Source organism: Pseudoclavibacter sp. CFCC 11306 (assembly GCF_008831235.1).
Lineage (GTDB): Bacteria > Actinomycetota > Actinomycetes > Actinomycetales > Microbacteriaceae > Pseudoclavibacter_A.
In genome coordinates this window covers 690,973-748,643 of sequence record NZ_WBKF01000001.1, presented here as the reverse complement: position 1 = coordinate 748,643, position 57,671 = coordinate 690,973, and the positions used below count along the sequence as shown (strand labels likewise).

Genomic DNA, 57,671 nt, shown 5'->3' with positions numbered 1-57,671 from the left:
ACGTCTTCGAAGAAGGGCTCGGCCGTGTGTGCTCGCTTCTGTCTTCATAGAGCGATTCAAACGCTGCTGGCTCAGGCGAAGAAGTACTCCAGCCACCGCTGTGCAGAACGGGAGAGCGCGGCGACAGATGTGCGTACTCGCAAGGGCAGGTCGCGTCACGAGGACGCGCTCGCCGGGCAGGCGCGGAAAGGCACGGTCGTGGGCTATGATTGTCGACAGCAGTAGAGCAATCTGCTGACTTCGCGTGCTCGCACAGATGACACAGCCTCAACGGTCCACTTCGGTGGTGAGGTGAGTCATGAGCACCAGGGGCCACCAACCCGGTGACCGCTCAACCGCAAGAGGCGTGTGAACACACGCAGAACAGGAGACACGGCAATGGCCGTCGTTACCATCCGCCAGCTGCTCGACAGCGGCGTGCACTTCGGGCACCAGACCCGCCGCTGGAACCCGAAAGTCAAGCGCTTCATCTTCACCGAGCGCTCGGGCATCTACATCATCGACCTGCAGAAGTCGCTCGGCTACATCGACAAGGCCTACGACTTCGTGAAGCAGACGGTCGCTCACGGCGGCACGATCCTCTTCGTCGGCACCAAGAAGCAGGCCCAGGAGGCCATCGCCGAGCAGGCGACGCGCGTCGGCCAGCCGTACATCAACCACCGCTGGCTCGGTGGTCTGCTGACCAACTTCTCGACCGTGCACAAGCGCCTGCAGCGTCTGAAAGAGCTCGAAGAGATCGACTTCGACGACGTGGCCGGTTCGGGTCGCACCAAGAAAGAGCTGCTCATTCTCAAGCGTGAGAAAGACAAGCTCGAGAAGACCCTGGGCGGCATCCGCAACCTGGACAAGACGCCTTCGGCCCTCTGGATCGTCGACGCCAACAAAGAGCACCTCGCCGTGCAGGAGGCGAAGAAGCTGGGCATCCCGGTCGTCGCCATCCTCGACACCAACATCGACCCCGATGACATCGCCTACCCGATCCCGGGCAACGACGACGCAATCCGGTCGGTCTCACTGCTCACCAAGATCATCGCCGACGCTGCTGCTGCCGGTCTGGTCGCTCGTCACAGCAAAGACGAAGAGGCCGGCGAGGCCGAGCCTCTGGCCGAGTGGGAGCGCGAGCTGCTGAAGCAGGACGAGCAGAAGCCCGCCGAGGCAGCTGCTGAGAAGCCGGCCGAGGCCGCTGAGCAGCCTGCTGCTGAGACCCCTGCTGACAAGTAAGTCTTCGAGACAACCCAACGCGAGAGAGCGAGAGAAACAGGAACATGGCGAATTACACTGCCGCTGATGTGAAAGCCCTGCGCGAGCGCACCGGATCGGGCATGCTCGACTGCAAGAAGGCGCTCGACGAGGCCGAAGGCGACGTCGAGAAGGCTATCGAGCTGCTGCGCGTGAAGGGCCTGAAGGGCGTCGCGAAGCGCGAAGGTCGTACCACGACCAACGGGCTCATCGCCGCCAAGGTCGACGGGCGCCGCGCGTACCTGATCGAGCTGGCATGCGAGACCGACTTCGTGGCCAAGAACGAACGCTTCATCGAGCTTGCCGAGCAGGTGCTCGCCGCGATCGCCGAGGTCGGCGCCGCCGATCTCACCGCTGCGCTTGCCGCTCCGGTCGAGGGCAAGAACGTCGAAGAGCTCATCACCGACACCAGCGCCATCATCGGCGAGAAGGTGGAGCTGCGTCGTCTGACTCAGCTCGAGGGCGAGCACTTCGCGGTCTACCTGCACCGCACGAACCCCGATCTGCCTCCGCAGCTCGGCGTGATCGTCGCGTACGACGGTGACGACAGCGAGACCGCGCACTCGATTGCGCAGCACATCTCGTTCGCCGATCCGAAGTACATGACTCGCGAAGAGGTTCCGGCTGAAGACGTCGAGAACGAGCGTCGCATCGCCGAAGAGACCTCGCGCAACGAGGGCAAGCCCGAGAAGGCTCTGCCGCGCATCGTCGAGGGACGCCTCAACGGCTTCTTCAAGACGATCGTGCTGCCCGATCAGGATTACGCACGCGATCACAAGCTGAGCATTGCTCAGGTGCTGAAGGATGCCGGGCTGACGGTCAACTCGTTCGTCCGCTTCCGCGTCGGAGCCTGACGCTTCAAAGGTGGCCCGGCCGAGTGCCGGGCCACCTTCATGTATGCCCCCGCTGACTGGTCTCGGCGGCGTGGGCATCCGCTGCGAGACAGCATCGCCGCCCTTGACAGCGGCAAAACCGGGACCGCCCCCTAGACTTACAGAGCACAGTGACGCGGCCGCCATGACCGGCGTCTCAGTATGAAGGAGCGCATGTGGTGATGGAACGACGTCGACGAGTTCTGCTGAAACTCTCTGGAGAGGCGTTCGGAGCGGGCGCTCTGGGCGTGAACCCCGACGTGGTCGGCTCCATCGCCCACCAGGTCGCCATTGCGTCGCGCACCGTCGAGGTCGCGATCGTCGTCGGCGGCGGCAACTTCTTCCGTGGCGCAGAGCTGTCGCTCAGCGGCATGGAGCGTGCCCGCGCCGACTACATGGGCATGCTCGGCACCGTGATGAACGCCTTGGCCCTGCAGGACTTCTTGCAGCAGGCAGGCGTCGACACCCGAGTGCAGTCTGCGATCCAGATGACACAGGTTGCTGAGTCGTACATCCCTCTTCGTGCCATCCGTCACCTTGAGAAAGGCCGTGTCGTCGTCTTCGGCGCCGGTGCCGGTCTGCCGTATTTCTCGACCGACACCGTCTCTGCGCAGCGTGCGCTCGAGATTAAGTGCGACGAGGTGCTCTTCGCCAAGAACGGCGTTGACGGTGTCTACACCGCTGACCCCAAGACTCATCCCGAAGCCGAGAAGATCGAGGCGATCACCTACACTGACGCGCTGGTGCGGGGTCTGAAGGTCGTAGACTCGACCGCGTTCAGCCTGTGCATGGACAACGCCATGCCGATGCGCATCTTCGGCATGGACGACCATGAAAACATCGCACGGGCCATTCAGGGCGTCGAAATCGGCACTCTGGTCAGCGCTGACGCCTGAGCGACTGCACACCCACGAGCATCGGCACAGAGGAGACATCATGATCAAAGACATCATTGACGAGACCAAGCAGCGCATGGCCAAAGCGGTCGAGGTCGCACGAGACGAGTTCGCACAGGTGCGCACGGGGCGCGCGAACCCCGCCCTCTTCGCCAGCATCCCGGTCGACTACTACGGCACGCCCACGCCACTGCAGCAGCTCGCCTCGCTGCAGAACCCCGAGGCGCGCACTCTGATCATCACGCCGTATGACAAGTCTGCTCTGCACGAGATCGAGAAGGCGATTCGCAACGAGCCCAACCTCGGCGTGAACCCCACCAACGACGGCGATCTCATTCGCGTCGTGCTGCCCGAGCTCACCGAAGAGCGACGCAAAGAGTACGTCAAGCTGGTTCGGCAGAAGGCAGAAGAGGCGCGCGTGGTCGTGCGCAACCTGCGCCGCAAGGCGAAAGACGACTTCGACGCGCTGAAAGGCGAAGTCGGCGATGACGAGATCGCTCGCGGTGAGAAAGACCTCGAAACTGTGACGAAGCAGCATGTCGAGCAGATCGATCAGTCACTCGAGCGCAAAGAGAACGAGCTGCTCGAGGTCTGACCTCGGAGCACAACTGGCAGACACCACAGTGAGCACCAACAGAGACCGTCATCAGGCCCAGGCGAGGGCCTTGGTCGAACAGCTCGAGCAGGCGAACCAGCGCCTCGAGCAGAAGGCAGGACGCAACCTGCCGTTGGCGATCGGCGTTGCTCTGCTCATCGGCGCAGTAGTGCTGGGCAGTCTGCTGCTCAGTCAGCATGCGTTCGTCGTGGTGCTGATGGCCGCGACCGGTCTCGCCGTCGCAGAGACCGCCCAAGCACTGCTGTTTCGCTCAATCTTGGTCTCGCCATGGATGCTGGGGATCGTCGCCGGTCTGCTGCCGGGTATCGCGTTCCTCCGTGGGGGATGGGCTCTGCTGTGGGCCGGGCTCGCAGCACTGGTGCTGGCCGCCCTCTGGCAGATCGTCTCCCACAGCATCCGCGGTCAGTCGCCTTGGGTGGCTGTCGGATGGTCGACTGCGCTGATCGTCTATATCGCGATGAGTCTTTCGACCGTCGCACTCCTGATCACTCACGAAGGCGGCGTGGAGTGGCTGATCTGCGCCCTCATCGTGGTCGTATGCAATGACACCGGCGCCTATGCGAGCGGCGTGCTTTTCGGACGTCACCCCATGGCACCGCGGATCAGTCCCAAGAAGACTTGGGAGGGGCAGGCCGGTGCGTTGGTGAGTTCAACCGTGGCCGGCATACTCTCAGTCTGGGCGATTGCGGGTATGCCGTGGTGGGGGGGACTGATCGTCGGACCGCTGCTGATGGTCACCGCGACGGTCGGCGACCTCCTCGAATCGTCGCTGAAACGCTGGCTGGGCATCAAAGACATGAGTCGGTGGATCCCCGGTCACGGCGGGTTCATGGACCGCCTGGACGCCATCATTCCGTCTATGCCGATGGCCTTTCTGCTCTTTCTGCTCTTCGCCACGCTTGCCGCCTGAACGCACTTTTGTGTGGTCTTTGGCAGAATGGGGCTGTGACGACTGTTTTCGAGCGAGTACCCAAAGGCAAGCGCGGCTATGACATCGACCAGGTTGACGATCTGCTCGAACGGGCCCGAGCGGCATACGATTCAGGCACCGCAGATGTGACTTCTGACACGGTTCGAGCCACCGCCTTCGACGTGGTCAAAGACGGCTATGAGCCGGCTCAGGTCGATGCGGCTCTCGACAGACTCGAAGACGCGTTCGCTCAGCGAGAGCGCGACGAGGCACACGCTGCGATGGGCGACGAGGCATGGCAGGAGCAGGCGAGGGAGCAGGCGCGGGTTGTCGTCGACAGAATGCTGCGGCCCGAAGGCCATCGGTTCCGTCGCGTCGGTGTTTTCGGCGTCGGATACTCGCGCAAGCAGGTTGATCAGCTCGCCGACCGCATCGTGGCCTATTTTCGGCTGGGCACACCTCTCGAAGTCTCGGAGGTGAGGGATGCGGTCTTCGCGCGACAGGGCAATGGGTATGACGAACGCCAGGTCGATGCCGTGCTCGATCGCACGGTCGAGATCATGCTGGCCATTCTCTGAGCTGCCGCTGAGACAGAGCTGTGGGCAGAACGCTGACGTTGGACGGCACGGAACAGACACGCTAGGGTGGAAATGTATGGTTTCTTTGAAGACTTCCTCAACGCTCATCGCCGGTGCCGTGGCTTTCGCCTTAGTGAGCTCCGGCGCACACAGCGCAGTCACCGATTCCGCGTATGCCTCGACCGCTAACGTCGAGGCGCACAGCGTGGCAGGTCAGCAGAGTGTCGTCCAGGCGAATCTGCCGCAGATCGCCGGTAACCTGCAGCGCCAGGCGTTCGCCGATTCCGTTCCTGCAGCGCAGGTGACAACGGTGAGCATCGATACGCCCCAGCAGGTCGTTACGGCCGAGACCCGTGTGGTCACACCGCCCCCTGCCGCGCAGCCTGAGGGTGACACCGCTGATAACAGCTCGGACGCAAACACTGCGAAGAAGCAGCGTGACGCGCAGCCGAAGAGCGCACCCGCAGCGGCGACACCGAGCGACGGCAGCGTCTGGGATCGCATGGCACAGTGCGAGTCAGGCGGTCGCTGGAACATCAACACCGGCAACGGCTACTACGGCGGTTTGCAGTTCTCCAAGCAGACGTGGCAGGCCTCGGGAGGCACAAAGTACGCACCGACGGCAGATGGCGCCACTCGAGAGCAGCAGATCGAGATCGCTTCCGGCCTGCAGGCGCGCGCTGGTTGGGGCCAGTGGGGCTGCAGCTCGAAGATTGGGGCACGCTGATGGCGGCCGTGAGCGCATTCATCCGCACCGCATCCGTCGGGGCAGCGGGAGCACTGATGTTCGTCGCAGCGGGTGGAGTCAACACCGCATATGCCGATGAGGTGTCCTCGATCACTGAGACCGCATCGCAGGAGTCCAACACTGCCATCGACACCCAGAGCGTCCAGGCTGCGGTTGCGGTCATCTCGATGCAGTCTGACTTGGTGAAGGCCGAGACACCAGCACCGCCGCCGGCACCAGTAGCAGAACCAGCTGACGACGCTGCTGCCGCGGCAGGCAGTGCTCCGGCAGCTGCAGCAGTCCCGAATCCCACTGGCGCCCAGGCTGAGGCTTGGGCTCAGGTTCAGGCGCGTGGCTGGGGAGCCGACCAGTTCGTCTGCCTCGTGAGCCTCTGGCAGAAAGAGTCGGGATGGCGTGTCAACGCCACGAACAGCAGTTCGGGAGCCTACGGCATCCCCCAGTCGCTGCCTGGCAGTAAAATGGCGTCCGCCGGGGCCGACTGGCAGACCAACCCTGCCACACAGATCAAGTGGGGCCTGGGATACATCGCTGGTCGCTACAGCACGCCGTGCGGTGCTTGGGGTCATTCGCAGTCGGTCGGCTGGTACTGATACCCGATTCGCCGTTTGTCGGTCGGCTGGCTGATCAGAACGAGGTGCGCCCATGAGCGACATGCAGAAGATCCGTGCCAATACCGAGCTGCCGCGACGCGCCGAAGAGATCACGCTGCAGACAGACGACGGTCTCACCCTGGTCGGTGAACTCTCGCTCCCGGCCCATCGGGAGCCAGCCGCGACGCTGGTGACATTTCACCCTCTGCCCACCCAGGGTGGGTTCATGGACTCGCACATCCTGCGCAAGGCCGCTTGGCGACTGCCTGCAATGGCTGACATCGCCGTGCTGCGATTCAACACCCGCGGAACTTCGAGCCCTCGTGGAACCAGCGAGGGCACGTTCGGCGATGGAATCACCGAGCGGTTCGACGTCGAAGCCGCCATGCGATTCGCCGAGCAGCGAGGGCTCCCGCACATCTGGCAGCTGGGGTGGTCGTTCGGCACCGAGCTGCTGCTCAAGTACGGTTTGGACTATCCCGCAGACGGCACCATCCTGCTCTCGCCGCCGCTGCACCGCACGACTGCACCCGAACTCGCTCGCTGGCACGGCGCCGGCCGACGGCTCATCGCGGTCATCCCAGAGAACGACGACTTTCTGCGCCCGCCCGAGGCGCGAGAGCGGTTCAGCGTCGTGCCCGAGACCGAACTCATCGTGATCCCCGACGGCCGTCATCTCTGGATCGGTGAGAAACAGACCCGTGAGGTGCTGACCGTGATCGTGCGTGCGATGCGCCCGAGCGCGCTCCCGCTGCCGACCGAATGGCCGACGCCCAGCGAGTGAGTGACGCGGTCAGCGTTTGTTCTGCCGCGGCACCCAGAGCTCCTGCACCAGCAGGATGACCGATGCAGCCACCGGAATCGACAGTAGCGCTCCGAACACGCCGAGCAGCGTGCCGCCGAGCAGCGCGGCGATCACCACGATCACCCCCGGAATCGGTACGGCTCGATTCACGATGTGCGGTGTGAGCACATATGCCTCGAACTGCATGTAGATCAGGTAGTAGATCATGATGAAGAGCGCCGGCCAGAGGTTCACGTTCTCCGGATTCGCCAATACCTGAGTCACGACCGTCATCAGCGTGGTCAGCGTCGCCGCAGTCAGCGAGCCCACCAGCGGCAGCAGTGCGAACAGGAAGATCACGACGGCGAGCACCTCGCGGAAACGCACCTGCAGTATCGACATCGCGATGTACGCGCAGACCGCGTTGATCAGCGCGATGATCGTCTGCGACATCACATACTTACCGACGTTGTCGAAGATGCGGTCGCTGAGACGAGTGAAGCGGCTGCGACGAGAAGCCGGCAGCAGTGAGATGAGCCCCCGTTTGAGACCCTGCAGAGACACCATGAAATAGAGCGTGAGCACGACGATGATGACCGTCGCCGCGATGAAGTTGGCCAAGCCGGTTCCCACCGTCACGAGACCACCGGCCACCTGCAGCATGTTCTGCGGGTCAGAGGCGAAGCGCTGCGCGGCGTCGAGCCATCCCGCGGCAGCACCGTCGACCTGTTGGTTGATGCTCTGAAACCACTCCTGCTGAGTGAGCACGTGCACGAGCACCGGCGTATTCTGGATCGCCTCGTCGACCTGCGTGTTGATCGCAGGGATCAGCAGCAGCACGACACCGACCACGGCCAGCACGAAGAACAGAAAGACCACCAATACTGCGACGCCTCGTGGCATCCCGGTGCGACACAGCAGCCGAACGACAGGGTCGAGCCCGAGCGCGAGAAACAGTGCGGCGCCGATGTAGGTGATGACCATGCCGCTGGTCGCGACCATGCCCCCCAGCACCAGGGCGACGAGCACGCCGAGGGTGCCGAGAAAGGCGATGCCGAACACGTTGTCGGTGCTGAGACGCATGGTGCGGATGCGATGGTGGCTCGAGCCGATGACGTCTGTCTCGTGCGTGGTCGGCGGAGTCGTCGGCTCCGGCTTCGGCGCCTCAGTGGTCTGCGCGGCGTCCTCTGGTGTCGAAGCGCTCATCAGCCGTTCCTCTGTTCCTCGTGTTCGTGTGCCGACGCACGTCTGTGCTGAAGGTCGCACAGCTCTCTGCCAAGGGTACCCGCGGTTCTCGACCGTGCGTGATCGCTGGCGAAACCCGACCTGCGACGAGGGAACTTCGCTCTCAGCGCAGGCATAGATGATTTTCAAAGAGGAACGCTATGATCTAGGGTCTTATGGGAAGAACTGGAAGGGTCTGAACTTTGCGCTTTTATACCGCCGTCGTGCTTTTCGCCATCGCGGCCCTGGCACTGATCGTCGGCTTCGGCCAGCAGACCATCTGGCGCCCGCCGGCTGAGATCGTCGAATCAGTGGACACCGCCACACAAGGCACCGCGTCTGCACCGGTCGCCGTCATCGACGGCTCCGCCCTCGCACAGCACGACGGCAAGGCCACTGTGGTCGTCACCGGCCCGCAGCGAGTCTTCGCAGCAGCCGGGCCCTCCTCCGACGTGGATGCGTGGGTCGCCGACGCATCGGTCAACCGCATCACCGCAGCGGATCGCGACCTCGGCGTGACCACTGGGGGAACAGAGCAGACTGTGCCGAACCCGGCAGGCTCCGATCTCTGGACGACCGAGCAGAGTGCAGACGGCCAGCTTCGCCTCGAGGTCGACTCGGTGCAGACGTCCTCACTGCTGATCGCCTCAGACGGCGAGCATCCGGCACCGACCGAGATCAGCATCAGCTGGCCGAACGTGAACCCGACGCCATGGGTGCGGCCACTGCAGATCATCGGCTATGTGCTGCTGCTCGGCGGGTTCGTGCTGCTGCTAATCGATCGCATCGCGAACCGCCGGGGCCCACGTCGCCGTACGCACCGCGGCAAACGTCTCGCCTCGGAAGACACGAAGTCATTGAAGAGCGGCGTCGTGCCGGGCGACGACTATGAGACCGAAGCGGGCAAGGCGCCCGTGGCGCCGAACAAGCCGTCGAGCGACGAGCCTTCCGCCACGAAACCCGCAGACGGGAGCCGACCTGACGCTGAGGCGTCCAAACCGGGAGCCGCCTCCGGAGCTGCGAAAGACGCCACGTCGAAAGAGACCGCCACGGCAGAGAAAGGCGCCAACAGCCGATCCAGTTTGGGGCGTTCCAGCCTGGGCAAGAGGCCGCTGCGTGGGCTCTTCGTCTTCGGCGTCGCAGGGGTGCTGGCGCTGACCGGCTGCACCCAGCCGGATCAGGCATCGCCGAGCTCCGCGAGCTCCGAAGCACCAGCAGACAGCGACCAGTCCGCGACTCCCGTGCTCAAGGCGCACTTCCAGACCATCCTCGACCAGGTTGCGACGACCGCCAGCCAGGCCGATGCCGCCCTCGACCCGAACATGCTGAACGGCAGGTTCACGGGTGAGGCTCTCGCCGCACGACAGGGCTATTACGCGATCAAGTCGAAGTTCGCCGACGAACCGGCGATCGACCCGATCGTCTCGTCTCCCATGAACGTGTTCCTGCCGCAGTCTGGCAAAGACTTCCCTCGCACGGTGCTGGTCGGTGTTCAGGACGATCAGGCAGAGGGGCAGCCCAAGCGGCTGCTGTTGCTGCAGCAGGAGACGGCCCGCGACAACTACAAGCTGAAGACGGTGATCAACAATCCGATCCCGCCGATTCCTGACCTGCCGAGCGAGTTGGTCGGTTCGCAGGTGATTCCGAACGACAGCAGCGACCTCGCGATCGCCCCCGGAGTCGTCGGCGAGCACTATGCAGATCTGCTGGCCAATGGCGACTCCAGCCAGTTCGCAGCACAGTTCGACATCGCCAACGATCAGTATCTGCAGCGTCGTCGTGAGAAAGTCACGCAGCAGCGCGAGAACCTCGGCCAGGACGGTCAGCTGAACGTGACCTACCCGCCGGGTGCTTCAGCCCCCGTGGCGCTGACCACCGCCGACGGCGACGGTCTCGTGTTCGTCAGCGTCAATGAGACGTGGGAGGTCAAGCCCGCCAAAGAGAACGGCGTGATCAAAGACCTCACGGCAGCAGACAGCGCCGTGATCGGCTCGAACGAGACGAGCAAAGGCCTCCAGCGCGTGTACAGCACGATGCTGGTCTTCAGAGTGCCGAAAGACGCCACGCAGAAGGCGACACTGGTCGGCTACACGTGGCAGCAGGAATCAATCAAGGAGCTGTGACATGAGCGCACATGATGTGCCGAACGCTTCAACGGGTGTGACGGGAGTTCCCGACGCACACGGAGCCATCGATCTGGGGGCGGCATCGGCCCCGAACGCGACGAATGGTGCCGCTTCGAGCAGCACAGCCGGATCGGCACGTGCTGTGCTGGTGACCAGGCTCGACGAGCAGACCTTCGGCGAGAGCGTTCAGCGTTCGACGCGCACACCGCTGCTGCTCGCACTTGTCTCCGGAACACCGCAGGACCATCCGCTGGTCGATACGCTCACCGAGCTGGTCGTCGCCCAGAAGGGGCGGCTGCTGCTCGGCATCGTCGACGCACAGCAGCATCCGCAGATCGCTCAGGCTCTGCGCGTACGCACTCTGCCGACCACGCTCGCTCTGATCGCCGGCCAGCCGGTGCCGCTCTTCGAAGGTCTTGCCGATCGCGCCCAGATCGAGCCCGTCATCTCGCAGGTGCTGCAGGTCGCCGAGCAGCAGGGTGTGACCGAGGTCGTCGAAGTTCCGAGCGACGACGACGCAGAGCCTGAGGAGCCGAAGCTGACCCCGCAGCAGGTCGCCGCCCAGCAGGCACTCGACGAGGGCCGCCTTGCCGATGCCTCGCATGCGTTCCAGCGCATTCTCGACGAGTCGCCGAAAGACGAGTTCGCTCGCCATGGCCTGCTGCTGTCTCACCTTCGCACACGTCTCGAACAGGTCGATCAGGGCACCCCTGAAGCGCAGAGCGTCGACGATGCCGAGCTCAGCAGCGCACTTGAGCAGGCAGACCGAGCCTGGCTGGCCGGAGATCCCGAGAAGGCCTTCGACGTGCTGCTGCAGCCAGCCCTCTGGGCGAACCCCGACGATCGCACGCCGCTGCAGCAGCGGCTGATCGGGCTGTTCGAGCTGACCGGCAACACCGATCCTCGGGTCAACGCCGCACGCACCAGGCTCGCCAGCCTGCTGTTCTGAACGTGACCGACTCGCACGCCTCGTACCTCGACAACGCAGCCACCGCCCCGATGCTGCCCGCGGCACTCGACGCCTACGTGCATGCGGCGCAGGTGGTGGGCAACGCCTCTGCTGTGCACACCGCCGGCCAGCATTCGCGCGCTCTCGTCGAACAGGGGCGTGCTCGGGTCGCGGCGTCGCTCGGCGCCGACCCTGCCGAGATCGTCTTCACAGCCGGCGGCACCGAGTCGATCAACCAGGCGGTGAAAGGCATCTACTGGTGGCGTGAGGCAGACGGGCGCCGTCCGCTCGTGGTCATCGCCGAGGCCGAACACCATGCGACTGAGGCCTCTGCACGCTGGCTTGAGCAGACGCAGGGCGCGCAGGTCAGACGCATCCCGGTCGACCGAGAGGCACGTATCGACCTGACCGTTCTGCGAGAGCTGGTCGATGCTGAGGGTGCACGCGTCGCCCTGATCAGCGTCATCGCCGCGAACAACGAGGTCGGCACGCTGCAGCCGCTGGGTGAGATCGCTGAGATCGCCCGTGCACACGACATTTCGGTGCACGTCGATGCGGTGGCCGCCTACGGGCAGGTGCCTCTCGACTTCCACGAACTCGGCATCGCGGCCATGAGCGTCTCGGCGCACAAGATCGGCGGGCCCCTGGGCACTGGAGCGCTCGTACTGCGCCGCGATGTGACGCCGGTGCCGCTGCTGCACGGGGGCGGTCAGGAACGCCGTCTGCGCAGCGGAACACTGGACACCCCGTCGATCGCCGCCTTCGGAGTCGCCGCCGAGCACGTCGTCGGCAGGCTCTCCGCCCACGCCAGCCGGCTCGCCGAGCTGCGCGACCGACTGATCCTCGGCATCCGACGTGCAGTGCCCGAGGCGATCGTGACCGGCGCCCGTGGCGATCAGCGGCTGCCCGGCAACGTGCATGCGGTGTTTCCCGGCTGCGAAGGAGACTCGCTGCTGTTTCTGCTCGATGCGGCCGGAGTGCGCGCGTCGACGGGATCGGCGTGCACCGCGGGCATTCCGCAGCCGAGCCACGTGCTCGAGGCTATGGGGTTCGACGAGCAGGACTCCCGCTCGGCCCTGCGGTTCACCTTGGGCGAAGACACCGGCGAAGGTGATGTGGACGCCGTGCTCGAGGTGCTGCCCGAGGTCTATCGACGAGCGCGTCAGGCCGGCATGAGTGCGAACGCGCCCACAATCTACTGATCTCGCGAAGGCCGAGAGTGCGCGTCTCCAGGCGGATGCGATGTCGGCGCTCGCGGCTACACTGGAACGACGTCAGAGGCCTGCTGACGACACGGAACGATGTCGATCGCACGAGACCCGTGCCGGCAGGCGAATCCCAGACAACGAAGGAGCGAACATGCGGGTACTAGCGGCGATGAGCGGTGGGGTAGATTCCTCGGTCGCGGCCGCGCGCATGGTCGAAGCCGGCCACGACGTGGTCGGCGTGCATCTGGCTCTCTCACGCATGCCGGGCACGCTGCGCACCGGCTCTCGGGGGTGCTGCACCGTCGAAGACGCCACCGATGCGCAGCGGGTGTGCGCACGGCTGGGCATCCCGTTCTACGTGTGGGATTTCTCCGAGAGGTTCAAAGAAGACGTCGTCGACGACTTCATCAGCGAGTACTCGGCAGGGCGCACCCCCAACCCCTGCCTGCGCTGCAACGAGCGCATCAAGTTCGCGGCGCTGCTCGAGAAGGCGCTCGCCCTCGGCTTCGATGCGGTGTGCACGGGGCACTATGCCAAGATCGTGACAGCGGCCGACGGCCGTCGAGAGCTGCACCGTGCGGCTGCCTGGGCCAAAGACCAGTCGTATGTGCTCGGCGTGCTGACCGGCGCTCAGCTCGAGCACGCGCTGTTCCCACTCGGCGACACCCCGTCCAAAGACCTGGTGCGTGCCGAGGCGACCCGTCGCGGGCTCGAGACGGCGAGCAAACCCGACAGCTATGACATCTGCTTCATCTCAGACGGTGACACCGCCGGCTGGCTCGAAGACAAGGTCGGAACCGCCCCCGGCGACATCGTCGACCGCTCTGGTGAGGTGCTGGGACATCACGAAGGTGCGCACACCTTCACGGTGGGGCAGCGTCGCGGTCTGCACATCGGCCGTCCGGCTCCCGACGGTCGCCCACGGTATGTGCTCGAGGTGCGCCCCGTCACACATGAGGTCGTCGTGGGGCCGCATGAGGCGCTCGCCGTCTGCGAGATCGCCGGACGCCGTCAGTCGTGGGCCGGAGAGCCTCCGGCCGAGGTGCACTCTGGTCTCGACATCATGGTGCAGGTTCGTGCGCACGGCGACCCAGTTCCGGCGCGAGTGCGCATCGTCGATGGTGAGACCGTCGTCACCCTGCGCGACCCGCTGATGGGTGTCGCCCCCGGACAGTCGGCGGTGCTGTATCTGGGCGAGCGCGTGCTGGGCCAGTTCACCATTGACCGCTCCGTCGCGGCCGACACCGTCTCGTCTGACGGCGCTCAGCTCTCCGACCAGGCGCTGGCGTCATGAGCGCCCCGCTCGACGACGCGCAGATCGCCCGGCTGACTCACGAAGACGCAGCACAGCTGGTGCGCGAGCTCACTGATCGCATCCTCGAACTGCGCGACGCCTACTACGAACGCAACACATCGCTGGTCAGCGACGAAGAGTACGACCAGCTGCAGATCGAGCTGGCCGCTGTCGAACAGCAGTTTCCCGATCTGCAGAGTCAGGATTCCCCGACGCTGACTGTGGGCGGGCGCCCCGACGGGTCGAGCTTCGCACCGGTCACGCACGCCGAACGCATGCTGAGTCTCGACGACGTGTTCAGCATCGGCGAGCTCGACGAATGGATCATGCGCACCGAGAGGCGTCTGGCCGGGCGCGCCTTTCACTACCTGACCGAGCTGAAGATCGACGGTCTCGCCATCAATCTGCGTTACGAGCACGGTCGACTGGTCAGCGCTGCCACGCGCGGCGACGGTGTCGTCGGCGAAGACGTCACCGAGAACGTACGCACGATTGATGCGGTGCCGTTCCAGCTCGCCGGCACGGGGCATCCGCCGCTGGTCGAAGTGCGCGGCGAGGTGTTCTTCCGCGTCGCCGACTTCCATGCGCTCAACGCCAGCCTGGCCGATGCCGGTAAGAAGACTTTCGCGAACCCGCGCAATGCGGCGAGCGGCTCGCTGCGGCAGAAAGACCCACGAGTCACGGCGGCACGCCCGCTGACCGTGCTCGTGCACGGCCTCGGCGCCTGGCCCGACCCGCCTGTGGCCAGCCAGTCCGAGATCTACGACCTGTTTCGCTCGTGGGGTCTGCCGGTCTCGACGCACAACCGACTGCTCACCTCGATCGACCAGGTGCACGAGTTCATCGCGTTCAACGGGCAGCACCGTGCCGAGATCGAGCACGAGATCGACGGCGTCGTGGTCAAGGTCGACGAGCTCGCGCTGCACGACGAACTCGGAGCGACCAGTCGGGCGCCGCGCTGGGCGATCGCCTACAAATACCCGCCCGAGCAGGTGAACACGAAGCTTGTCGACATTCGTGTGGGCGTCGGACGCACCGGCCGGGTGACGCCCTATGCGGTGGTCGAAGCCGTCCACGTCGCGGGTTCGACGGTGCGTCAGGCGACGCTGCATAACCAAGAGATCGTCAAGGCCAAGGGTGTGCTGATCGGTGACACCGTGGTGCTGCGCAAGGCCGGCGATGTGATTCCCGAGATTCTCGGGCCGGTGGTGGAGCTGCGCACCGGAGACGAACGGGCCTTCGTGATGCCTGAGCACTGTCCGGAGTGCGGTGCGGTGCTGGCCCCGTCGAAGCCCGGCGAGATCGACGTACGCTGCCCGAACACGCAGTCGTGCCCGGCGCAGGTGGCGGGTCGCCTCGAGTATCTCGCATCGCGAGCCGCACTCGACATCGAAGGCCTCGGCGAGGTCGCCTCGATCGCTCTGACGCATCCGCTGGCGCCCACCGCGCCGCCGCTGACGACCGAAGCGAGACTGTTCGATCTGACGCTGGCCGATATCTTTCCGGTGCGTGTCGAGGTGACCGACCCTGAGACGGGACTGCCGAAGCAGACCGACGAAGGCGAGCCCGACATCCGAGCGCCGTTCAGACGTCAGCGTCGCAGGAGCGACGGCGAATGGGCGGGGCCCGACGAGGCGGCGTTCAGCGGCGACGAGCATTCGGTGCCCAGCGAACTCGCGCACAAGATGCTCGCGAACATCGACGAGGCCAAGACCCGGCCACTGTGGAGACTTCTCGTGGCCCTGAACATTCGCCACGTCGGGCCCGTCGCTGCCCGTGCGGTCGCGGGGCACTTCGGGTCGCTTGACGCGATCTGCGCCGCCGAGACCGACGAGCTGGCCGCAGTCGACGGCGTGGGTCCGATCATCGCCGAGGCGATTCGCGACTGGTTCACGATCGACTGGCACATCGACATCGTCGAGCGGTGGCGGGCGGCTGGCGTGCAGTGGGCGACCCCCGGGCACCCTGGGCCGCATGGGGATGCCGACGTCGACTCCGAGGCGCCGCTGGCCGGTCGCAGCGTGGTCGTCACCGGAACCGTCCCGGGATACACCCGCGAGGAGGCCGAAGAGGCCGTGATCGCGCTCGGCGCCCGTGCGGCATCCAGCGTGTCGAAGAAGACCTATGCAGTCGTGTTCGGCAGCGGCGCGGGCAGCAAGCTCGCCAAGGCCGAGAAGCTGGGCATCCCGATGATTCCGGCCGAGCGGTTCGGTGACTTTCTGCATGATCCTGCGACGGTGGTCGGCGAGATCGAGTCGGGTGGCGACACTCTGGCCACTGACACCAGTGCGCCGCAGGGGGCTGATGGGCAGGGAGCCCATCGATCCAGTGAACGCGAGCTGACGATCCCCGCTGACAATGAGAAGAGCTGACAATGAGCGATCAAGACTCCGCACGAACCGCGTTCGCTGACGGGTTTCGCACCTTTCTGGCGCACAGCCCGACCTCGTATCATGCGGCTGAGACCGTCGCCGCACGGCTGACGGCTGCAGGATTCATCCGACTCGACGAGCGCGACCAGTGGCCGAGCGAAGCCGGACGCTACGTGGTGGTGCGCGATGGTGCGGTGATCGCGTGGGTCGTGCCCGAAGGAGCTACCGCGACGACGCCGCTGCGTGTGATCGGCGCGCATACCGACTCGCCGGGGTTCCGGCTGAAGCCGACGCCAGACTTCGTGACGCAGGGGTGGCAGCAGGCCGGCGTCGAGATCTACGGTGGGCCGCTGCTCAGCACCTGGTTCGACCGTGATCTGGCGGTCGCAGGCAGGGTCTTCGATCGATCGGGGAGGGCCCATCTGGTGCGCACCGGGGCCATTGCGCGCATCCCGAATCTGGCGATTCACCTCGACCGAGGCGCGAACAGCGATCATACGATCGGGCGACAGCGAGAGACCGCGCCGGTGATCGGGGCCGTTGATGCCGTCGACGGCAGCGATGGCAGCGACACTAATCTGATCGGGTACGTCGCGGCTCGTGCGGGCTTGGAACCAGCCGACGTCACGGGCGCCGATCTGTTCCTCACCGACACGCAGCCTGCAGCGCTGCTCGGCACGCATGAAGAGTTCCTCGCCGCCGGTCGGCTCGACAACCTGACGTCGGTCTACGCGGCTCTGGCGGCGCTTGCCGCTGTGGCCGGAGGCAGCAGGGGCGAGCGTCTGGTTGCGACCAGTGAGCACATCAGCGTCTTCGCCGCGTTCGATCATGAAGAGATCGGATCGGCCACGCGCTCTGGCGCCGCGGGGCCGTTTCTCGAAGAAGTGCTGCTGCGCATCGCCGAAGGCCGCGGAGCCACCACTGGCCAGCGGTTGCAGGCCTGGGCTGACTCCTGGGTGCTGTCGAGCGATGCCGGGCACCTCGTGCACCCGAACCACGTGGGCAAGCACGATCCAGAGCACCTGCCGAGGCCCAGCCAGGGGCCGCTGCTCAAAGTCAACGCTCAGCAGCGGTATGCCACTGACGGCGCCGGCGAGGCGCTGTGGCACGGCCTGGCCGAGGCCGCCGGAGTCGCGGTGCAGACCTTCGTCTCGAACAACGACGTGCCATGCGGCAGCACGATCGGGCCTATCACGGCGACACGTCTGGGCCTGCGCACGGTCGACGTCGGTGTAGGGCTGCTCTCGATGCACTCTGTACGCGAGCAGGTGCATCTCGGCGACCTCCGGGCGCTGTCGCAGCTGATCGCGACCTTCATGCTGGCGGCTGAGGAGCGAAACGCATGAGCGACAAGACCATTCCCGCCACCGACCCTGCGCGCGCTCTGACCAGACCGCGTCTCTGGACGGCCGTCGACACCGCCGTGACCTATCGCTGGCCGCATGCGAACGATCACAAGTACTCTCGTGGCGTGCTCGGGCTGATGACCGGTTCGCCGCAGTTTCCGGGCGCGGCCGTGCTGAGCACCGCCGGCGCGCTGCACACCGGTTTGGGGATGCTCCGCTGGCTGGGCGATGACAGCGTGCGCGACCGAGTGCTCGACTTCGCGCCTGAGGCGGTGACGACGGAGGGGCGTACCGATGCCTTCGCCGTCGGCAGTGGTCTGCCCGAGGTGAGCGCCGAGGCTGGCGACCCGGAGCTCTTTCGTCGTGTGCACGATCTGCTGATCAGTGGTGTGCCGACCGTGGTTGATGCGGGTGCGCTCGCAGCCATCGACGAGGCGGCCCTCGACCATGAGCACCGGTGGATTCTGACGCCGCATCTGGGGGAGTTCCGGCGTCTGGCGAAGCGCCTCGGTGTCGACGTCGCGCTCGACGAGCTTGCTGATGCGGAGCAGTCTGGCAGCGATGTGAGCTGGCGCCGTGCCTCTTTGGATCCTTCCGGCTCTGCCATGGACCATTCTCAGGATGCCGCCTCGGGTCGCTCGGCGGATGCAGTGGAGCGTCACGTCGAAGCGGCTGCCGCGCTGGCCGAGCGGACGGGTTCAGTCGTCCTGCTCAAAGGCGCGCACACTGTGGTCTCCGACGGCACTCAGACTGCGCTGGTGACGACCGGCACGCCGTGGCACGCGACCGCAGGCACCGGCGACGTTCTGACCGGTGTCGTGGGAGCGCTGCTGGCTGCCCGCGCCGAGGCTCCGACATCGGACGCTCTCGTCAGCGTTGCAGCCTCCGGTGCGTGGCTGCACGGCCGTGCGGGTCAGCTGGCGCAGGGGCCGTTCACAGCTCTGCAGCTTGCGGCAGCACTGCCCGATGCCGTGCGGTCGATCACACCGAATCCCGTTGTGTCGCACTGACCTGTCTGGCCAGGGTCTGTCAGACCACGGCCTTGTCTGACCCATAGGTCATCGCGACATGGCCTGCTTGGCCAAGCCCTGTCTCAGTGCAGCCTGCCTGAGCCTCTGCCTCGTGTGCCACACCCTTCCCAGGGGCAGCCTCCTCTTCTTTCTGATCGAGGCATCGCAAATGATGCTCTCGACCATCGAGACATGGAACTTGGCATGTCTCGATGAAGGAGAGGGACATTTCCCATGTCTCGATGGTGGAGTTCGATGGGGCTGTCAGATCTGCGCGAGTCTGTGGGGAAGGCCGTGTGGCTGTTGCGGGCTGCCGGATGGCGTGACGGTGGCGCGGTGCCGACGGTGCAGATGGAGATGTTCTGGCCAGACAGGACCAAGCAGGACCGGGCGGGCAAAGCAGGACCAACCCTGGCCAGACAAGGCGGTAGGTCCGGCGAGTGCTGCGCCCTTACACGGACGAGTCTGCAGTCGAGTTCTGCTCAACGAGCCAGGTCGGCGCGCCGAATCCGCAGCAGAGGTCGGCGAAGACACCGGCCAAGCCATGGTCAGGGTCATGATCGAGCACCTGCACGAGCAGCCGCTCGGCCACACTGCCGATGCCGATCGCCCACCAGAGCCATGCCATCATCGCAGCGAGATCTGCACGCACTTCGGGATCGGCCGCTGCGCAGCACCGCTGCAGCACATGCACAGCAGACCGCATTCGCTCGCGGTCGGGTGGGGCCGCAGGGACACCGCGCAGCACGAGTTCGGTCAGGGTGTTCTTCAGCCGATACGCGACGGAGGCCAGGTTCGTGTGACGAACACGCGTGTGCTGTGACTCCTGAGCGGCCAGCCCCAGCGCCTCGGGGCCGAACGCCAGACCCACCAAGAAGATCTCACGCACGATGTCGAGGCGGGCGACGGTGCAGAAATCGAGCAGCCGGTCGACCTGTTCGGTGCGATCAGAACCTGGTGGCGGGACGCCGAGCGAGGCGTGCCGAATGAGAGCTTCGAGATCGAGGTCGAGGGTCTGAATCGTCTCGTGCAGCCGGAGGCTCTCGGGCAGCCCGTCGAGGCGTTCCGCGAGTGCCTTCGACGTCTCTGCAGCGAGTGCTGCGTCACAGGGAGGCAGTTCGGACATCGCTTCGAGATCGACGATCTCGCGGTCGACAGCCATCATGGCGTCGAGGCGCATCGGGTTCTGCTCGATCTCAGCGAGGTCTCTGCCACCGACCGGCAGATCGGCATCGAGATAGCTGCCCCAACCGTCGCTAGCGACACAGCAGGCGTCAAGCACGTCGAGCTCGGAATCAGACAGACACTCTTCGAGCAGCGACCACAGCAGCGAATAGGGCAGCTTGGCGCTGTCGCCGACGGCGCGGTCGCAGTAGATCACGGGAACCGCCCCGGTGCAGCCGGGCACCCGGCACAGGGTGTCGACCACCAGATCGGCGAACTCCCGAGCTCTGACCAGATCGCCGTCGTCGGGCAGATCGAGGCGAAACGAGCCGATGCTGCGTTTGCCAGAGAAGAACACGGCGACGAGACTCTCATGGGCGATGAAGCCGGTGAGCGCCGGAAGCGTGGCGAGAAACTGTGCGGAACCCTGCGGTTTGAGTGTGACGTTCATGTCCTCAGCGTCGCCGCAGATGCACACACCGGCGACCCGATCCTGACAGATGTGGGCAGGCATCGAGGTGCCTGGCATCTGTGCAGAGAAGGCATCGGCGCGTCTGCGCCAGGCAGCCAGGCAGAGGGGTAGGGAGCAGCTCAGATCAGCGCGGGTTCAGCACACGCAGAGCCTCGTCATGCACACGACCGTTGGTGGCGAGCGCAGCTCCCTCCCAAATGCTAGGAACGCCTGCGGTCGAGCTGAACCGCCCCCCGGCCTCGGTGATGATCGGAACCAGCGCCGCCATGTCGTACGGCTTCAGATCGGGCTCGGCCACGACATCCACCGAACCGTCTGCGACCAGCATGTACGGCAGAAAGTCGCCGAACATCCGATGCCGGTGCGACGCGTCGAGCAGAGCGATCGCCTCGGCGCGCTGGTCGACCAGATCCCACTGATCGAGGCTGCCGATGCTCACGAAGCCGTCGCTCAGCCGATCGACCGCAGACACCTGCAGCCGCTCGGTCTCGCCGTCTGCGAAGACGCCGAACGCTCCAGAACCCTGCGCCGCCCACCAACGCCGCGCCAGCAGCGGAGCGCTCACCACGCCCACGACCGGCTCGCCGTCGACGACCAGGGCGATCAGCGTCGCCCACACCGGCACACCGCGAAAGTAGTTGCCAGTGCCGTCGATCGGGTCGATGATCCATTGCCGGCCGGGTTGGCGCTCGCCGCCGTACTCCTCGCCGTAGACGGTGTCATCGGGGCGTTTCTCGGCGACCAGCTCGCGCAGCCGGCGCTCGGTCGCCAGATCGGCATCGGTGACCTCTGAGTCGTCGGCCTTGGTCTGCACGTCGAGATCGGTGACGCGAAAACGGGAGGTGGTCACCTGATCGGCGGCATCAGCCAGAGTGAGAGCGAACGAGAGATCCTGCGCGAGCGTGAACGACATGCCTCAAGGGTACCTGCGCCCGTTCAGTCGCACCGCGGTCGGCACGCCGACAGCTCTCGACTGCCCGTCGAAAGGCTCGCGGTCAGTACTTCGGGCGGTCGTGCAGATTGCGCAGCACCCGCACCAGCGAATGCACGCGCTGATGCAGCTCTGAGGGCAGCTCTGCTGCGAGCTCGTCTGCGTCGAGCTGCTCGATGGGAGTCTGTGCGACGACCGGCACCAGCGACTCGAGATCTGGGAACGCCTGGAACACTCGATCGGCCTGCACATGGCCGAGCCCGAACGATCGCACTCCCGGTGTGTCGATGAGCCACCCGTGGCGCGCGTCGACCGCGACGTGATCGTCGTCGTGGGAGGCCATGGCGACCGCCGAGTCGCGCTCGCCAGCCGAGTCGCGCGAGCCGCGTCCGTGATTCGAGCGGCCTGGGGCAGCGGCTTCACCGGCTCCGGCATCCGCGGTATCCGGGGCATCCGCAGCATTCGCCGCGACCTCCTCGACCCGGCAGGCCAGCGCAGACGACGACGTGTGCCGGCCTCGACCGGTCACCGCGTTGACATGCCCGGTCGCGCGATCGGCCTCGGGCACCACCGCGTTCAGCAGCGTGGACTTGCCCACGCCCGAGTGCCCGATCAGCACCGCGATGTGCCCGAGGGCGACGTCGATCACAGCATCGCTCGCGAAGCGGTCGGCACGGCTCTCAAGCACTTCGATGTCGAGACCCGCGAGATGCTCGTGCACCGGTGCGGCGCTCGCCAGGTCGGTCTTCGTGACGGCCACGATGGGAACGATGCCGGCGTCGAGCGCGGCGACGATGCACCGATCGATGAATCCGAGGCTTGGATCCGGCTGCGCGGCGGCCACCACGATGATCAGCCGGTCTGCGTTGGCCACCACCACACGTTCGACTGAGTCGATGTCGTCGGCGCTGCGCCGCAGCACTGTCGTGCGCGGCTCGACACGCACGATGCGGGCGAGCGTGCCGTCGTCTCCGCTGAGGTCGCCGACCACGGCCACACGATCGCCGACCACGATCTGTTTGCGGCGCAGCTCGCGTGCCCGGGCGGCAGTGACCGGCTGGCCGGTGGATGCCACCTCGAGCTGGTAGCGACCGCGATCGACCGCGATGACGAAGGCCTGCTGTGCGTCGTCGTGCGCAGGCCGTCTCTTGCTGCGCGGCCGGTTGGCCTTGGGGTTCGGCCGCACCCGCACGTCCGACTCGTCATAGTCGTCCCAAAGCCCGCGCTCTTCTGCGCCGCCCTCTGTCCAGGTCATCTCAGATGCCCAGACTCAGCAGGTCGGTCTTCGGCGGTTCGACCAGTGCTGACCACATGCCTGCGAAGTCTGGCAGGGTCTTGCCGGTCGAGTTGATGTCGTCGACTTCGACGTCGGTCACCAGTAGCCCGATCACTGCGCCGGCCGTGGCCATGCGATGATCGGCATAGGCCTGCCACGACCCCCCGTGCAGCTCGGCAGGCTCGATGATCAGCCCGTCGTCGGTCTGTCTCGCCCGGCCGCCCAGTCCGTTGATGTCGTTCTCGAGCGCCGCGAGACGATCGGTCTCGTGCCCGCGCAGATGCGCGATGCCGCGCAGCCGACTCGGTGTGTCAGCCAGTGCCGCGACTGCCGCGATGGTCGGAGCCAGCTCGCCGGCTGCTGAGAGATCGAGATCGGCGCCATGCAGTTCGCCGCTGCCGCTGAGCGTCAGCACACCCTCTGCGAGTTCGGAACGACCGCCGAACGCAGCGAAGAGCTCGGGCAGCAGCGCCCCGACCTGTGTGGTGCGGGCGGGCCAGCCGTCGACCGAGACCTGACCGCCGGTCACCAGGGCCGCGGCCAGGAAAGGAGCCGCGTTCGAGAGATCTGGCTCGAGTCGCACATTGGCTCCGGCGATCGGCTGCTCGGCCACCCGCCAACAGGTGGGCCCCAGCCGCTCGACCGTGACCCCGTGCTCGGCGAGCGTCGCGATCGTCATCTCGATGTGCGGCAGGCTGGGCACCCGATCACCCACATGCTCGATCGTCGTGACACCCTGATACCGGGGCGCCGCAAGCAGCAGAGCCGAGACGAACTGACTCGAAGCAGAGGCGTCGATGCGAATGTGCGAACCGCTCACCGATCCGGTGCCGTGCACGGTGAACGGCATGCCGCCGCGACCGTCGTCGGCCACGTCGACGCCGAGCTGTCGCAGCGCCTCGATGATCGCACGCATGGGCCGCTGCCGGGCGTGCGGGTCACCGTCGAAGCCGACCGGCCCCATCGCCATCGCTGCGATCGGCGGCACGAAGCGCATGACCGTGCCCGCCAGGCCGCAGTCGATCGAGACGCTGCCGTGCACGTCGGCGATCGGGGTGACGCGCAGGTCGCCGCTGCGATCCGTCGAGGCGGCAGCGGATGCCGTGGTCGGCAGACCAGTGAGGAAGGCGGACGCAGCGGGGGAGGCGGGGTCGCGCGGGGCATCCGCCACCGGCTCGATGCGGGCGCCGAGCTGACGCAGCGCCTCGATCATCAGGGCGCTGTCGCGGGAGTGCAACGGCGCTCGCAGCACGGAGGGGGCGTCGGCCAGAGCGGCCAGCACCAGCTCGCGGTTCGTCAGCGACTTCGAACCGGGAATGCGCACCGTTCCGTTCACAGGGCCAGCCGGGGTGGGGGCCACCCACGGTCGTGTGGGAGGGACATCGGTCGCGGCGCGCTCGCCGTCTCTGGAATAGCCACGTATCTGCATCGTTGTTAAGTGTATCGGCAGCAGTGACTGCACAGGCGAGGCGAGAGGACGCATCCGTTGACAGCGACATGTCTCGCAGAGAGACCGGTAGACTTGGGCAGGATGACATCCCCGACCACCGATCACGAAAGTTCGCAGAGCTCAACGCCCGAGCCGCTGCCCGTGGAGTCGACGCAGGCTCCGCTCGACGTCACACGGCTGTCGGCCGACGAACGTCGCGAGCTGTTCCAGCAGCAGGCCATGCCGTTCATCGACCAGCTCTACGGTGTGGCGATGCGCATGACTCGAAACCCGTCTGACGCCCAAGACCTCGTGCAAGAGACATACGCCAAGGCGTTCCAGGCGTTCGGATCGTTTCGACAGGGCACCAATCTCAAAGCGTGGCTCTACCGCATTCTGACCAACACATACATCAACACGTATCGCAAGAAGCAGCGCACCAAAGGCACTGAGAGCATCGACGCTCTGGAAGAGTGGCAGATGGGCGGTGCCGAGTCGGCGACTGCGACGTCTTCGCGGTCGGCCGAGATCGAGGCCCTCGACCGTATGCCGGAGTCGCAGGTGAAAGAGGCGCTGCAGAACCTTCCCGAAGACTTTCGGCTGGCAGTGCTGCTGGCCGACGTCGAAGGCTTCTCATACCAAGAGATCGCAGACGTGATGAAGACGCCGATCGGCACCGTGATGTCGCGGCTGCATCGTGGTCGAAAGCTGCTGCGCACTGAGCTTGCCGACTATGCGAAGCAGCTCGGGCTCAGCGACAAGTCGGCGGCGAACAAACGGTCGACACGTGCGAAGAGCACGACGGCGAAGAAGAAGACGGTGAACGACAAATGATTCGCAAAAGCGAGAACGATGCGGCGATCACCGAATGCGAGCATGTGCGTGAACAGCTCGAAGAGTACGTGCATGCCGAACTCACGGCTGATGAGGCGAGGGTCTTCGACGAACACATGCGCACCTGCCCGGAGTGCACCAGCGAGCACCAGGTGAGCATGGTGCTCACCGAGGTGATCTTACGCGGGTGCCGTGAAGAGGCTCCCGAGGCGTTGAAGCGCCGGGTGGTCGCACGTCTGCGCACCCTGCACGCCGAACACTGATCCCGTACGCCGAAGAGTGACTCGCTGCGTCGCTCAGGTCATCGACTGCGTCGACTGCACTGACGGTCCGCCGCGACGATCGAACAACGTGAAGAGGCCCGGCCGGAGATTTTCTCCGGCCGGGCCTCTTCACGTCTGCGGCGACGATCAGCCGAAGGCGCGCGCGATCAGGTCTGCTTCCTGCTGCTTGTGCCTGAACTGCGAGCCGGTCGCAGGCGAAGCCGCAGCCTCACGCGAGACGACCTGAACCTTGCGGTCGCCCACGGCTTTCGGCATGTGCAGTGCGAGGAACGGCCAGGCGCCCTGGTTTTCGGGCTCGTCCTGTGCGAAGACGAGTTCGGCGTTCGGATACTGTGCGAGCACCCGCCGAAGCTCTGTCTCGGGCAGCGGGTAGTACTGCTCAAGACGAACCAGTGCGACCGTGGTGTCACCTGACTTCTGCAGCGCGGCCAGCATCTCCCAGTAGAGACGGCCGCTGACCACGACGACTCGACGAACCGCATTCTTGTCGATTGAACGGGTCTCGTCGAGCACCGGCTCGAACTGGCCGTGCGTGAAGTCTTCGACTGGGCTCACCGCCGTCTTCAGACGCAGCATCGACTTCGGGGTGATCACGATCAGCGGATGCTGTGGCCGGCTGAACGCCTGACGGCGCAGCAGATGGAAGTGCGAGGCCGGCGTCGAAGGCTGGGCCACGATCAAGTTCTCCTGCGCGGCAAGCGACAGGTACCGTTCGATACGTGCCGACGAATGGTCAGGGCCCTGACCCTCGTAACCGTGCGGCAGCAGCAGTACGAGCCCTGAACGCTGCCCCCACTTCTGCTCGGCCGAGCTGATGAACTCGTCGATGACGGTCTGAGCGCCGTTGGCGAAGTCGCCGAACTGGCCCTCCCACAGCGTCAGCGCCTTGGTGTTCTCGACCGAGTAGCCGTACTCGAACGCCATGACTGCGAACTCACTGAGCAGTGAGTCGTAGATCCAGAAGCCGGCCTGCTCGTTGGCGAGGTTCAGCAGCGGGAACCACTCCTGGCCGTTCTTCTGATCGTGCAGCACCGCGTGGCGCTGCACGAACGTGCCGCGACGGGAGTCCTGACCGGTGAAGCGCACCGGCACACCCTGCACGAGCAGCGAACCGAAGGCGAGCAGCTCGCCGAACGCCCAGTCGATATGGCCATTGCGCGACATCTCGAAGCGCTTCTCGAGCACTTTTTTGAGCTTGCGATGCACGGTGAAACCCTCAGGCACCGCCACGTGGGCGTCACCGATGCGCTCGACGAGGGCCTGCGGAATGCTGGTGGCCCGTTCGAAGGTGCCGCCTGCCGCTGCAGCCTCGTGCTGCTGTGCCTCGGGCAGCTGGATGTCGTTGATCGCCCGAGCAGTGTGGCCGCCGGCGCCGAGCGACTCCTCGTACGACTCCTTCTGGGCGGCGTGCGTCTCGTTGAACGCGCGCTCGAGCTCCGCGTGGAAGTCGGCGTCGGCCTTGTCGTACTCCTCTTGTGTGATGTCGCCACGACCGATCAGCGCCGAGGTGTAGAGCGCACGCACCGAGCGCTTCGACTCGATGATGCCGTACATCAGAGGCTGGGTCATCGACGGATCGTCGCCCTCGTTGTGGCCGCGACGACGGTAGCTGACCATGTCGATGAGCACGTCGCCGTGGAAGCGCTGTCGGTACTGGAAGGCCAGTTCGGCCACGCGCACGACGGACTCCGGGTCATCGCCGTTCACATGGAAGATCGGCGCCTGGATCGTACGGCCGACATCGGTCGGGTAGACCGACGAACGACCGTCGTACGGCTTGGTCGTGAAACCGATCTGGTTGTTGACGATCACGTGGATGGTGCCGCCGGTGCGGTATCCGCGCAGCTGCGACATCTGCAGCGCCTCGTAGACCGAGCCCTGGCCGGCGAAGGCCGCGTCGCCGTGCACCAGAATCGGCAGCACATTGAACGTCTTGTGCGGCTGTGCGTCCTGCTTGGCGCGCACTATGCCTTCGAGCACCGTGTTGACCACCTCGAGGTGCGAGGGGTTCGCGGCCAAGTACACCTTGACCTGACGCTCCTGCTCACTCGTGAACACGCCTTCGGTGCCGAGGTGGTACTTCACATCGCCCGAACCGGTCTGCTGCGGCTGGGTGCCTTCGAACTCGCGGAACACCTGCGCATAGGTCTTGCCGGCGATGTTCGTCAGCACGTTCAGACGGCCGCGGTGGGCCATGCCGATGCCGACCTCGTCGAGCTCTTCGTCGGCCGCGCGCTGCAGCACCTCGTCGAGCAGGGCGATGAGCGATTCGCTGCCTTCGAGCGAGAAGCGCTTCTGGCCGACGAACTTCGTCTGCAGGAAGGTCTCGAAAGCCTCGGCCTCGTTGAGCTTCTTCAGGATGTGCAGCTGTGTGTCGTGCCCGGGCTTGGAGTACGGGCGTTCGAGCTGATCCTGCAGCCACTCACGCTGCTCGGGGTCTTGAATATGCATGTACTCGACGCCCACATTGCGGCAGTAGCTGTCTCGCAGCTGACCCAAGATCTCGCGCAGCTTGGCCGTGGGAGCGCCGGTGATGCCTCCGGTCACGAACGACCGGTCGAGATCCCAGTGCGTCAGTCCGTGCGTCAGGATGTCCAGGTCGGGGTGGCGGCGCTGGTGGTACTCCAGCGGGTCGATGTTGGCGATCAGGTGACCTCGCACCCGGTACGCGTGGATCAGCTGCTGCACGCGGGCGGCACGGCCAACCTCGTCAGACGAGTTGATGGCCACATCGGGCACCCACCGCACCGGCTCGTAGGGCAGACGCAGCGACTCGAAGATGTCGTCATAGAAGCCGTGGTCGCCGAGCAGCAGCTCGTGCACGATCTTGAGGAACTGGCCGGAGCCGGCACCCTGGATGACACGGTGGTCGTAGGTCGAGGTCAGCGTGACGACCTTCGAGATGCCCAGCTTGGCGATCGTCTCGGCGCTCACGCCGGAGTACTCAGCGGGGTAGTTGAGCGCGCCGGCGCCGATGATCGTGCCCTGCCCCTTCATCAGGCGCGGCACGGAGTGCACCGTTCCGATGCCTCCGGGGTTGGTGAGCGAGATGGTGACGCCGCTGAAGTCGTCGGCGGTCAGCTTGTTGTGACGGGCTTTGTCGACCACTTGGTCGTAGGCGGTGATGAACTGCTCGAAGTCCATCTCTTCGGTCTGCTTGATGCCGGGCACCAGCAGCGCTCGAGTGCCGTCTTTCTTCGGCACATCGACGGCGATGCCGAGGTTGATGTGCGCGGGCTGCACGACCGACGGCTTGCCGTCGACCACGTCGTAGTAGACGTTCTGGCTGGGGAAGCTCTTCAGCGCCTGGACGAGCGCCCATCCGATGATCTGTGTGAACGACACCTTGCCGCCGAGCGAACGCTTGAGATGGTTGTTGATCACGATGCGGTTGTCGATGAGGATCTTCGCCGGGATCGTGCGCACGCTGGTCGCGGTGGGTACGGTCAGCGACTCGTCCATATTGCGGGCAAGCGCCTTGGGCATGCCTCTCAGCGGGGTGACCACGGGTTCGCGAGCGTCGGGCTCTGCGGGAGTCTCACCGACGGGCTTGGCCAGCTGCGTGTTGCGATCAGCGGGAATCGGCTTCGGCGCAGGGGCGAAGTTCGTGGTGCGAGCCACTGGCAGGTCGCCGACGATCGGAATCGAGGCGGTCGGGAAAGGAGACGCCGTCGGCAGCGTCGATCGCACCGGGGGCACAGGCCCGGGGTGCGGCGTGCTGTGCAGGTCTTCTTCGGCCTGCTGAGCCAGCTGCGCCTGCCGATCGAGGCGTGCGTCGGTCGTGCCGTCGGAGAGACGTGCACCGCCGGATGGCGCGTGCTCGACTCCGGTGCTGGCGGGCGCCGGCTGGTCTGCGGCGGGTTTCACCGCGCTGTCGGGGCGATAGTTCTGCAGAATGGGCAACCATTCCTTATCGACGCTAGCCGGGTCTTTCTGAAACTGCTCGTAGACCTGCTCGACGAGCCATTGGTTGGCCCCGAATTCCTGGGGGTCGAAGCTGCCTGATCCGCTGGTGGCCAAGACAATCGCCTCTCTTCATCGAAATGCTGACGAGACAACCCTACCGGCATTCCCCGAACGGCCGAATTCGACGTCGATGATTCTCCGACAGATGTTGGAACCGATCGACGGGGTCGTGGAACCAGCGCCCGCAGCTCACCAGCAACCGAAAGCGATGCACTAGCGTTGACTGCATGCGCTTCTATGATTCGCGGCCCCAATACGATCTGACCTATTCAGATGTCTTCCTGATTCCCTCGCGCAGTGAGGTCGGGTCACGTCTGCGCGTCGATCTGGCCAGCGACGACGTCACCGGAATGACCACGCCGATCGTCGCCGCGAACATGAACGCCGTCACCGGTCCGCGGCTTGCCGCCTCTCTGGCACGCCGCGGCGGTCTCGGCGTGCTGCCCCAAGACATGGACGAACAGTCTCTGCTCGATGCGGTCGCCTGGGTCAAAGAGCGCTCGTCTCGGTTCGCCTCGCCTTTCCTGGTCGACGCCGACCTGCAGGTCGCCCAGGCGAAGCGGATGCTCCCTCCGGCAGAGGGGCACGGCTTCGTCGTGCAGGATGCCCAAGGCGGGTTCGTCGGCGTTCTGTCTGCCACGGTGCTCTCTCGTGCACTCGACGACGCTCGGCTCGGCGACCTCGTCCATGGCGACCAGCCGGTGCTGCAGCAGAGCGAAGTACCCGACGCCGAAACGCTTTTCAACACCCTGCACGATCGTGGTCACCAGCTCGCAGCCGTCTTCGACGGTGACCGTCTGCTCGGCACGGTCAACCAGAAACAGGCGATGCGCTCGACCGTGTACCGCCCCAACGTCGATGCGCAGGGCCGCCTTCGGGTGGCCGCGGCGATCGGCATCAACGGCGACGTCGCGGGTCGCGCCGAGGCGTTCATCGCCGCCGGTGTCGACGTGCTCGTGGTCGACACCGCACACGGCCACCAGAAGCAGATGCTCAACGCGCTCGAAGCGGTGCGCAGCGTCTCGAAGACCCATGCTGTGGTCGCCGGCAACGTGGTCACCGCGCAGGGGGTCGAAGATCTCGTCGCCGCCGGTGCCGACATCGTCAAAGTCGGGGTCGGACCGGGGGCCATGTGCACCACCCGCATGATGACCTCGGTCGGTCGGCCACAGTTCTCAGCCGTGCTCGAGGCCGCCACGACCGCTCGCTCGATCGGCGCCGGAGTCTGGGCCGACGGGGGAGTGCGCTACCCGCGCGACGTCGCGCTGGCGCTCGCCGCCGGAGCCAACGCCGTGATGATCGGCTCCTGGCTGGCCGGCACCATCGAGTCTCCGGGCGTCGTCGAGCGTGACGAGGCCGGGCGTCTCTTCAAACGCAACTACGGCATGGCCTCTTCGAAGGCGGTCGCGGGCCGATTCGCGAAGCTCACCCCGCTGGAGCAGGCTCGCAAGTCGATCTTCTCTGAGGGCATCAGCGACTCGAAGCTCTACATCGATCCGCTCACTCCGTCGACCGAAGACATCCTCGACCAGATCACCGCAGGCGTTCGCTCTGCGGCGACGTATGCCGGTGCCGCCGATCTCGCCCAGTTCCGCGAGCGCGCGACCATCGGTATCCAGTCGGCTGCCGGATACGAAGAGGGCCGTGCCCTCCCCGAGAGCTGGTGAGCGATCCGTTGAACGACCTCATCCTGTTCCTGATCGGCATTCTGCTGACCTTGGGAACCGGCATGTTCGTGGCCGCCGAGTTCACCCTGGTGAACATCGACCGTGCTGACCTCGAGGCACGTCGCGATCGCGGTGAAAAGGGGCTCGAGCGCATCATCGGTGCGCTGCGCCAGACCGCCACGCATCTCTCCAGCGCGCAGCTGGGAATCACACTGACCACGCTGCTCGCCGGCTATACGCTCGAACCGGCGCTGTCATCCTTCATGGCGCCGCTGTTCGACCTGATGCGTCTGCCCGAGCCCTGGGCGGGCACGATCAGCTCGATTCTCGCGGTCATCGTGGCGACCGTGCTCTCCATGCTCTTCGGCGAGCTGGTGCCCAAGAACTTCGCACTGGCCCGACCGATGGTGGTGGCCAGGATCGTGGTGCCCTTTCAGCTGGTGTTCACCACCATCTTCAAACCGGCGGTCATCCTGCTCAACGACACCAGCAACCTGGTGCTGCACGGCTTCGGCATCGAGCCGCAGGAGGAGCTCTCGTCGGCACGCAGCGCTGAGGAGCTCTCGTCACTGGTCAAACGCGCCGCGCTGGCCGGCAGCCTCGACTCGCAGACGGCGACGCTGCTGACCAAGACGCTCGACTTCTCAGAGCTGACGGCCGGTGACGTGATGACCCCGCGGCCGAGCGTGCAGCACGTGGAGGCCGTCGACACCGCGCAGGACGTCATCGATCTGACCCGCAGAACGGGCTTCTCACGGTTTCCTGTGATCGGTCGCGACGGCGATGACGTGCTCGGCCTCGTGCATGTGAAACAGGCCGTGGGCATCGAACGCGACCAGCGCAGTCAGGTGAAGGTCAAAGCGCTCATGGTGCCGATCGCCCGTGTGCCAGAGACGATGTCGCTCGACACGCTATTGGGCGAACTGCGCGGCCGCAGTCTGCAGATGGCCGTCGTGGTCGACGAATACGGCGGCACCGCCGGAGTCGTGACGCTCGAAGACCTGGTCGAAGAGCTGGTGGGCGAGGTGGCGGACGAACACGACCGACTGAGTCTGGGAGCGGTGCGCACTCGCAGCGGCAACTGGCTGCTGCCAGGTCTGCTGCGCGCAGACGAGATGGCCGAACAGGTGCAGGTGAGCTTTCCCGAAGGCAGTGCATATGACACGTTGGGCGGATTCGTGATGGAACGCCTGGGGCGCATCCCACAACCGGGCGACGCCGTCGAAGAGCCCGGAGTCGGCACGTTCGTCGTCACGGTGATGGACGGCCGCCGCGTCGACCGGGTGCGTTTCGCGCCGGCGCCGCTTGTCGAGATCGCCGCTGCGCACGAGCGCGCGCAGGAAGGCGGTGACGCACGATGAATGACTGGGCAGGAATTCTCTGGTTGGTCGTGCTGCTCTTCGGCAATGCCTTCTTCGTCGGCGCGGAGTTCGCCGTCGTGACCGCTCGCCGTTCGCAGATCGAACCGCTGGCCGAGGCAGGCAACCGCCGAGCCAAGACCGCGTTGTGGGCCATGGAGCACGCCACCCTCATGCTGGCGGCGACTCAGCTCGGCATCACCATCTGCTCGCTGCTGATTCTGAACGTCTCAGAGCCGGCCATTCACCACCTGCTCGAGGTGCCGCTCGGCTGGCTCGGGCTCAACGATGCGGTCACGGGCACCGTGGCCTTCGTGATCACACTGGTGCTGGTGTCGTTCCTGCACGTGGTCTTCGGCGAGATGGTGCCGAAGAACATCGCGTTCTCGATTCCTGATCGCGCAGTGCTGCTGCTGGCGACGCCGCTGGTCGGCTTCGACAAGATCTTCAAACCGGTGATTTGGGCACTCAACAAGGGCGCCGACCTGGTGCTGATCGTGTTCGGGGTCAAACCACAGCACGCCGCGAGCACCGCATTCACCCTCGACCAAGTCGCCACGATCGTCGCCGAGTCGACGAAGGAGGGCACGCTCGACGACCGTGCGGGCACGCTCGGCAACACCTTCGAGTTCACCGAGAAGCGTGCGGTGGATGTCGCGGTGCCGACCGCCCAGCTGCGCACCCTGTCGCAGAACGCGACGCCCGACGACGTCGAGGACGCCGTCGCGGAGGACGGCTTCTCCCGCTTCCTCATTCGCGGGCCGCAGGGTGCGCTCGTCGGCTACGTGCATCTGAAAGACGTGCTCGACCTGCCGGCTGACCGCTACCGTTCGCCGATTCCGGTCGATCGCATCCGGCCGCTGATCACGATCAGCGCTGGCACCGAACTCGAAGACGCACTGACGATCATGCAGCGGCAGGGCGCGCACGTCGCCCGGGTCTCCGACGGCAGCGGCCATGTGACTGGGGTGCTGTTCTTCGAAGACATCATCGAAGTGCTCGTCGGCGAGGTGCACGACGGCACCCAGCATGAAACGGCCGAATGACGCCGCAGCGCATCACTCGGTGCGCTGTAGATCCTGTTCGATCTGCTCGAGCGAGCGGCCGTAGGTCTCGGGCACGACGGTCAGCACGAAGATCAGGCTGAGCACGTTGACGGCGGCGAAGATGAAGAACGTCGTGCCACCGATCGCATCGAGCAGACTCGGAAAGAGCAGCGCGACGGCGCCGTTGAACACCCACTGCATGCAGATAGCGATGCCGGCGGCGAAGCCGCGGATGCGCAGGGGGAACAGCTCGCTCATCATCAGCCAGTAGACCACGGCGACCATCGACTGGATGAAGAAGAGGAACACCATCATCAGGGCCAGGATCAGCATGCTGCGGGCGAAGCTCGTGGGCAGCAGGAAGGCCAGCCCCAGCAGCACATGTGCTGAGACGATGCCGCTCAGACCGATGACGAGCATGCGTCGGCGAGGCAGCTTTGCGAGCGACTTGATGCCGACCAGCGTGGCGAGCACGGCGATGACTCCGTTGCCGATGGTGGCGACCAGCGAGGCCTGCGTGCCCAGCCCGCTCTCACGCAGAATCGTGGGAGCGAAGTACATCACCGAGTTCACTCCGGAGAGCTGCAGCACGGCGCCGAGGCCGACGCCGATCAGCACGACACGGCGAATCCATCGAACTCTCAGATCGCGCCATGAGGCCTTCGGCTCGTCTTTGACGATCTCGATCGAGGCGGTGATGGCCTTCACCTCTTTGGCCGCCTGCGGCCGCGGGCGCAGCAGCCGGAGCACACGCCAGGCGCGCTTCTGCTGCCCGTTGGCAGCGAGCCAGCGCGGCGACTCGGGCGCGAAGAGCATGCCGGCGAAGAGCAGCACAGGAGGGATCGCGCAGATCATCAGCATGATGCGCCAGGTGCCGTGCGAGTCGCTGACCGCGGCGATGATCGCGTTGAACGTGTAGGCCAGCAGCTGACCGGTCACGATCATCAGCTCGTTCTGCGAGACGAGGCGGTCGCGTTTGTCCGGAGGCGCGACCTCGCCGATGAAGATGGGCACGACCGTGGAGGCGCCGCCGACGGCGAGACCCAGCACGATGCGGAATATCACCATGACCGTCACCGTGGGCGCCAGAGCGGTGCCCACGGACCCGATCACGAAGATCGCTGCGAGCAGCAGCAGCGAGCGGCGTCGGCCGATGCCGTCGGCGAGTCTGCCGCCGACGACGGCGCCGAGAGCGGCGCCGAACACCAGTGACGAGGTGACGATGCCTTCGAGCAGAGGCGTGAGCGCGAGGCCGCCCTCGCTCTGCGGCAGCGTGAGGAACGGCAGCGCACCGCTGATGACGCCGGTGTCGTAGCCGAAGCCGATCGCCCCCATCGTGGCGATGAAGACGATCAGGCGCACCCTCTTCTCGGGCGAGCCGCCGGGCATCGCGGCTGCTCTGTCGGAGTCTGCCGGCTGAGAGGCGGGCGTTCGCACCGTGGAAGCCGACGAGGGCTCCGAGGGCGAGACATGGTGATCGGATGCGGGAGGAAGATTATCGGGGGACATTGGTGCGTCATTGTACGATCGCCCCCGCTGTGAGGCAATTCGACGGAGCGCTCCGTCGAGCTGCCGGCACATCTTCCTGCGGCGCGCTGATCGCAGGCGGGCGAACTGGCTACACTGGTATGCATGGCTGAAATCTCCCGCGACGAAGTCGCTCATCTCGCGAGCCTCTCTCGCATCGCACTCTCTGAAGCAGAACTCGACGAACTGACGCCGCAGCTCGAGCAGATTCTCGAGGCCGTCGCGTCGGTCAACGAGGTCGCCACTCCCGACGTGCCGGCGACGAGTCACCCGATTCCGCTGACCAACGTCTTTCGCCCCGATGTGGTCGGCGAGACGCTCAGCCCTGACGAAGCCTTGTCCGATGCCCCCGATCGCGACGGCAACTCTTTCCGCGTGCCGTCGATCCTCGGCGCCTGACCCATTCCGGACGAGGCCGCGTCGCGACCCGGCCGAACCCAGCTCTTCGCCGCACGAACGAGACGTCAGAACGCATCGTCGTATGTGCGCGCATCACCAGCCCGCAGAGAAACGGATGAAATGACCGACCTGACCAGACTTCCAGCCTCAGAGCTCGCCGCGCAGCTTGCTGCCGGCGAGATCTCTTCCGTCGAGGCGACACAGGCGCACCTGGACCGCATCCAGGGCGTCGACGCAGACGTGCACGCCTTCCTTCACATCAACACCGAAGAGGCGCTTGCCACCGCGGCCGACATCGATCGGCGGCGAGCAGCCGGCGAGCAGCTGGGCCAGCTCGCGGGCGTGCCGGTGGCCGTCAAAGACGTGCTCACCACGAAGGGGCAGCCCACCACATCGGGCTCGCGCATTCTTGAGGGCTGGAACCCGCCATACGACGCCACAGCCGTCGAACACCTTCGTCAGCATGACACCGTGATCATCGGCAAGACCAACATGGACGAGTTCGCCATGGGGTCGACCACAGAGCACTCCGCATACGGGCCGACGCACAACCCGTGGTCGCTCGATCGCATCCCCGGCGGGTCGGGCGGCGGCTCGGCTGCGGCCGTGGCCGCGTTCGAGGCTCCGCTGGCGCTCGGCAGCGACACCGGCGGCTCGATCCGCCAGCCTGCCGCACTCACCGGCACCGTGGGTGTGAAGCCCACCTACGGCGGCGTCTCGCGATGGGGAGCGATCGCTCTGGCATCCTCGCTCGACCAGATCGGGCCGGTCGCGCGCAACGTGCTCGACACCGCTCTCATCCACGACGTCATCAAAGGGCACGACCCCAAAGACTCCACCAGCCTGACCACCGAATGGCCCTCGTTCGCCGCAGCCGCACGTCGCGGGCAGACCGGCGAATCGCTCAAGGGCCTGCGGGTGGGCATCATCCGTGAGCTGAACCAGCCCGGCTTCCAAGCTGGCGTGCGCAGCCGCTTCGACGAGACCGTCGCCCTGCTCACCGCACAGGGCGCCGAGGTCGTCGAGGTCTCGGCACCGCACTTCGAGTACGCAGTCTCGGCCTACTACCTCGTGCTGCCGGCCGAGGCCTCGAGCAACCTCGCCAAGTTCGACGGTGTGCGCTACGGTCTGCGCGTGCTGCCCGAGGGCGTCAAGCCCACCGTCGAGAACATGATGGCCGCCACTCGTGAGGCCGGCTTCGGCCCCGAGGTCAAGCGCCGCATCGTCCTCGGCACCTACGCGCTGAGCGCCGGGTACTACGACCAGTTCTACGGCAAGGCGCAGAAGGTTCGCACCCTGATCCAGCGTGACTTCGAAGCGGCCTTCAACGAGGCAGACGTGCTCATCTCGCCGACCTCGCCGACGACCGCCTACCCGCTGGGCGACAAGCTGTCGGATCCACTCGCGATGTACCTCGCTGACATCACCACGATCCCCGCGAACCTCGCCGGCATCCCGGCGATCAGCCAGCCCATCGGGCTCGCCGCCGAAGACGGTCTGCCGGTCGGTCTGCAGACCTTCGCTCCGGCGTTCGAAGACGCTCGTCTTTACGAGTTCGCCGGTGCGGTCGAGACGCTGCTCGAGCAGCAGTGGGGCGGCCCGATCATCGATCAGGCTCCGCAGCTGGCAGTGCGTTCAGGAGCCCAAGGCGGCGCCGCGACGGATGCCACGGCTCACGATTCAGAAGGAGCGGCACGATGAGCGACGAACTGCTCGACTACGACGAGGCCATCAAACTCTACGAGCCCGTGCTCGGCTTCGAGGTGCACGTCGAACTCAACACCAAGACCAAGATGTTCAGCTGGGCTCCCAACGAGTTCGGCGACGGCCCCAACACCAACGTCACGCCCCTGTGCCTTGGCCTGCCCGGCACGCTGCCGACGGTCAACGAGCAGGCCATCACCGACAGCATCCGTCTGGGGCTCGCGCTGGGCTGCAGCATCGCCGAGGTCTGCCGCTTCTCGCGCAAGCAGTATTTCTACCCCGACCTGCCCAAGGCCTACCAGATCTCGCAGTTCGACGAACCCATCGCCTACGAGGGGTCGGTCGAGGTCGAGCTCGAAGACGGCACTGTGGTGCACATTCCGATCGAGCGTGCGCACATGGAAGAAGACGCCGGCAAGCTGACCCATCAGGGCGGCTCGGGGCGCATCCAGGGCGCGACCTCGTCGCTGGTCGACTACAACCGCGCGGGCGTGCCGCTGGTCGAGATCGTGACGATGCCGATCATGGGCACCGAAGAGCGCGCCCCTGAGATCGGCCGCGACTACGTCGCCGCCATCCGGGACATGGTCAAGGCGCTCGGAATCTCTGACGCACGCATGGACCAAGGTTCGATCCGCTGTGACGCGAACGTCAGCATCCGCCCCCGTGGGCAGGAGAAGCTGGGCACTCGCACCGAGACGAAGAACATCAACTCGCTGCGCTCGGTCGAGCGGGCGGTGCGCTACGAGATTCAGCGTCAGGCCGCCGTGCTCAGCGCCGGAGGCACCATCACGCAGGAGACCCGGCACTGGCAGGAGGCCAGCGGCATCACGATCTCGGGTCGAATCAAGAGCGACGCCGACGACTACCGCTACATGCCCGAGCCCGACCTGCTGCCGGTGGTGACGCCTGCCGAACGGGTCGAAGAGCTGCGCGCCACGCTGCCCGAGCAGCCGGTGATCCGTCGTCGGCGTCTCAAAGAGCAGTGGGGCCTCGGAGCTCGCGAGTTCCAGGACATCATCAACGCCGGTCTGCTCGACCAGGTCGAGGCGACGGTCGAGGCGGGCGCCACTGCGGCATCCGCACGCAAATGGTGGACGGGCGAGATCAGCCGCATCGCCAACGCACTCGAGCAGCAGGTGGCCGACCTGAGCGTCACGCCCGAGGACGTCGCCGAGATCGACGCCCTGATCAACGAGGGCACCCTGACCGACCGCTTGGCGCGCCAGGTGCTGGAGGGCGTGCTGGCCGGCGAGGGCAGCCCCCGCGAGGTCGTGGACAAGCGCGGCCTGGCGGTCGTCTCAGACGACTCGGCGCTCACCACTGCGATCGACGAAGCCCTCGCGGCTCAGCCCGATGTGCTCGCCAAGATCAAAGACGGCAAGGTGCAGGCAGCCGGTGCGATCATCGGGGCGGTCATGAAGGCCATGCACGGCCAGGCAGACGCCAAGCGTGTGCGCGAGCTGATCCTGGAGCGTGCACAGCAGTGACCGAACGCTGGCTGCCGCAGAGCGCCCACCTGATTCCGCAGCAGGCCGAGCTCGTCTTTCGCGGAGTGATCTTCGACACCTATCAGTGGCCGCAGACGCTCTTCGACGGGTCGACGGCCACCTTCGAGATGCTGCGCCGCGCTGACACCGTCGTGGTCATCGGCATCGACGATGACGGCAACGTGATCACCGAGAACGAGCACCAGCCCAACGGCGTGGTGCGCATGGGCGGCGTCGCGGCCGGCGGCGTCGAGCCCGAGGATGCCTCGGTGCTGGATGCGGCCAAGCGGGAGATGCGAGAAGAGACCGGATACGCGTTTCGCAACTGGCGTCTGCTCGAGGTGCGGCAGCCCGAGATGAAGATCGAGTGGTTCGTGCACGTCTTCGTGGCGACCGGCGTGATCGACGTCGTCGAGCAGAACCTCGATGCGGGGGAGCAGATCGAGGTGCAGCTCGAACCGTACGCCGACTACTTCGCACACACGCCGTATGGGCACCGGAAAGCGCTGTCGCGCTTCGATGGCGTCGACGAACTGCGTGCCTGGGTCGGCGAGGGCGAGCACGTCACCGGCGAGTGAGCGCGGCAGACACCGCGGTAAGATGAGTGGCCGTGCACAGCACGGATCCCGAGAGCAGGAATGAAGGCGAGATGAGCAACGAGACCAAGACCATCCACTGGAACGGCGGCGTGCAGCAGGAGGGGCTTGACATCCTTCTCGGCGACGGCGGCATGATCGTGAGCCCGACCAAGGTCGGCTACATCATCATGACCTCTGACGGCAAAGGGCTCGAGCGCAAGTTCGAGGCCAAGCAGCGCAACCGCAACAAGCCGGGTGTCGTGCTCTGCGGGTCGATGGAGCAGCTGAAGCGTCTCGCACAGCTCACCCCTGAGATCGAGGCCTACTACCAGCAGCACTGGGACGAAGACATCCTGATGGGCTGCATCCTGCCGTGGCGCGAAGACGCTCTCGAATTCATCCCCGACGAGCACGCTCGTGAGCTGGCACGCGACGTGCGCGGCACCAGCTGCTTCGTCATCCGCTTCGGCACGCCGGGCGAGAACCTCGCGGCCGCGCTGTGGGAGCAGGGCAAGCTCGCCTTCGCCAGCTCGGCGAACCCGTCTGGCAAGGGCAACCGCGGCAAGGTCGACGGCATCGGCGATCGCATTCACGACAGCGCCGACCTCATCATCGAGGCCAACGACTACGTGAAGTCGATTCAGCCGAACGAGACCGAAGAGACCCGCTACGAACAGGGCGTCATGGTGTCGATGGTCGACGCAGACGGCAAAATCGTGCCCGAGCAGCACGGCGACCGCTCGATCACCCCCTGCCCGACGCTGATTCGCAAGGGCCTCTATCTCGACCGCATTCTGTCGATTCTGTCGAAGCACTTCAACAGCTGGAACTTCCGTCAGGGCGAGTACTACTGATTCGCTGACGCCCAGCCGCCGAAGGCCCGCCGATCAACGTGTCGGCGGGCCTTCTTCGTGCCTGTGGCGTCGGTGGGGGGTCTTCGGACTGTGGCGAGACCCATCCGTCACGCAGCCGCTGCCCGGCCGAGGCGTGTGTGCGGTTTACACGATCGGGCAGCTGCTGGCCGCTGTCAGCGGGCGCGTGACTCGGTGACGGTGAACTTGCGGTTGCGGTCGAGCTGCCGCGTGAGCCCGACGATGCGCTGCAGGTCGGATGCGTAGTGCAGGTGCGAGTTGAACACGGTCAGCAGTCGGCCGCCTGGTCGCAGCACTCGTGCGGCCTCTTCGAACATTTCGAACGCCACGCCGGTATGAACGGCCGCCCCGACGTGGAACGGCGGGTTGCAGGCGACGAGATCGACGCTGTCGTCTTCCGCTTCGAACAGCAGCACGTCACGGCGAACCTCGATGCGATCTGCGAGACCGTTCGCAGCGGCGGTGAGCCGTGCGGATGCGACGGCGCTGCTCAGCTGGTCGGTCGCGATCACACGCAGCCGGGCATCGGCTCGGGCGAGAACGGTCGCGATGATGCCGGTTCCGCACCCGAGGTCGACGGCCACCGGTCTCTGGTCGCTCGAGCCGCTCTCGGCCCGCTGCTGCTCGAAGAACCGGACCACTGCATCCTGCGCTGCCTGTGACAGATAGGGCAGCAGCGCGCGTGTGCCGATGTCGAGCGAAGCTCCGGCGAAGGCCCCGGGCACTGCACATACTGTGATCGGTGCGATGCCGTGGCTCGGATCGACCTCGGCTTCCGAGAAGGGCAGCGGGGCGGCGCTCGCCGTGCTGGCACTGTGAGTGCTGCGGGCAGCGTCTGCCGTGCTGTCTTCGGCGAGGGGCTCGCTGGCGAGCAGCAGACGCGACTTCTGGTGCGCGAGCGAGGCGTGCACCTGCCCGAAACGTGACTTGAGCACGTCGTTCATACTCAGCGACATGTGCTTGACTCGCCCGCCACAGTAGACCTGTACGCCTTCGGCCGGGTGTGCTGCGACGAGGTCGACCAGCAGCCGCAGCTGATCGAGGCTGCGCGGCAGCTGTGCCAGCACGATGCGAGCACCGGCGAACTCCTCGGGATCGAGTGCGATCGTGCGCCAGCCCTCCGTGAGACCCAGCCGCATGGCATTGGCCTGGATGGCCTGCTCGGCGACCAGCGCGTCAGTCCACACGCGCACGTGGACTGCACCGAGCATCCGCGCACCCAGCGTCAGAGCGCCGTGCGTGTCACCGAGCACGACCACCTCGCCCGGTGCGCTCGCGGCGATCTGCTCAGCGGCTTCGGAGAGCAGCAGCCGGTCGGTCGCGTCCGAGGCCTGCAGATTGTCGGCTTCGACATCGGGCCAGCGGCGCAGCTGGTCGAACCATTCGGCGGGCAGGGCAGAGGGAGTGGAAGACATGTCTCAAGGTTAGTCGCCGGGGTTGAGCGGTATCGAGGCATGGCAAATGTCGTCTCAGCCCTTCGAGACATGCCAAGTTCCATGTCTGGATGCTGTGGGCGTGCATTTGCCATGTCCCGATGAGGGGCCCGATGAGGGGCCGGGGCCAGGGGCCGGGTGATGAGCCGGGGAATATGGAGTGGGTATGAGGTAGTGGAATCAGGAGAGATGTCACGGAGGCCCCGTCGGCTGGCTGGACAGATCAGGCTGCTCACAGCTGGCTGGTACCCTGAGAGGCATCATGCCCACTTCGCCGCACACCACTCAGCCAGCATCCCGCCCCAACTCGAAAGGTGGGCGAAAGCCCGCCGCGCTGCTGATCGACGACTTGAACCGTCGCCTGTGCCGAGCGCACATCGCCAATGCGATTCTCGCCATCGTGCTCGCGATCGCGCTGGTGGCCGTCGTCGCCCTCGCCTTCAAACAGTCGAACGGGCAGTCTGAGCCGACCACGACCCAGACGACGCAGGCCGATCGCGCAGCCCGTCACCAGCAGAACGATCCCATGGCGGTCGGAGACATCGACGCACCTGTGACCATCGTCGAGTGGATCGACCTGCGCTGCCCCTTCTGCGCGGCTTACGCGAACCAGACGCTGCCGACGATTCTGCAGAACTATGTCGACACCGGCAAGGTGCGCTATGAGTTTCACGATGTGGCCTTCTTCGGGGATCAGTCGGTCGACGCCGCGGTCGCCGCACGGGCCGCCGGCGAGCAGGGCCGCTACGTCGAGTACCTCGAAGCCCTGTACGCAGCGGCTCCGGAGAGCGGGCACCCCGACATGCCCCGCGACCACCTGATCGCCTTCGCTCAGACGGCCAAGGTGCCAGACATGGATCGATTCACGGCAGACCTCGATCGCGCCGACCTGCGCCAGGCCGTGCAGCAGAGCACCACCGACGCGCAGCAGCAGGGCATCGACGGTGTCCCGGGATTCCTGATCGGAGACAAGAGCGTCTCAGGCGCCCAGCCAGTCGCGGCGTTCAGCAAGATCATCGACCAGCAGCTGCAGGCCGCCGGGCACTGAGGCTTCCCTGCAGTGGGACGTCAGGCGTGACGCCGCTGCCGGTTCCCCCTGCAGTGACGAGTGATGTCAGAGGTTCGCTCTAAGCTCATGACGACGCAGCCTCGCCTGCGCCATGGCCGTCAACAGTGAGGAAGCGACAAGAATGAATGTGCTGATGCTGGCTCTGCTGGGGCTGATCGCCGTGCTGTGCCTGATCGTCATCGTCCTGCTGTTGCGCGGGGGTCGTGGGGATGCTTCGGCGGTCGACTCGCGTGCGCTCGGCCGCGAGGTGCGTGCAGCCGTGGGCGAACTCAAACCTGATCTCTACGCCCAGCAGCACGCGCTCGGGCAGCAGCTCGTGCAGAACTCGCAGGTGGTCGAACAGCGTCTGCAGGCCTTTGAGCATGCTCAGTCGCAGGCAGCTGCTCTGCAGCGTGAGGATGCCGCCCGCGCACGACACGAGATGGGGGCGGCGGTCGATACGCGGCTGGCTTCGTTCGCCGAGCGCATGCAGACGCTGAATGAGACGCTGGCGACAGAGCTCGCGCGTCTGCGGGCCGACAACGAACGCAAGCTCGAACAGATGCGCGCCACCGTCGACGAGAAGCTGCAGGGCACGCTCGAACGGCGCCTGGGCGAGTCATTCCGAATGGTCAGCGATCGGCTCGAACAGGTGCAGAAAGGCCTCGGCGAGATGCAGACGCTCGCCTCCGACGTCGGCGGCCTGAAGCGTGTGCTGACCAACGTGAAGAATCGCGGCAGCTGGGGAGAGGTACAGCTCGGGCGTCAGCTCGAAGACCTGCTGGCGCCCGATCAGTACGAGAGCAACGTGATCATTCGCCCCGGCAGCACCGAGAACGTCGAATACGCCGTGCGGCTGCCAGGGCGTGACGAGACGTCGGTGGTCTACCTGCCGATCGACTCGAAGTTTCCACAAGAAGACTACGAGCGTCTGTTGCAGGCGCAGGAGGCCGCCGACACCAGCGGCATCGAGGCTGCCGGCCGCAGCCTCGAGAAGGCAGTTCGCCTGCAGGCAAAGACCATTGCGAGCAAGTACATCGATCCGCCGCACAGCACCGACTTCGCAATCATGTACCTGCCCACCGAGGGGCTCTTCGCCGAAGTGATTCGCCGCCCGGGGCTGGCCAGCGACCTGCAGACGCAGTTCCACGTCATGGTGACCGGGCCGACGACGCTGATGTCGCTGCTCAACAGTCTGCAGCTGGGCTTCAAGACTCTGGCCATCGAACAGCGCACGTCTGAGGTGTGGAAGATCCTGAGCGCTGCGAAAACCGAGTTCGGCAAGTACGGGCAGGTGTGGGAGAAGCTCAGTAAGCAGCTGCAGACGGCCCAGCGCACTGTCGACGAGGCCGGTCGGCGCACGCGCGCGGTCGAGCGCAGGTTGCGTGACGTCGAATCGCTCGATGCCGGCGCACCCGAATCGGCTCAGCTGATGAACGACCTGTTCGAGGCAGACGCGAACCAGGACTGATGCTCGAAGGCCGCGCCCGTTCGTGAGAGAGCGCGGCCTTGGGCGGTTCGATATATCTGCGACCTAAGCGCCGTCTCCCGTGGTCTACGCTTCGTCGCCTGAGGCCTGTGCAGCCTGTGCGCTCGGCGCGCCCTGAGAATCCTCTTCCGTCGCCTGCTGCGATGCCTGCTGCTGTGCGATCTCGGCACGAACCTCGTTCATGTCGAGCTGGCCGACCTTCTCGATGATCTCGGTGAGCTGAGCGATGTTCATCGCACCGGGCTGAGCGAAGATCGGAATCTGCTCGCGGAAGATCACGAGCGTCGGAATCGAGCTGATCTGGAAGGCCTGCGCCAGCTCCTGCTGGGCGTCGGTGTCGACCTTGCCGAACACGATCTCGGGGTTCTTCTCTGAGACGTTCTCGAAGACGGGCGCGAATGCGCGGCACGGGCCGCACCACGACGCCCAGAAGTCGAGCAGCACGATGTCGTTGCCGGTGATTGTCTCATTGATGTTCTCGACTGTGATCTCTTGAGTAGCCATCGTCTATGTATATCCGTTCAGTGTGAGTGGGTCAACGGCGAAGCGGGCCAGCGTGTGAGGCGGCACGACTCGATCGCCGGGCAAGACATGGCGACTTCGGCAGCCGTATGCGCCCGCAGAGGGCCGGCTCACCGAAAGATCTTGGCGAACCAGCCTGCGTGCTGCTGCTCTTTCTCATGTCCGGGGCAGCGCTGGTCTTTCGGCACGCCGCGCATGACTTGGTCGACATGCTGGCCGCAGCCGCGCCAGGTGATCTTGCCTCAGGTCTTGCATCGAGTCTGTTGGCACATCGTGGTCTCCTTAGTGTGTGGTCGTCGTCGTGGATGCTCAGGCGAGCATCAGGAAGAGCTTCTCGAGTTCCGCGGTGGTCAGCTTGGCATCGCCTGTTCGTGTGGGGCTCTCTTTTGCAGAGGAAGCGTCACTCGAGGCCTCGGCGACCTCGGCACCAGACGACTCTGCATCGGACGGCTTTGCGTCTTCGGACAGACACTCGCGCATCGCGGTGGAGATGATTGCGAAGCCCGCCCGGTCCAGGGCGCTGGTCACAGCCGAGAGCTGCGTCACCACGTCACGGCAGGGAGCCTCGTTCTCAATGGCGTTGATGACGCCGTCGAGCTGGCCGCGTGCACGGCGCAGCCGGTTGACGATGCGGCGAACAGCTTGAGGGTCGTCACTGATCATGACTGGGTTCCTTTCGATGTGAACTCCGGAGTCGGTGCGGCGAACGCACTCGAAGTGGTGATGAGCTCTTCGCGGCCCTCGGCGCGCAGGGCCGCGCGCAGCGTCTGCATGCCGCCCGAGAGCATCGCCGCATCGAGCCCATGCTGCAGCAGCACGCGCGTTGCGATGTGCGAGCGCACGCCGGCCGCGCAGAGCGTGCACACCGCCCGACCTCCGGCAGCGAGCTCGATGTCGGCCAGATGTTCCCGCACCACTGTGTGCGGAACGTTGATCGAGCCGGCAAGGTGTCCGTCGGCGAACTCCTGCGGCGAACGGGTGTCGACGACGAGCGACTCGCGCATCACCGCATCGAGATCAGCCGCATGCCACAGCCGCTGCTGCCCGTTCAGCACGTTCTCGCCGACCATGCCTGCCAGGTTGACAGCGTCTTTCGCCTGCCCGAACGGGGGAGCGTAGGCCAGATCGAGATCGATCAGGTCGACCATGCGCATCTGCGCGCGAATCGCGGTGGCGAGCACGTCGATGCGACGGTCGATCCCGTCGGCGCCCACGATCTGCGCACCGAGCACGAGCCCGTCGGGTCGCCTGAAGTGCACGATCATGTGCATCGCCTGCGCACCGGGAAAGTAGCCCGCGTGCTGCAGCGGATGCAGATGCACGGTCTCGAAGTCGATCTCGGCATCGCGCAGCGCGTCGGCATTGGCCCCGGTGAACGCGGCCGTGAGCCCGCCGATGCGCAGCACCGCGGTGCCGACCGGCTTCGGCAGCGGATGCGGGTCGCCATCGCGCAGGATGCTGTCGGCCACGAGTCGCCCGGCCCGGTTCGTAGGCCCAGCCAGCGCGACGGGTCGGCGCACACCGGTCACCGCATCCACGCTGGCGGTCGCGTCACCCACCGCCCAGACCGAGGGCGCGCTGGTTCGGCCGGCGGCGTCCACCAGAATCGCGCCGCGTTCGCAGGCGATGCCAGCCCTCTCGAACACCTCGGTGTCGGGTCGCACGCCTGCCGACAGCACGATCAGATCGGCGGGCACCTCGGTGCCGTCGCTGAGTGAGGCGACGTCGTGATCGACGCCCGTCTGGATGCTCACGGCCGTGGTGCGCTCGCGAACGTCGACGCCGATGAACTCGAGCTCGTCGCGCACGAGCACCGCAAGCTCGGGCTCGAGTGGCGTGAGCACGTGCGACGCCGCCTGCACGAGGGTGGTCTCGAGGCCGGCGCTGGCGAGGTTCTCGGCAGCTTCGATGCCGATGAAGCCGCCGCCGAGCACGACGGCGCGGCGGGCTCCCGAGGTGACCTGCTCGCGCAGCGCGAGGGCGTCATGCACCGAACGCAGCGTGTGCAGGCGCGGCGAGTCGATGCCTTCGATCTGCGGATGCCGCGCGCGCCCGCCGGGCGAGAGGATCAGCGCGTCGTACGACAGCGTCTCGTCACCGTCGTCGGTGCGCACAGTCACCTCGCGAGCGTCGATGTCGACGGCCGTCACCTCGTTGCGCACGCGCACGTCGAGGTTCAGCGCAGCGCGCAGCGATTCTGGGGTCTGGACGAGCAGCTTCGACTCGTCTGCGATCTCGCCGCCGACATAGTAGGGCAGCCCGCAGTTGGCGAACGAGACGTGATCGCCGCGTTCGAGCACGATGATCTCGGCCGATTCGTCGAGTCGTCGGGCGCGTGCTGCGGCGCTCATGCCACCTGCGACGCCTCCCACGATGATGATGCGCATGGTGTTCCCCTCGTTGCGTGCGATCTGTCACAGATGCCGTGTCGGCGGCTCAGCAGTGAGACGTCCAGGTCATTCTGCGGTCAGTTGATCTGAATACCCTGGTGGGTATACATGAGAGCGTAGCACAACATACTCCTGGGGGTACTTTTGTCGCTCAGTGCGTGGGCGAGGTGATTACCGAGTTCTCTCCGGCGAAGTGGCGCACAAGCTCGAGCACGAAGGTCAGCTTGTCAGCGACCTGATCGGTGATCGTGAACGGGTAGAGATCGTGCTTGCCCATCGAGCGATTCACTCGGTTGAGCGCGGTCGCCAGCGGATTCCAGATCGACAAGAGGTCTGCTGCGTCTGCTGTCGGTGCCCCGGCGAGCGTGGGAATCGACGTCTGCTCGACCCTCACTTTGTCTGGCCAGGAATCAGGAAAGCGCAGCTGCAGGCCGTGTGCTGCAGCGGTCTGCAGCGTGTCGGCGATGTGCAGAAAATGCGCGAACGTCTCGGCGAAGTCCTCCCAAGGATGCGTCATCGCGTACTGCGAGATGTAATTCTCGCTGCGTGTGGCGCGATCCTGCCGCCGTTCGTCGTCGTCATCGCCGTAGTGGGCGTTGAGCGCTGCGCCGTAATCCTGCCGCTCGTCGCCGAAGAGATCGCGAAAGCGCTGCAGCCAGTCATCGTGCTGAGCAACCAGTGCCTGCCAGTAGTAGTGACCGATCTCGTGTCGAAAGTGCCCGAGCATGGTTCGGTACGGCTCGTCGAGCAGCGCGCGCAGCGCCTCACGGTGCGAATCCTGCGCCTCGGTGATGTCGATGGTGATGACGCCGTTCATGTGGCCGATCATCACCTTCTTGTCATCGGTCGAAGCGTCGAGGTCGAATGCGAGCCCGCCGTCAGACTGCTGGCAGTGGCTGACGATGGGCAGATCCAGGTCGTCGAGCTGAAAGACCAGCCGCCGCTTCGCCTCGGCGGTCTCGGCGAGCAGCCGGATCACTCGTTCGTCGAGGTCGTCGGGAACGCTGCGCGTGAGCGCACATGAGAAGCACAGAGTGTCGGCTGATTCGGCCAGCCAGTTGCAGCCGATGCGCTCGTTCTCGCAGTGATGCCAGCGGTCTCCCTTGTCGTCGATCCAGACACCGTCCGTCAGCGGCACCATGGTGCGGTCTGCCCTTGAGAAACCCACCTCCGTTCCGCACTCCATGCAGGCGCGCTGCTCGAAATAGACGATTGAACCGCAGGCCGGGCAGGGGAAGATGCGCATGTGGGCTAAGACTCCTTTGAGATTGTGGCAGCCTGATCTGACAGGCTGCAGCTCGGGCCGCGGCCGTCGGCGACTCGGCGATAGAGGTGCTCCTGCAGACGGGCGGCACCGGGCAGATGGTAGATCGTGCGAAGCACACGCCCGCCCAACGCGATGTCCAATGCGCTGTCGACGGCCGCGGCGCCTGAGCATCGCATCCATCGGCCAGAGGGCAGCCTCACGTACAGCCAGACCGATTCGGCGGCCTCGTCGGCCGAGAGACGCAGCGCTTCGCGCACCGGCAGGTTCTGCGAGGGCACGGAGTAAACGCGATCATGTCGATCGAGGCTCTGCAAGATGTCGACGCAGCGCCGGCAGAACTCGCACTCGCCGTCGAACACGAGAATCGTGTCGGCGTGGGCGAGCGGCTCCAGCGCGGGAATCGAAGCGAGGTCGGGGAGTGCGGCAGGGGCGACGTTCATAGCCTCAGGCTACGCCTGTGCAGGACGTGCGAGACCAACGAACTCTCTGATCGCGTCGACTTCGCTGCGAAACTGCGCCGCACCCTCGGCATACGACTGCGCGAGCTTCGCCACGTTGCGCTCCTGGTTGCTGACGGTGAGCCCGGTCGGTGCAAACACGTAGGCCCTGCCGGCTCGTTCGAGTTCGAACAGCTCGGCCCGGGTGCGGTTGTAGTGCTCGGGTCGGGCAGCCAGCGCAGCCGGCACCGCGGGAAAGCGCCGGAACGCCAGCCGGGCCGCAGCGCCCGCTCGAAACCGCGGTTTCACATAGTCGCGCGGACGACTCAGCACCACGACGAACTTGTCGAACCCGGCTGCTCGGGCAGCATCCAGCGCGATGCCGCCGGTCGGGCCGAGAGCCCCGTCAACGTAGGTGCGCCCGTCGAGGTGCACGGGAGGCATGAAGATCGGCATCGTCGACGAGGCCTGCACCCGGTCGAGCAGACCGTCGAAGCTCGCGATGTCGTCGCGGCCCCAGTAGACGGTGTCGCCGGTGTCAGCGCAGAAGGCGCCGATCGCGAACTGCGCGGGGTTGCGTCGGTACATCTGCCAGTCGAGCGGCAGCGCCTCGCCGGGGTTCGAGGTGTGGTGATAGATGTAGTCGGAGTTGAAGGCGCCCTTGCCGCGCAGCCAGGTGCCGAGGCTGCCGAGGTTCGGGTCGGCGCCGAAGTCGACGAACGACTTGCGTGCCCGCAGAGGGTCGCGGCTCAGGTAGTTCACGGTGTGCGATGAGCCTGCCGAGACCCCGCCGACCCAGCCGAAGTTGATGTTCTCGCGCACGAGGCCGGCCACGACTGGGGCGGTGCATGCGGCGCGCATACCTCCTCCCTCGAAGATGAGGGCGGTGTCGGTGACGTTGATCTCGGGTGCTGAGATGGCGGGGCTCGTCTCTGTTGCGGCGCGTGGCTCTGTTGCGGCGCGTGGCTCTGGCGCGGTGTTGATGAGGTTTTGGCCTGGTGTGGTCTGTGCGGGGGTTGGGCTAGGTGTGGCCTGAACGGCGGATGCCATGGTGCGGTCTGTCTCGGTGCTCACCATCCCATTGTCTCGCGTTCGGTACGGCGCGTGCGACGGAACTGGTGGGGGCGGTGCGCTTCTCTGCCGACACGGATCGCTCCGCACCTGCGCCGATTGCGCGGAAACCTGCCAATCTGGAGCGATCGGTGGCGGTGCCGGCCAATCGGTGCAGGTGTGGAGCGATCTCACAGGGCAGAACCGGTTGCATGGGCTGTTGTGCGGCCGTCAAATGTGCAGAACCTGCGGTTTTGGTCTGCCTCGAGGTCCTCGAGTGTGCAGAACCGTTGCACTTTCGGCACGTCGGGTGTGCAGAATCTGTTTGATTTCGTCGAGAGCTTAGAAGTCGTGACCTTCACACGGTTTTGTTAGCGTCTTCTGTGCTTTCGCCGCCTAGATCTGTCAGGGGAGAGGCCTTGACCCCTCAACGGGAAGGGCCAAGGCTGATCGTCAACCCCAACTCCTGAAGCGTCGCAGAAAACCTGAGGCGTCGCAGATAAAAGGGCAAGATTCTCTTCAGTCGATGTCACGTTTGTGGAGGTCGGTGACATGTATGAGGTGAGAGGCAACTGCTTCTCGCATGTGCATGACGAGCGACGCATTCGCTGTTGGACGACACGGCCTGACGGACGAGACGGCCGGCTGGGAGCCTCCGACAGATGCACGCCAGACCTTGGGAGGGTACCAAATGCATGACACGCAACATGAGCGACCATCACGATCATTCGTCGATGACGATCCATTGCAGGCGCTGCTCGGCGCCGGAGAACAGCTCAAGCCACAGCATGATGTTCAGATAAACGCACGTATAGTGCAAGAGGTCGTGCAGACGGCCCGTATCAAACCGCGCTGGTCGAAGTCGAAAATCGCCGGTGCGATGGTGGCGGCAGCTCTGCTGATCGGCGCTCCGACGGTGGCCGTAGCCGGAGGCTACATGGCTCAGACCGGATGGTTCGGTGCAGCTCCAGGTGGCGAGGCACCAGAAGGAACGGTGAGCACCGAAACCGACGACAGCGAATGGATCGACACCGGAGCCTCAGACTTCGTCGACTATGCGGCAGCTCAGTGGCCAGACTATCTCGAGCTGCCGGAAGGACTCGACAGCGAAGGACTGGCTCGGCATCTCGCAGTGACGTTTCAGCAGAACGTGCCGGGCGCGATAACTCAGCGCACAACTCTGGTCACTATTGACGAAATGGCCACACGCACACTCTGGCAGGCCGAATGGGTCGATGCCTATGAAGCCGGCGACGTCAACCGCCAGAGTCAGGCTGTCGACATGCTCCAAAAGTCAGTCGAGTGGCCGGCCACGGTCTCAAGCGATGGCGGCGGAGTCGTCGATCACATGCACGATGTGAACGACGCCGCACGACGCGGTGACGTTGACGTGGTTCGTGAAGATCTTGCCCAATCGACCGATGCCGACATCCTGCGTGAGGCGGCACGTCGATGAACACCACGACTGACCAGGCCGCTGCATCAGAAGCTCATAGCTCACCCAACAGCATTGATCAGAGCACACTAGGCGACAGCGATCAGAACTCGCCTGCCCCCAGCGAGAACAGCTCACTTGCCAACAACGATCAGAGCAAATGCGGCTGCGATCACAGCTCGACCGCTGGAAGCACACATGAGCAGTATGACGCCCTCCGTTTCGAGCCGCTCGTGGCATCCCTGCTGCCCGATTTGGTCCGCTACTTCGCCATGCGCGTGCAGCCCAACCACGAAGCCCCTGACTGCGCGGCCGAGACTCTTCTCGTGATGTGGCAGAAGATCGACCGTCTGCCGGCGACCACTGACGGGCAGCGCGCGTGGGCTTTCGGCATCGCCCGCAAAGTCGCCGCCAACCACCACCGTAAACGCAGACGCCGCACCGAAGCCAGCGAATCGCTGAGGCAGATGCTGCAGGCTCAGCTCAAAGAGGTCGTGGGCGTGCAGCTCACGAGGCAGCAGGGGCGCGCGATCAACGCTCTGCGGATGCTGCCCGCTGACGATCAAGAACTGCTGCGGCTGGTCGTGTGGGATGGTTTCGGTGTCGCCGAGGCAGGAGGGATCCTTGGACTTCGTCCGGACGCAGCTCGAAAGCGGTATCAGCGGGCGAGAGCACGCTTCCGCGAAGCGTACGCCACAGCCTGACCGTGTGACCGTATGATGCGCTCGCGGTCGACTGAGTAGCCAGCTGAGCAGCTGATCGCCAGCCTGCCAGGAGAGCCTGGCCAGCTTGTGTGGTTCTCTGCCAACACGGATCGCTCCGCACCTGCGCCGATTGCGCGGAAACCTGCCAGTCTGGAGCGATCAGTGGCGGTGTCGGCCAAACGGCGCAGGCCGTGCCCTTGCCGCATCCGCAACCCGTCACAGCCGCAGACCGGCCCCGTTCGGCAGCACCCGTCGCAGCACATCAGACATCGTCACCACGCCGACGAACGCACCATCTCTCGTGGCGACGGCGAACTGGCGGCCGGTCTTTCGCATCCGCGCGAGGGCCGCATGCGCAGGCAGGTCGACGGCGAACTCCAACGGCTCTCGCACCAGGTCGTCGATGCGATCATCGTCATCGTGCAGCAACAGGTCGCGCACATGCACCACACCGGGAGTGCCGGGGCGTTCGACGAGCACCCGCAGGTGACCCGAGGCGGCGGCGACGTCGCGCACGTCTGCCGCGGTCGCATCCTGCGTGACGGCGGCAGGATGCGATGGTGCGGCAGGCAGCAGATCGGCGACCGTCAGCCGCTCGAGATCGAGCACCTGCGCCAGCTGGGCACGGAACGCATCGTCGAGCGTGCCCACGGCGGCCGAATGCTCGACCAGATGACGAATCGCCTCGACGTTCTGACCCCCGGTGCTGCGCGACTCGGCGGGGGAGTAGCCGCTGGCGGCGACGAGACGGTTGGCGATGCGGTTGATCCAGACGAGCAGCGGGCGCAGCAGCCAGGCCAGACCGCGGGCAGGCAGACTGACGGCGCTCGCAGCTGCCTCGGGGTGGGCGATCGCCCACGACTTCGGAGCCATCTCGCCGATCACCAGATGCAGGAAGGTGACGAACAGCAGTGCGAGCACGAAGGCTCCGCTGTCTGCCAGCCAGTCTGGCGCGCCCCAGGCGGCAAGGATCGGGCTGAGCCACGCGTCGACCGCGGGCTTGGTGATCGCGCCCAGCGCGAACGTGCAGATCGTGATGCCGAACTGGGCCACGGCGAGCATGATCGTCAGCTCGTTCATGCCGCGCAGCGCGGCTCGTGCGCGCAGGCTCGTCGCTGCGTCTGCCTCCAGCCTGGGGCGGCGAGCGGCCAGCAGCGCGAACTCGATGATGACGAAGAATGCGCTGAGCACGATGAGCACGGTGGTCGCGATCACGACGAAGAGCGGTGACTGCGTCATCGGTGGCCTCCCTCGGTGTCTGGGGTGGCCGGGTGCGTGTCCATCGCATCCACATCTCGCTCGATGAGGTGCAGCCGCAGCCGGCTCGGCACGAGCCGCTCGACCTCAAGCGCCGTGATCTCGAGCTCTCGCTGCACCGGTTCGCCCTCGGCGAGGTCTGCCGGGTCGGCGGGCAGCGCGACGGTCACAGTGTCACCAGGTTCGAGGAACGCGCCGCTCGCGCTGATCGCAAGGCCGGCGACGGTCTCGACGTCGTCTTCGGGCAGCTGTCTGCCGATGATGCGGGACACCTCGTCGATATGAGTGTCGCCGCCGACCTCCCAGCTCTGCGAGGGCTGATCGACGTGGATGCGGTGGAGCGCGCTCTCGCGGCCTCCGTCGTGCTCGTCGGTGATCTCGCCGACGAGCTCTTCGGCGACGTCTTCGGTGGTGATGATGCCGGCGAAGCCTCCGTATTCGTCGATGGCGCAGGCGAGCTGCGCACCGGCCTCGCGCATCTCGTCGAGCGCGGCGGGCAGCGGCATGAGGGTGGGCACGAGCACCGGGGTGTGCATGATCACCGAGACGGGGTCTGTCTCGGCACCGGTGTGTCGCAGCAGATCGATCAGCTGCACCACGCCGCAGGGGTCGGCACGGTCGTCGAGCACCGGAAAACGACTGTGCCCGTGGGCCATCTCGCGCCGCAGCTCGGCGACGGTCGTCTCATGCGTCACCGTCGCGACGCGCGACGCCGGGATCATCGCGTGTTCGACGTCGTCGCTGGGAAAGTCGAGCACACGATCGATGAGCACGGCCAGATCTGCCGGCAGATGTCCGCTCTCGCGGGAGTCGGCGACAGCCCGCCGCAGCTCTTGTGGTGAGGCGCTGGAATCGACGTCGTGCACCGGTTTGACGCCGATGAGACGCACGAAGAGGTTGGCCGCGACGTCGAAGACGGTGATCAGCCAGCCGAAGACGGCCAGGTAGATCTGCGTCGAGCGGGCCAGCCGCAGGGCGAGCGGCTCGGGTGCCGAGATCGCGAGGTTCTTCGGGTACAGCTCGCCGAAGATCATCTGCACGATCGTGGCGATCACGAGCACACCGATGGTGCTCACCGGAATCGTGACGGCGGCGGGAACTCCGAGGCCTCCGAAGATCTGGGCGAGGGAGTCGCCGATCAACGGCTCGGCGATGTATCCGACGAGCAGGCCGGTGACGGTGATGCCCAACTGCGCGCCGGAGAGCATGAACGAGGTGCGCTTGGTGACGGCGAGAGCTCGCTGGGCGCGTCTGTCGCCCGTCTTGGCTCGGGCGGCCAGGCCGGCTCGGTCGACCGACATGTAGGCGAACTCCTGCGCCACGAAGTAACCGTTGACGACGATGATGACCAGAATCAGCACCACGCCGAGCAGCAGAGAGAGCAGCAGAGAGAGCAGCAGCCCGGTCATGAGGCGCTCGCCTCATGGGCGATCAAACTGGCCAGCGGTGTGGCGGGCTGATCGGCGATCGGCCTGTGGCAGCGAGGTGCGGCCCCGCCAGGGTCGTCAGCGAGCGGATGCGAGCGCGCGTGACGGCGGATCGAACGGTGTCGTGGTGCTCGGCGTGCGGTAGGCGTTGAACCCAATTGGCGAGTCGCTCCTTCATTCGCGGCTGGTCGCATGAGTGTAGCAGGAGTGGTGGGTGTGGGCACTGCGGCTGACCCGGACATGGGTACTGGCCGCGGCCTGCTCTTGGATGAGCGGCTAGATCAATTTAGCGATGTGACATGCACCTGCGACAAGTGTGCTGCAGTGCGACGCAACACCTGGTTCTCCATCTGCAACTCACGAGTCCGCTTGAACGCCTGCGCGTTAGGTCGCATGGTCTCCGGGGCGTCACTGGCAAATAGCTCGTGAGCTTCCAACTGAGTTCTACGACCTAGGCCTGGGACGGGGCCTTCGAGATTAGCAAATCCGGACATACCTGCTTCTGCACAATCCTCGACTCCACCAATCTCATGGCGTCCTGCTGGAACTCACCACTGAACTGATTATTGAGGCCGCATCAACATCCTTCCGCACAGCCCAAAAGCCATGCACTCTATAACCTCAACCAAACTTGCAGCAGGCCCTAGGGATCACGGGTTGCGATCGGCCGACCCGAAGCCAGGCAGTCACGAGAGCTTTCAACGTGTGGTGCAAACAGCCAGCCATCATCGCGGCTGCCCTCAACGACCCTGTCGGGCCATCCTCCGCTTCAAGGATTTCCCTTGGTCTTCTCGTTAGACTTCACGCGCGGTGCCGGAGTTCCTCGTCAAGTCAGTGATAAAAGATTCGACACCGTCATCATCACCGCCCCGACCTAGTTCGAGACTGCACCCTTCCAACAAAGGTCGAGGCAGAGGACATAGCCGCCAGTGGGCAATTCCGTTGACCGTCTACGGGTACTCTTCCACAGTATCAACTGACAATTGAGATACGATCGTTGACAGCACTACAGCACTGACCCTTATACACAGCGTAAGCCCCAGACCAGAAGACGATGTCGGCTTTGCCGACTTCAATGTGACTTGCTTTGAACTTGCTCAATGAATGTTCGTCACGGACATGTCGGCCGGTACAGACAGACTGGGCGGGGGAGGGAGAACATTCATGGCAAAAGCGGTCCAAGGTAGCGAAGTTGCTTACCCTCCCATGCTGGCCAACTGTTTCGCGGCAGATGGTTCAGACCGCTGAGGGTTCTGAGGTCATGGGGTGACTCAGCCAACACCTAGAGACAAGGCTACATACCTGAGGCTTTGAAGCCAAAGACGGGCACTTCGACACGAGCAAAATCGCATGACCCTCTCTAGCTGATGTGGTTCCTGTGGGGTCATGACAAACGAATAGGTGACTGAGCGTTCGTACGTTCAATGCAACCGCCAGGAAGGATTTAGGAACACAATGAGCCACGCAATACCCTATGCACCTCAACCGAAATACGGAGAAGTGGCAGAGTACCAGCTCGGGCCACTCTCGATGCTCGATTCGAACGCGCCCCAGGGAGCATTGCGTCAGTTGGTGCATGACCAGAGCGCGATATACCCGGAAACCAGCAGGAAGATCTGGTTCAAAGAGCCACCGAGCGTAAGAAAAGGGATGCCTGTCGAGGTCATTTTCTTTCAGGATGGCAGCTTATACCTCGACCCCGATGGCCCCGTACGAGCTGGACAAGTGCTCGACAACCTCGCAGCAAATGGATTGATCCCTCCAACGGCCGGAATCTTTGTTGATCCAGGTGTCTACCCGAAGAGGAACAATAGTAAGAACCGCAACGCAGAGTATGACGCATTTGACGCCAGATACGCGACTTTCCTTGTGGATGAGATCCTTCCGCTGGCGGTCGACAACTCACCGTCATTGTCTTCGCTCGCAGACAAATGGCTCATATGTGGGGGAAGCAGTGGCGGAAACTGCGCTCTAACGGCTGCATGGCTACGTCCAGACCGCTTTAAAGCAAGCATCTCGTTTTTGTCCAGCTTTCCGCAAATGCCAGGCGGAAACCCATTTCCTAGACTAGCGGTCACGAACCCGCAAAGATCGATACGGATATTCATGCAGACAGCTCAGTTCGATCTGAACCACGGCAAGCCCAGAGACAACTGGTTCGCCGAGAATCTAAAGACCGCAGCGGCGCTGGATCTGACGGGTCACGAACTGCGCTTGGTTGTAGGGCAAGGGGGACATAGTCCCAACCATGGAGGCGCGCTTTTGCCTGATGCTCTGGCTTGGACTCTGAGCAACTCCAGCAAGAGATGAGTTGAGCTAGTCAATCAGAAAACATGGTTTAGGCTTCTCTGGCTGCAATTCTCAATTGTTGTTACTGGATATCCACGATGGTGGTCAACTGGACTGGTCTGGGAATATCGATGCAACATATGCATGTGAATTGCAAGGAAGTGCCAACCAATACACTTTCACGTTGATGACTGTCACGTTCACAGTATCGAAACTGGTTTTAGGATCGACAGTACGTGTCGGAGGTATTTGAACGTCTCGACAAGTGCGATGCACTCGTGCGCATGACGATGAGTACGCCGATGCTCGCTAACATCTCCATCCCTCGTTGACCCTGCTGGGCAGCTGTGCGTACATCTATGCCCGCTGCAACGACGAGAATCGCAGCCTCTGCAACCAAGCGTTCTTGCACGGACTGCATATCGAGGATGACGGGAAGACCCGCAGTAAACTCGCCAGACCATGACATACGCTCAAAGATCCCGAATTATGACTAATCGCCCTGACATGGGGAAACACGCAAAACGCGAACGCTGAAAACCTGCCGAGAACAATTCGACTGCCGAAAGCTCACACCTCGACTGCATGGGGTGGATAACGGGACTTGAACAGCATCACTATCGGCTGATCCTTGACAAGAAACTTCCGTGGGTTGCATATCCGCAGATGTCTAGGCTGAAGTCAGAATGTTGGCATAAATGTTGGCATCTGACATCTGAGAGCCTTACTCCCCAGTAGTTTACTGGGGTGGCTAACGGGACTTGAACCCGCGACATCCGGCACCACAAGCCGGCGCTCTACCAACTGAGCTATAGCCACCATGTGCACTCGATCGCTCGAACGCAGCGCGTTTTATCTTACTGGTTTTGCAGCAGCGACGCGAATCGGGTTTCTGAGGCCTCGCATGCGGCCGTCGCCTCGGCGCTCGTCGGCCCGGGTTCGGCCACGATGAAGGTGCGGCGGTAGTAGTCGAGCTCGCGAATCGACTCGATGATGTCGGCCATCGCGCGGTGACCGCCATGCTTGTCAGGGGAGTGGTAGTAGGCCCGCGGGAACCACCGCCGTGCAAGCTCTTTGAGGCTCGACACGTCGATGTTGCGGTAGTTAAGATGCTCGTCCAACTCAGGCAGATCACGTGCCAGGAAGCCGCGGTCGGTGCCGATC

General features: G+C 65.1%; 48 protein-coding genes and 1 tRNA gene (1 of these 49 running past the window's edge). 31 read left to right on the top strand and 18 right to left on the bottom strand.

What is annotated here, in order from left to right; translation table 11 throughout:
- The first annotated feature begins 378 nt into the window (after positions 1-378).
- From rpsB to F8O09_RS03240, 9 genes are all read left to right on the top strand, one after another.
- Complete coding sequence (gene rpsB / locus F8O09_RS03280; RefSeq protein ID WP_158031029.1) at positions 379-1,221, top strand: 30S ribosomal protein S2; 843 nt, start codon at positions 379-381, stop codon at positions 1,219-1,221.
- Positions 1,222-1,265: 44 nt separating this feature from the next.
- Positions 1,266-2,093 (top strand): translation elongation factor Ts, encoded by an 828-nt coding sequence (tsf, locus tag F8O09_RS03275; RefSeq protein ID WP_158031030.1) that lies wholly within the window; start codon positions 1,266-1,268, stop codon positions 2,091-2,093.
- A gap of 200 nt (positions 2,094-2,293) precedes the next feature.
- Positions 2,294-3,007, top strand: coding sequence for a UMP kinase (gene pyrH / locus F8O09_RS03270; RefSeq protein ID WP_158031031.1), 714 nt, complete (start codon positions 2,294-2,296; stop codon positions 3,005-3,007).
- A 40-nt stretch (positions 3,008-3,047) separates the two neighbouring features.
- Positions 3,048-3,602 carry a ribosome recycling factor gene (frr, locus tag F8O09_RS03265; RefSeq protein WP_158031032.1) on the top strand — a complete coding sequence of 185 codons (555 nt, stop codon included), beginning with the start codon at positions 3,048-3,050 and terminating at the stop codon, positions 3,600-3,602.
- A gap of 28 nt (positions 3,603-3,630) precedes the next feature.
- Positions 3,631-4,533, top strand: coding sequence for a phosphatidate cytidylyltransferase (locus tag F8O09_RS03260; protein WP_192497534.1), 903 nt, complete (start codon positions 3,631-3,633; stop codon positions 4,531-4,533).
- A 35-nt stretch (positions 4,534-4,568) separates the two neighbouring features.
- Entirely contained in the window at positions 4,569-5,111 is a 543-nt protein-coding gene (locus F8O09_RS03255) for a DivIVA domain-containing protein (RefSeq protein ID WP_158053922.1), read from the top strand.
- 85 nt (positions 5,112-5,196) lie between these two features.
- Positions 5,197-5,838, top strand: coding sequence for a transglycosylase family protein (locus F8O09_RS10605; protein ID WP_318655742.1), 642 nt, complete (start codon positions 5,197-5,199; stop codon positions 5,836-5,838).
- Between the two features lie 8 nt (positions 5,839-5,846).
- Positions 5,847-6,449 (top strand): lytic transglycosylase domain-containing protein, encoded by a 603-nt coding sequence (locus F8O09_RS10480; RefSeq protein WP_225732839.1) that lies wholly within the window; start codon positions 5,847-5,849, stop codon positions 6,447-6,449.
- A 52-nt stretch (positions 6,450-6,501) separates the two neighbouring features.
- Complete coding sequence (locus F8O09_RS03240) at positions 6,502-7,233, top strand: alpha/beta hydrolase (RefSeq protein WP_158053920.1); 732 nt, start codon at positions 6,502-6,504, stop codon at positions 7,231-7,233.
- Between the two features lie 9 nt (positions 7,234-7,242).
- Here F8O09_RS03240 and F8O09_RS03235 read toward each other — a convergent pair whose 3' ends face one another.
- Positions 7,243-8,439 carry an AI-2E family transporter gene (locus tag F8O09_RS03235; protein WP_158031037.1) on the bottom strand — a complete coding sequence of 399 codons (1,197 nt, stop codon included), beginning with the start codon at positions 8,437-8,439 and terminating at the stop codon, positions 7,243-7,245.
- A gap of 242 nt (positions 8,440-8,681) precedes the next feature.
- Between F8O09_RS03235 and F8O09_RS03230 the strand changes: the two genes are divergently transcribed.
- The 7 genes from F8O09_RS03230 to F8O09_RS03200 all read left to right on the top strand — a co-directional run bounded on the left by F8O09_RS03230 (position 8,682) and on the right by F8O09_RS03200 (position 18,762).
- On the top strand, positions 8,682-10,580 hold the full coding sequence (locus F8O09_RS03230) for a hypothetical protein (protein ID WP_158053919.1): 1,899 nt from the start codon (positions 8,682-8,684) through the stop codon (positions 10,578-10,580).
- Position 10,581: 1 nt separating this feature from the next.
- Positions 10,582-11,532 (top strand): tetratricopeptide repeat protein, encoded by a 951-nt coding sequence (locus tag F8O09_RS03225; RefSeq protein WP_158053918.1) that lies wholly within the window; start codon positions 10,582-10,584, stop codon positions 11,530-11,532.
- 2 nt (positions 11,533-11,534) lie between these two features.
- On the top strand, positions 11,535-12,734 hold the full coding sequence (locus F8O09_RS03220) for a cysteine desulfurase family protein (RefSeq protein WP_225732838.1): 1,200 nt from the start codon (positions 11,535-11,537) through the stop codon (positions 12,732-12,734).
- A gap of 157 nt (positions 12,735-12,891) precedes the next feature.
- Positions 12,892-14,034, top strand: coding sequence for a tRNA 2-thiouridine(34) synthase MnmA (gene mnmA, locus F8O09_RS03215; RefSeq protein ID WP_158053917.1), 1,143 nt, complete (start codon positions 12,892-12,894; stop codon positions 14,032-14,034).
- Positions 14,031-16,406, top strand: coding sequence for an NAD-dependent DNA ligase LigA (gene ligA, locus F8O09_RS03210; protein WP_158053916.1), 2,376 nt, complete (start codon positions 14,031-14,033; stop codon positions 16,404-16,406). The genes mnmA and ligA overlap by 4 nt, the downstream gene beginning before the upstream one ends.
- Positions 16,407-16,408: 2 nt before the next feature.
- On the top strand, positions 16,409-17,752 hold the full coding sequence (locus tag F8O09_RS03205; RefSeq protein WP_158053915.1) for a M18 family aminopeptidase: 1,344 nt from the start codon (positions 16,409-16,411) through the stop codon (positions 17,750-17,752).
- The gene (locus tag F8O09_RS03200; RefSeq protein ID WP_225732837.1) at positions 17,749-18,762 is read left to right on the top strand and encodes an NAD(P)H-hydrate dehydratase; all 1,014 of its coding nucleotides are present in this window, start codon (positions 17,749-17,751) and stop codon (positions 18,760-18,762) included. The genes F8O09_RS03205 and F8O09_RS03200 overlap by 4 nt, the downstream gene beginning before the upstream one ends.
- Positions 18,763-19,213: 451 nt before the next feature.
- Here the strand turns inward: F8O09_RS03200 and F8O09_RS03195 are convergent, their stop codons facing one another.
- From F8O09_RS03195 to aroA, 4 genes are all read right to left on the bottom strand, one after another.
- The gene (locus tag F8O09_RS03195) at positions 19,214-20,377 is read right to left on the bottom strand and encodes a DUF4192 family protein (protein WP_192497532.1); all 1,164 of its coding nucleotides are present in this window, start codon (positions 20,375-20,377) and stop codon (positions 19,214-19,216) included.
- A 145-nt stretch (positions 20,378-20,522) separates the two neighbouring features.
- The gene (locus F8O09_RS03190; protein ID WP_158053913.1) at positions 20,523-21,311 is read right to left on the bottom strand and encodes an inositol monophosphatase family protein; all 789 of its coding nucleotides are present in this window, start codon (positions 21,309-21,311) and stop codon (positions 20,523-20,525) included.
- 82 nt (positions 21,312-21,393) lie between these two features.
- Positions 21,394-22,584 carry a ribosome small subunit-dependent GTPase A gene (locus F8O09_RS03185; protein WP_158053912.1) on the bottom strand — a complete coding sequence of 397 codons (1,191 nt, stop codon included), beginning with the start codon at positions 22,582-22,584 and terminating at the stop codon, positions 21,394-21,396.
- 1 nt (position 22,585) lies between these two features.
- Positions 22,586-24,034, bottom strand: a complete 1,449-nt coding sequence (aroA, locus tag F8O09_RS03180; RefSeq protein WP_158053911.1) for a 3-phosphoshikimate 1-carboxyvinyltransferase — start codon at positions 24,032-24,034, stop codon at positions 22,586-22,588.
- A gap of 102 nt (positions 24,035-24,136) precedes the next feature.
- On the opposite strand from aroA, the gene F8O09_RS03175 reads away from it, so the two are divergent.
- Together F8O09_RS03175 and F8O09_RS03170 are read left to right on the top strand one after the other, a co-directional pair.
- On the top strand, positions 24,137-24,868 hold the full coding sequence (locus F8O09_RS03175) for a sigma-70 family RNA polymerase sigma factor (RefSeq protein ID WP_158053910.1): 732 nt from the start codon (positions 24,137-24,139) through the stop codon (positions 24,866-24,868).
- Positions 24,865-25,131, top strand: a complete 267-nt coding sequence (locus tag F8O09_RS03170; RefSeq protein WP_158053909.1) for an anti-sigma factor family protein — start codon at positions 24,865-24,867, stop codon at positions 25,129-25,131. Before F8O09_RS03175 ends, F8O09_RS03170 begins: the two co-directional genes overlap by 4 nt.
- A gap of 147 nt (positions 25,132-25,278) precedes the next feature.
- Here the strand turns inward: F8O09_RS03170 and F8O09_RS03165 are convergent, their stop codons facing one another.
- Positions 25,279-29,172, bottom strand: a complete 3,894-nt coding sequence (locus tag F8O09_RS03165; protein WP_158053908.1) for a multifunctional oxoglutarate decarboxylase/oxoglutarate dehydrogenase thiamine pyrophosphate-binding subunit/dihydrolipoyllysine-residue succinyltransferase subunit — start codon at positions 29,170-29,172, stop codon at positions 25,279-25,281.
- A 173-nt stretch (positions 29,173-29,345) separates the two neighbouring features.
- Here F8O09_RS03165 and F8O09_RS03160 point away from each other — a divergent pair, with 173 nt between their 5' ends.
- Genes F8O09_RS03160 through F8O09_RS03150 form a run of 3 tightly spaced genes read left to right on the top strand, consistent with a single transcriptional unit; the run spans position 29,346 to position 33,189 of the window.
- The gene (locus F8O09_RS03160; RefSeq protein WP_158031051.1) at positions 29,346-30,785 is read left to right on the top strand and encodes a GuaB1 family IMP dehydrogenase-related protein; all 1,440 of its coding nucleotides are present in this window, start codon (positions 29,346-29,348) and stop codon (positions 30,783-30,785) included.
- On the top strand, positions 30,782-32,146 hold the full coding sequence (locus F8O09_RS03155; protein ID WP_263969993.1) for a hemolysin family protein: 1,365 nt from the start codon (positions 30,782-30,784) through the stop codon (positions 32,144-32,146). Before F8O09_RS03160 ends, F8O09_RS03155 begins: the two co-directional genes overlap by 4 nt.
- Positions 32,143-33,189: a hemolysin family protein gene (locus tag F8O09_RS03150; RefSeq protein WP_158053907.1), complete on the top strand. Its 1,047-nt coding sequence runs from the start codon at positions 32,143-32,145 to the stop codon at positions 33,187-33,189. The genes F8O09_RS03155 and F8O09_RS03150 overlap by 4 nt, the downstream gene beginning before the upstream one ends.
- A 12-nt stretch (positions 33,190-33,201) precedes the next feature.
- Here the strand turns inward: F8O09_RS03150 and F8O09_RS03145 are convergent, their stop codons facing one another.
- Positions 33,202-34,698, bottom strand: a complete 1,497-nt coding sequence (locus F8O09_RS03145) for a sugar porter family MFS transporter (protein WP_225732836.1) — start codon at positions 34,696-34,698, stop codon at positions 33,202-33,204.
- Between the two features lie 123 nt (positions 34,699-34,821).
- Here F8O09_RS03145 and gatC point away from each other — a divergent pair, with 123 nt between their 5' ends.
- The 5 genes from gatC (at position 34,822) to F8O09_RS03120 (ending at position 39,741) form a co-directional block, all read left to right on the top strand.
- The gene (gene gatC / locus F8O09_RS03140; RefSeq protein WP_158031053.1) at positions 34,822-35,115 is read left to right on the top strand and encodes an Asp-tRNA(Asn)/Glu-tRNA(Gln) amidotransferase subunit GatC; all 294 of its coding nucleotides are present in this window, start codon (positions 34,822-34,824) and stop codon (positions 35,113-35,115) included.
- A gap of 120 nt (positions 35,116-35,235) precedes the next feature.
- Positions 35,236-36,816: an Asp-tRNA(Asn)/Glu-tRNA(Gln) amidotransferase subunit GatA gene (gene gatA / locus F8O09_RS03135; RefSeq protein WP_158053906.1), complete on the top strand. Its 1,581-nt coding sequence runs from the start codon at positions 35,236-35,238 to the stop codon at positions 36,814-36,816.
- Entirely contained in the window at positions 36,813-38,309 is a 1,497-nt protein-coding gene (gene gatB / locus F8O09_RS03130; protein ID WP_158053905.1) for an Asp-tRNA(Asn)/Glu-tRNA(Gln) amidotransferase subunit GatB, read from the top strand. The genes gatA and gatB overlap by 4 nt, the downstream gene beginning before the upstream one ends.
- Complete coding sequence (locus tag F8O09_RS03125; protein WP_158038265.1) at positions 38,306-38,887, top strand: NUDIX hydrolase; 582 nt, start codon at positions 38,306-38,308, stop codon at positions 38,885-38,887. The genes gatB and F8O09_RS03125 overlap by 4 nt, the downstream gene beginning before the upstream one ends.
- 71 nt (positions 38,888-38,958) lie before the next feature.
- Positions 38,959-39,741, top strand: coding sequence for an L-threonylcarbamoyladenylate synthase (locus F8O09_RS03120; RefSeq protein WP_158031057.1), 783 nt, complete (start codon positions 38,959-38,961; stop codon positions 39,739-39,741).
- Between the two features lie 173 nt (positions 39,742-39,914).
- Here F8O09_RS03120 and F8O09_RS03115 read toward each other — a convergent pair whose 3' ends face one another.
- Positions 39,915-41,174, bottom strand: a complete 1,260-nt coding sequence (locus F8O09_RS03115; protein ID WP_158053904.1) for a class I SAM-dependent methyltransferase — start codon at positions 41,172-41,174, stop codon at positions 39,915-39,917.
- Between the two features lie 280 nt (positions 41,175-41,454).
- On the opposite strand from F8O09_RS03115, the gene F8O09_RS03110 reads away from it, so the two are divergent.
- Both F8O09_RS03110 and F8O09_RS03105 read left to right on the top strand, forming a co-directional pair.
- Positions 41,455-42,240, top strand: a complete 786-nt coding sequence (locus F8O09_RS03110) for a DsbA family protein (RefSeq protein ID WP_158053903.1) — start codon at positions 41,455-41,457, stop codon at positions 42,238-42,240.
- Between the two features lie 142 nt (positions 42,241-42,382).
- Entirely contained in the window at positions 42,383-43,711 is a 1,329-nt protein-coding gene (locus tag F8O09_RS03105) for a DNA recombination protein RmuC (RefSeq protein ID WP_158053902.1), read from the top strand.
- A gap of 84 nt (positions 43,712-43,795) precedes the next feature.
- Here the strand turns inward: F8O09_RS03105 and trxA are convergent, their stop codons facing one another.
- The 6 genes from trxA to F8O09_RS03075 all read right to left on the bottom strand — a co-directional run bounded on the left by trxA (position 43,796) and on the right by F8O09_RS03075 (position 49,419).
- Positions 43,796-44,233 carry a thioredoxin gene (gene trxA / locus F8O09_RS03100; protein ID WP_158053901.1) on the bottom strand — a complete coding sequence of 146 codons (438 nt, stop codon included), beginning with the start codon at positions 44,231-44,233 and terminating at the stop codon, positions 43,796-43,798.
- 327 nt (positions 44,234-44,560) lie between these two features.
- On the bottom strand, positions 44,561-44,914 hold the full coding sequence (locus tag F8O09_RS03095; protein ID WP_158053900.1) for a metal-sensitive transcriptional regulator: 354 nt from the start codon (positions 44,912-44,914) through the stop codon (positions 44,561-44,563).
- Positions 44,911-46,638 carry an FAD-dependent oxidoreductase gene (locus tag F8O09_RS03090; RefSeq protein WP_158053899.1) on the bottom strand — a complete coding sequence of 576 codons (1,728 nt, stop codon included), beginning with the start codon at positions 46,636-46,638 and terminating at the stop codon, positions 44,911-44,913. The genes F8O09_RS03095 and F8O09_RS03090 overlap by 4 nt, the downstream gene beginning before the upstream one ends.
- Positions 46,639-46,792: 154 nt before the next feature.
- Positions 46,793-47,887, bottom strand: coding sequence for a putative zinc-binding metallopeptidase (locus F8O09_RS03085; protein ID WP_158053898.1), 1,095 nt, complete (start codon positions 47,885-47,887; stop codon positions 46,793-46,795).
- Between the two features lie 5 nt (positions 47,888-47,892).
- The gene (locus F8O09_RS03080; protein WP_158053897.1) at positions 47,893-48,348 is read right to left on the bottom strand and encodes a thiol-disulfide oxidoreductase DCC family protein; all 456 of its coding nucleotides are present in this window, start codon (positions 48,346-48,348) and stop codon (positions 47,893-47,895) included.
- A gap of 9 nt (positions 48,349-48,357) precedes the next feature.
- On the bottom strand, positions 48,358-49,419 hold the full coding sequence (locus F8O09_RS03075) for a patatin family protein (protein ID WP_225732835.1): 1,062 nt from the start codon (positions 49,417-49,419) through the stop codon (positions 48,358-48,360).
- A 667-nt stretch (positions 49,420-50,086) separates the two neighbouring features.
- Between F8O09_RS03075 and F8O09_RS03070 the strand changes: the two genes are divergently transcribed.
- Together F8O09_RS03070 and F8O09_RS03065 are read left to right on the top strand one after the other, a co-directional pair.
- Positions 50,087-50,851, top strand: coding sequence for a hypothetical protein (locus F8O09_RS03070; RefSeq protein ID WP_158053896.1), 765 nt, complete (start codon positions 50,087-50,089; stop codon positions 50,849-50,851).
- Positions 50,848-51,534, top strand: a complete 687-nt coding sequence (locus F8O09_RS03065; protein ID WP_158053895.1) for an RNA polymerase sigma factor — start codon at positions 50,848-50,850, stop codon at positions 51,532-51,534. The genes F8O09_RS03070 and F8O09_RS03065 overlap by 4 nt, the downstream gene beginning before the upstream one ends.
- Positions 51,535-51,750: 216 nt before the next feature.
- Here the strand turns inward: F8O09_RS03065 and F8O09_RS03060 are convergent, their stop codons facing one another.
- Complete coding sequence (locus F8O09_RS03060; protein ID WP_158053894.1) at positions 51,751-52,773, bottom strand: CNNM domain-containing protein; 1,023 nt, start codon at positions 52,771-52,773, stop codon at positions 51,751-51,753.
- Positions 52,770-54,200 carry a hemolysin family protein gene (locus tag F8O09_RS03055; protein ID WP_225732834.1) on the bottom strand — a complete coding sequence of 477 codons (1,431 nt, stop codon included), beginning with the start codon at positions 54,198-54,200 and terminating at the stop codon, positions 52,770-52,772. Before F8O09_RS03055 ends, F8O09_RS03060 begins: the two co-directional genes overlap by 4 nt.
- Before the next feature lie 1,419 nt (positions 54,201-55,619).
- Here F8O09_RS03055 and F8O09_RS03050 point away from each other — a divergent pair.
- The gene (locus F8O09_RS03050) at positions 55,620-56,528 is read left to right on the top strand and encodes an alpha/beta hydrolase (protein WP_225732833.1); all 909 of its coding nucleotides are present in this window, start codon (positions 55,620-55,622) and stop codon (positions 56,526-56,528) included.
- A gap of 722 nt (positions 56,529-57,250) precedes the next feature.
- On the opposite strand, the gene F8O09_RS03045 is transcribed toward F8O09_RS03050, so the two are convergent.
- Positions 57,251-57,326: transfer RNA gene (locus F8O09_RS03045), tRNA-His, on the bottom strand.
- A 38-nt stretch (positions 57,327-57,364) separates the two neighbouring features.
- On the bottom strand, positions 57,365-57,671 hold the 3' end of the coding sequence (orn, locus tag F8O09_RS03040; RefSeq protein WP_225732832.1) for an oligoribonuclease. 320 nt of this gene lie beyond the right edge of the window; only the last 307 of its 627 coding nucleotides appear in the window; its start codon lies off the right edge, out of view; its stop codon occupies positions 57,365-57,367.

What these genes read in the sequence shown, in the direction of transcription:
- F8O09_RS03195 (WP_192497532.1), bottom strand. Translation starts at nt 20,377, where the DNA reads ATGAACGTCACACTCAAACCGCAGGGTTCCGCACAGTTTCTCGCCACG.
- ligA (WP_158053916.1), top strand. Translation starts at nt 14,031, where the DNA reads ATGAGCGCCCCGCTCGACGACGCGCAGATCGCCCGGCTGACTCACGAA.
- F8O09_RS03080 (WP_158053897.1), bottom strand. Translation starts at nt 48,348, where the DNA reads ATGAACGTCGCCCCTGCCGCACTCCCCGACCTCGCTTCGATTCCCGCG.
- F8O09_RS03055 (WP_225732834.1), bottom strand. Translation starts at nt 54,200, where the DNA reads ATGACCGGGCTGCTGCTCTCTCTGCTGCTCTCTCTGCTGCTCGGCGTG.
- F8O09_RS03115 (WP_158053904.1), bottom strand. Translation starts at nt 41,174, where the DNA reads ATGTCTTCCACTCCCTCTGCCCTGCCCGCCGAATGGTTCGACCAGCTG.
- F8O09_RS03235 (WP_158031037.1), bottom strand. Translation starts at nt 8,439, where the DNA reads ATGAGCGCTTCGACACCAGAGGACGCCGCGCAGACCACTGAGGCGCCG.
- F8O09_RS03190 (WP_158053913.1), bottom strand. Translation starts at nt 21,311, where the DNA reads ATGTCGTTCACGCTCGCGCAGGATCTCTCGTTCGCTCTCACTCTGGCT.
- F8O09_RS03205 (WP_158053915.1), top strand. Translation starts at nt 16,409, where the DNA reads ATGAGCGATCAAGACTCCGCACGAACCGCGTTCGCTGACGGGTTTCGC.
- F8O09_RS03060 (WP_158053894.1), bottom strand. Translation starts at nt 52,773, where the DNA reads ATGACGCAGTCACCGCTCTTCGTCGTGATCGCGACCACCGTGCTCATC.
- F8O09_RS03120 (WP_158031057.1), top strand. Translation starts at nt 38,959, where the DNA reads ATGAGCAACGAGACCAAGACCATCCACTGGAACGGCGGCGTGCAGCAG.
- F8O09_RS03240 (WP_158053920.1), top strand. Translation starts at nt 6,502, where the DNA reads ATGAGCGACATGCAGAAGATCCGTGCCAATACCGAGCTGCCGCGACGC.
- gatA (WP_158053906.1), top strand. Translation starts at nt 35,236, where the DNA reads ATGACCGACCTGACCAGACTTCCAGCCTCAGAGCTCGCCGCGCAGCTT.
- F8O09_RS03095 (WP_158053900.1), bottom strand. Translation starts at nt 44,914, where the DNA reads ATGATCAGTGACGACCCTCAAGCTGTTCGCCGCATCGTCAACCGGCTG.
- frr (WP_158031032.1), top strand. Translation starts at nt 3,048, where the DNA reads ATGATCAAAGACATCATTGACGAGACCAAGCAGCGCATGGCCAAAGCG.
- F8O09_RS03105 (WP_158053902.1), top strand. Translation starts at nt 42,383, where the DNA reads ATGAATGTGCTGATGCTGGCTCTGCTGGGGCTGATCGCCGTGCTGTGC.
- F8O09_RS03200 (WP_225732837.1), top strand. Translation starts at nt 17,749, where the DNA reads ATGAGCGACAAGACCATTCCCGCCACCGACCCTGCGCGCGCTCTGACC.
- mnmA (WP_158053917.1), top strand. Translation starts at nt 12,892, where the DNA reads ATGCGGGTACTAGCGGCGATGAGCGGTGGGGTAGATTCCTCGGTCGCG.
- F8O09_RS03085 (WP_158053898.1), bottom strand. Translation starts at nt 47,887, where the DNA reads ATGCGCATCTTCCCCTGCCCGGCCTGCGGTTCAATCGTCTATTTCGAG.
- pyrH (WP_158031031.1), top strand. Translation starts at nt 2,294, where the DNA reads ATGGAACGACGTCGACGAGTTCTGCTGAAACTCTCTGGAGAGGCGTTC.
- gatC (WP_158031053.1), top strand. Translation starts at nt 34,822, where the DNA reads ATGGCTGAAATCTCCCGCGACGAAGTCGCTCATCTCGCGAGCCTCTCT.
- aroA (WP_158053911.1), bottom strand. Translation starts at nt 24,034, where the DNA reads ATGCAGATACGTGGCTATTCCAGAGACGGCGAGCGCGCCGCGACCGAT.
- F8O09_RS03150 (WP_158053907.1), top strand. Translation starts at nt 32,143, where the DNA reads ATGAATGACTGGGCAGGAATTCTCTGGTTGGTCGTGCTGCTCTTCGGC.
- gatB (WP_158053905.1), top strand. Translation starts at nt 36,813, where the DNA reads ATGAGCGACGAACTGCTCGACTACGACGAGGCCATCAAACTCTACGAG.
- F8O09_RS03090 (WP_158053899.1), bottom strand. Translation starts at nt 46,638, where the DNA reads ATGCGCATCATCATCGTGGGAGGCGTCGCAGGTGGCATGAGCGCCGCA.
- trxA (WP_158053901.1), bottom strand. Translation starts at nt 44,233, where the DNA reads ATGGCTACTCAAGAGATCACAGTCGAGAACATCAATGAGACAATCACC.
- F8O09_RS03170 (WP_158053909.1), top strand. Translation starts at nt 24,865, where the DNA reads ATGATTCGCAAAAGCGAGAACGATGCGGCGATCACCGAATGCGAGCAT.
- tsf (WP_158031030.1), top strand. Translation starts at nt 1,266, where the DNA reads ATGGCGAATTACACTGCCGCTGATGTGAAAGCCCTGCGCGAGCGCACC.
- F8O09_RS03145 (WP_225732836.1), bottom strand. Translation starts at nt 34,698, where the DNA reads ATGTCCCCCGATAATCTTCCTCCCGCATCCGATCACCATGTCTCGCCC.
- F8O09_RS03185 (WP_158053912.1), bottom strand. Translation starts at nt 22,584, where the DNA reads ATGACCTGGACAGAGGGCGGCGCAGAAGAGCGCGGGCTTTGGGACGAC.
- F8O09_RS03225 (WP_158053918.1), top strand. Translation starts at nt 10,582, where the DNA reads ATGAGCGCACATGATGTGCCGAACGCTTCAACGGGTGTGACGGGAGTT.
- F8O09_RS03065 (WP_158053895.1), top strand. Translation starts at nt 50,848, where the DNA reads ATGAACACCACGACTGACCAGGCCGCTGCATCAGAAGCTCATAGCTCA.
- F8O09_RS03175 (WP_158053910.1), top strand. Translation starts at nt 24,137, where the DNA reads ATGACATCCCCGACCACCGATCACGAAAGTTCGCAGAGCTCAACGCCC.
- F8O09_RS03070 (WP_158053896.1), top strand. Translation starts at nt 50,087, where the DNA reads ATGCATGACACGCAACATGAGCGACCATCACGATCATTCGTCGATGAC.
- F8O09_RS03160 (WP_158031051.1), top strand. Translation starts at nt 29,346, where the DNA reads ATGCGCTTCTATGATTCGCGGCCCCAATACGATCTGACCTATTCAGAT.
- F8O09_RS03110 (WP_158053903.1), top strand. Translation starts at nt 41,455, where the DNA reads ATGCCCACTTCGCCGCACACCACTCAGCCAGCATCCCGCCCCAACTCG.
- rpsB (WP_158031029.1), top strand. Translation starts at nt 379, where the DNA reads ATGGCCGTCGTTACCATCCGCCAGCTGCTCGACAGCGGCGTGCACTTC.